Source organism: Zhongshania sp. (genome assembly GCF_047636175.1).
GTDB lineage: Bacteria > Pseudomonadota > Gammaproteobacteria > Pseudomonadales > Spongiibacteraceae > Spongiibacter.
The window spans coordinates 1-47,421 of sequence record NZ_JBLIKC010000028.1 but is presented as its reverse complement, the minus strand read 5'-3'; the positions used below and the strand labels follow the sequence as shown (position 1 = coordinate 47,421).

The 47,421-nt window shown below is 47.7% G+C and carries 40 protein-coding genes; 11 read left to right on the top strand and 29 right to left on the bottom strand.

Annotated features, from left to right (window positions below; genetic code table 11):
* Positions 1–172: 172 nt before the first annotated feature.
* The 4 genes from ACI955_RS15015 to ACI955_RS15000 form a co-directional block, all read right to left on the bottom strand.
* Positions 173–1,558 (bottom strand): DUF1254 domain-containing protein, encoded by a 1,386-nt coding sequence (locus tag ACI955_RS15015; protein WP_415244558.1) that lies wholly within the window; start codon positions 1,556–1,558, stop codon positions 173–175.
* A 123-nt stretch (positions 1,559–1,681) separates the two neighbouring features.
* The gene (locus ACI955_RS15010) at positions 1,682–2,560 is read right to left on the bottom strand and encodes an alpha/beta hydrolase (protein WP_415244557.1); all 879 of its coding nucleotides are present in this window, start codon (positions 2,558–2,560) and stop codon (positions 1,682–1,684) included.
* A 79-nt stretch (positions 2,561–2,639) separates the two neighbouring features.
* On the bottom strand, positions 2,640–4,124 hold the full coding sequence (locus ACI955_RS15005) for a flavin-containing monooxygenase (protein ID WP_415244556.1): 1,485 nt from the start codon (positions 4,122–4,124) through the stop codon (positions 2,640–2,642).
* Between the two features lie 98 nt (positions 4,125–4,222).
* A complete protein-coding gene (locus ACI955_RS15000; protein ID WP_415244555.1) occupies positions 4,223–5,134 on the bottom strand; it encodes a sterol desaturase in 912 nt (303 codons plus the stop codon).
* An 88-nt stretch (positions 5,135–5,222) separates the two neighbouring features.
* Between ACI955_RS15000 and ACI955_RS14995 the strand changes: the two genes are divergently transcribed.
* Together ACI955_RS14995 and ACI955_RS14990 are read left to right on the top strand one after the other, a co-directional pair.
* A complete protein-coding gene (locus ACI955_RS14995) occupies positions 5,223–6,125 on the top strand; it encodes a LysR substrate-binding domain-containing protein (protein ID WP_415244554.1) in 903 nt (300 codons plus the stop codon).
* A gap of 433 nt (positions 6,126–6,558) precedes the next feature.
* Positions 6,559–7,017, top strand: a complete 459-nt coding sequence (locus ACI955_RS14990) for a GFA family protein (protein WP_415244553.1) — start codon at positions 6,559–6,561, stop codon at positions 7,015–7,017.
* A 472-nt stretch (positions 7,018–7,489) separates the two neighbouring features.
* Here ACI955_RS14990 and ACI955_RS14985 read toward each other — a convergent pair whose 3' ends face one another.
* The 5 genes from ACI955_RS14985 to ACI955_RS14965 all read right to left on the bottom strand — a co-directional run bounded on the left by ACI955_RS14985 (position 7,490) and on the right by ACI955_RS14965 (position 13,665).
* Positions 7,490–8,071, bottom strand: coding sequence for a beta-class carbonic anhydrase (locus ACI955_RS14985; RefSeq protein ID WP_415244552.1), 582 nt, complete (start codon positions 8,069–8,071; stop codon positions 7,490–7,492).
* An 891-nt stretch (positions 8,072–8,962) separates the two neighbouring features.
* Positions 8,963–9,925: a DUF2235 domain-containing protein gene (locus ACI955_RS14980; protein WP_415244551.1), complete on the bottom strand. Its 963-nt coding sequence runs from the start codon at positions 9,923–9,925 to the stop codon at positions 8,963–8,965.
* A 381-nt stretch (positions 9,926–10,306) separates the two neighbouring features.
* Positions 10,307–10,555 (bottom strand): hypothetical protein, encoded by a 249-nt coding sequence (locus ACI955_RS14975; protein WP_415244550.1) that lies wholly within the window; start codon positions 10,553–10,555, stop codon positions 10,307–10,309.
* Positions 10,556–11,162: 607 nt separating this feature from the next.
* Positions 11,163–11,846, bottom strand: a complete 684-nt coding sequence (locus ACI955_RS14970) for a glutathione S-transferase family protein (RefSeq protein WP_415244549.1) — start codon at positions 11,844–11,846, stop codon at positions 11,163–11,165.
* Positions 11,847–11,871: 25 nt separating this feature from the next.
* A complete protein-coding gene (locus tag ACI955_RS14965; protein WP_415244548.1) occupies positions 11,872–13,665 on the bottom strand; it encodes a long-chain-acyl-CoA synthetase in 1,794 nt (597 codons plus the stop codon).
* A gap of 780 nt (positions 13,666–14,445) precedes the next feature.
* Between ACI955_RS14965 and ACI955_RS14960 the strand changes: the two genes are divergently transcribed.
* A complete protein-coding gene (locus ACI955_RS14960) occupies positions 14,446–15,084 on the top strand; it encodes a glutathione S-transferase family protein (RefSeq protein WP_415244547.1) in 639 nt (212 codons plus the stop codon).
* A 117-nt stretch (positions 15,085–15,201) separates the two neighbouring features.
* Here the strand turns inward: ACI955_RS14960 and ACI955_RS14955 are convergent, their stop codons facing one another.
* Positions 15,202–16,875, bottom strand: coding sequence for a sulfatase (locus ACI955_RS14955; RefSeq protein WP_415244546.1), 1,674 nt, complete (start codon positions 16,873–16,875; stop codon positions 15,202–15,204).
* Positions 16,876–17,068: 193 nt separating this feature from the next.
* Here ACI955_RS14955 and ACI955_RS14950 point away from each other — a divergent pair, with 193 nt between their 5' ends.
* The 3 genes from ACI955_RS14950 to ACI955_RS14940 are packed head-to-tail and all read left to right on the top strand — an operon-like array spanning position 17,069 to position 20,455.
* Positions 17,069–19,306 carry an ammonia-forming cytochrome c nitrite reductase subunit c552 gene (locus ACI955_RS14950; protein ID WP_415244545.1) on the top strand — a complete coding sequence of 746 codons (2,238 nt, stop codon included), beginning with the start codon at positions 17,069–17,071 and terminating at the stop codon, positions 19,304–19,306.
* A 33-nt stretch (positions 19,307–19,339) separates the two neighbouring features.
* Positions 19,340–19,939, top strand: coding sequence for a TetR/AcrR family transcriptional regulator (locus ACI955_RS14945; protein WP_415244544.1), 600 nt, complete (start codon positions 19,340–19,342; stop codon positions 19,937–19,939).
* Positions 19,940–19,990: 51 nt separating this feature from the next.
* Positions 19,991–20,455, top strand: coding sequence for a DUF1330 domain-containing protein (locus tag ACI955_RS14940; protein WP_415244543.1), 465 nt, complete (start codon positions 19,991–19,993; stop codon positions 20,453–20,455).
* Between the two features lie 112 nt (positions 20,456–20,567).
* On the opposite strand, the gene ACI955_RS14935 is transcribed toward ACI955_RS14940, so the two are convergent.
* Entirely contained in the window at positions 20,568–21,365 is a 798-nt protein-coding gene (locus ACI955_RS14935; protein WP_415244542.1) for an SDR family oxidoreductase, read from the bottom strand.
* 343 nt (positions 21,366–21,708) lie between these two features.
* Here ACI955_RS14935 and ACI955_RS14930 point away from each other — a divergent pair, with 343 nt between their 5' ends.
* Both ACI955_RS14930 and ACI955_RS14925 read left to right on the top strand, forming a co-directional pair.
* A complete protein-coding gene (locus ACI955_RS14930) occupies positions 21,709–22,731 on the top strand; it encodes a glutathione S-transferase family protein (RefSeq protein ID WP_415244541.1) in 1,023 nt (340 codons plus the stop codon).
* Between the two features lie 126 nt (positions 22,732–22,857).
* Complete coding sequence (locus tag ACI955_RS14925; RefSeq protein ID WP_415244540.1) at positions 22,858–23,958, top strand: DUF2855 family protein; 1,101 nt, start codon at positions 22,858–22,860, stop codon at positions 23,956–23,958.
* A gap of 49 nt (positions 23,959–24,007) precedes the next feature.
* Here ACI955_RS14925 and ACI955_RS14920 read toward each other — a convergent pair whose 3' ends face one another.
* The 10 genes from ACI955_RS14920 to ACI955_RS14875 all read right to left on the bottom strand — a co-directional run bounded on the left by ACI955_RS14920 (position 24,008) and on the right by ACI955_RS14875 (position 36,767).
* The gene (locus tag ACI955_RS14920; RefSeq protein ID WP_415244539.1) at positions 24,008–26,008 is read right to left on the bottom strand and encodes an alkyl/aryl-sulfatase; all 2,001 of its coding nucleotides are present in this window, start codon (positions 26,006–26,008) and stop codon (positions 24,008–24,010) included.
* Positions 26,009–26,268: 260 nt separating this feature from the next.
* Positions 26,269–27,498 carry an NADH:flavin oxidoreductase/NADH oxidase family protein gene (locus tag ACI955_RS14915; RefSeq protein WP_415244538.1) on the bottom strand — a complete coding sequence of 410 codons (1,230 nt, stop codon included), beginning with the start codon at positions 27,496–27,498 and terminating at the stop codon, positions 26,269–26,271.
* A 172-nt stretch (positions 27,499–27,670) separates the two neighbouring features.
* Positions 27,671–28,783 carry a glutathione S-transferase family protein gene (locus tag ACI955_RS14910; protein WP_415244537.1) on the bottom strand — a complete coding sequence of 371 codons (1,113 nt, stop codon included), beginning with the start codon at positions 28,781–28,783 and terminating at the stop codon, positions 27,671–27,673.
* A gap of 236 nt (positions 28,784–29,019) precedes the next feature.
* Complete coding sequence (locus ACI955_RS14905; protein ID WP_415244536.1) at positions 29,020–30,828, bottom strand: arylsulfatase; 1,809 nt, start codon at positions 30,826–30,828, stop codon at positions 29,020–29,022.
* Complete coding sequence (locus ACI955_RS14900; RefSeq protein ID WP_415244535.1) at positions 30,825–31,214, bottom strand: hypothetical protein; 390 nt, start codon at positions 31,212–31,214, stop codon at positions 30,825–30,827. The genes ACI955_RS14905 and ACI955_RS14900 overlap by 4 nt, the downstream gene beginning before the upstream one ends.
* Positions 31,215–31,260: 46 nt before the next feature.
* Positions 31,261–32,109 carry a type 1 glutamine amidotransferase domain-containing protein gene (locus tag ACI955_RS14895; protein WP_415244534.1) on the bottom strand — a complete coding sequence of 283 codons (849 nt, stop codon included), beginning with the start codon at positions 32,107–32,109 and terminating at the stop codon, positions 31,261–31,263.
* A gap of 191 nt (positions 32,110–32,300) precedes the next feature.
* Positions 32,301–33,065, bottom strand: coding sequence for an SDR family oxidoreductase (locus tag ACI955_RS14890; RefSeq protein WP_415244533.1), 765 nt, complete (start codon positions 33,063–33,065; stop codon positions 32,301–32,303).
* A gap of 118 nt (positions 33,066–33,183) precedes the next feature.
* The gene (locus tag ACI955_RS14885; RefSeq protein WP_415244532.1) at positions 33,184–34,386 is read right to left on the bottom strand and encodes an acyl-CoA dehydrogenase family protein; all 1,203 of its coding nucleotides are present in this window, start codon (positions 34,384–34,386) and stop codon (positions 33,184–33,186) included.
* A gap of 36 nt (positions 34,387–34,422) precedes the next feature.
* Positions 34,423–35,547: an acyl-CoA dehydrogenase family protein gene (locus ACI955_RS14880; protein WP_415244531.1), complete on the bottom strand. Its 1,125-nt coding sequence runs from the start codon at positions 35,545–35,547 to the stop codon at positions 34,423–34,425.
* Between the two features lie 176 nt (positions 35,548–35,723).
* Positions 35,724–36,767 carry a glutathione S-transferase family protein gene (locus ACI955_RS14875; protein WP_415244530.1) on the bottom strand — a complete coding sequence of 348 codons (1,044 nt, stop codon included), beginning with the start codon at positions 36,765–36,767 and terminating at the stop codon, positions 35,724–35,726.
* Positions 36,768–37,219: 452 nt separating this feature from the next.
* Here ACI955_RS14875 and ACI955_RS14870 point away from each other — a divergent pair, with 452 nt between their 5' ends.
* On the top strand, positions 37,220–37,813 hold the full coding sequence (locus ACI955_RS14870; protein ID WP_415244529.1) for a TetR/AcrR family transcriptional regulator: 594 nt from the start codon (positions 37,220–37,222) through the stop codon (positions 37,811–37,813).
* Between the two features lie 79 nt (positions 37,814–37,892).
* Here ACI955_RS14870 and ACI955_RS14865 read toward each other — a convergent pair whose 3' ends face one another.
* Together ACI955_RS14865 and ACI955_RS14860 are read right to left on the bottom strand one after the other, a co-directional pair.
* Positions 37,893–39,269, bottom strand: a complete 1,377-nt coding sequence (locus ACI955_RS14865; RefSeq protein ID WP_415244528.1) for a DsbA family protein — start codon at positions 39,267–39,269, stop codon at positions 37,893–37,895.
* A gap of 492 nt (positions 39,270–39,761) precedes the next feature.
* Positions 39,762–40,418 (bottom strand): hypothetical protein, encoded by a 657-nt coding sequence (locus tag ACI955_RS14860; RefSeq protein WP_415244527.1) that lies wholly within the window; start codon positions 40,416–40,418, stop codon positions 39,762–39,764.
* Between the two features lie 525 nt (positions 40,419–40,943).
* On the opposite strand from ACI955_RS14860, the gene ACI955_RS14855 reads away from it, so the two are divergent.
* Positions 40,944–42,503: an ATP-binding protein gene (locus ACI955_RS14855; protein WP_415244526.1), complete on the top strand. Its 1,560-nt coding sequence runs from the start codon at positions 40,944–40,946 to the stop codon at positions 42,501–42,503.
* Positions 42,500–43,183 (top strand): response regulator transcription factor, encoded by a 684-nt coding sequence (locus ACI955_RS14850; RefSeq protein ID WP_415244525.1) that lies wholly within the window; start codon positions 42,500–42,502, stop codon positions 43,181–43,183. The genes ACI955_RS14855 and ACI955_RS14850 overlap by 4 nt, the downstream gene beginning before the upstream one ends.
* A 16-nt stretch (positions 43,184–43,199) precedes the next feature.
* Here the strand turns inward: ACI955_RS14850 and ACI955_RS14845 are convergent, their stop codons facing one another.
* The 6 genes from ACI955_RS14845 to ACI955_RS14820 all read right to left on the bottom strand — a co-directional run.
* Positions 43,200–44,066: a delta-class carbonic anhydrase gene (locus tag ACI955_RS14845; RefSeq protein WP_415244524.1), complete on the bottom strand. Its 867-nt coding sequence runs from the start codon at positions 44,064–44,066 to the stop codon at positions 43,200–43,202.
* Between the two features lie 89 nt (positions 44,067–44,155).
* Complete coding sequence (locus tag ACI955_RS14840) at positions 44,156–44,812, bottom strand: OmpW family outer membrane protein (RefSeq protein WP_415244523.1); 657 nt, start codon at positions 44,810–44,812, stop codon at positions 44,156–44,158.
* 446 nt (positions 44,813–45,258) lie between these two features.
* Complete coding sequence (locus tag ACI955_RS14835) at positions 45,259–45,561, bottom strand: P-II family nitrogen regulator (protein WP_415244522.1); 303 nt, start codon at positions 45,559–45,561, stop codon at positions 45,259–45,261.
* A 5-nt stretch (positions 45,562–45,566) separates the two neighbouring features.
* Positions 45,567–46,517, bottom strand: coding sequence for a sodium-dependent bicarbonate transport family permease (locus ACI955_RS14830; RefSeq protein ID WP_415244521.1), 951 nt, complete (start codon positions 46,515–46,517; stop codon positions 45,567–45,569).
* A gap of 183 nt (positions 46,518–46,700) precedes the next feature.
* Positions 46,701–47,240: a hypothetical protein gene (locus ACI955_RS14825; protein ID WP_415244520.1), complete on the bottom strand. Its 540-nt coding sequence runs from the start codon at positions 47,238–47,240 to the stop codon at positions 46,701–46,703.
* Positions 47,237–47,421, bottom strand: a 185-nt coding sequence (locus ACI955_RS14820) for a Sua5 family C-terminal domain-containing protein (RefSeq protein WP_415244519.1), incomplete at its 5' end; no start/stop codon positions are given. The genes ACI955_RS14825 and ACI955_RS14820, both read right to left, overlap by 4 nt.

Genomic DNA, 47,421 nt, shown 5'->3' with positions numbered 1-47,421 from the left:
TGGGGTGGCGGTGATGGCTTAACCCCATTATTCACCAGCTACTTCCTCGACGACAACTCTCGCAAGACAGATTTATAAGCGGCGCGAATTACTCTTAAACTGATCCCACGCCGCGTTTTCTTTCGCAAAATAGTGTTGTCGCTATGCGCTGGTCACTAATTGCTTGATGCTCTCAATTTACCGGCAACGGTATCCGCGTCACCGGAGGGAGTTGCCAACTGCCATTCAGAAATTCTGCCCGCGGTGAATACAGGCGCATAGTTAAAGCAAACTGCTCTGCTGGTGACGGCAGCCAATTGACATTAACCCCGCTTGGCGGCGCTTTTTGAATTAAAATATCGAGGGAGCCATCGGCATTGAAATGCAAATCGTCGCGATCACCTATCGCGTATCGCTGAATCGGGTTATCAACCAAAAACCCGTGTTGGTCATACATTGTCAGTGACCAAAATGCATCCACTGGTGGTGTCTGACCAGGCTCAAAGTGGATTACATAGGAATGCTCTCCACTTAAAGCGCGCTTGCTGCTATCGCTAATGGCATTGGGGTAGCTTGCTTCTTCAGGAGGCAGTGCCCCAAGGCCAACCATCGACACTCCCGCTCGCAGCGGATAATTAGTATGGTAAACCCCAATTCCGTCACGAATCACCGACCACCCATTTTCAATTGCACGATCAGACGCAAGCTCTTCCGCTACTTTTTCCTTGGTCATGGTCACAGCTAGATCAATCAAGCGACGCTGAATAAAATTATACTGGCTGGCGTCAACAGACTGTCCCGGTTTCACACCAATTTTCTCTAGCGAGCGAATCATGTCTGCGTCTGCTGCGGCGGGATACTGCTCTGCCATTAACTCTGCCATCGCAGCCAAGAATGCAATATTAGGCATTTCATTGAGACGCGTGGCGAGATCCTTCTTATTGTGATCAGAGAACGTTGCTAAGGAGTATGGCTGGGGAACACTTGCCATCAAACTGCTTTCAAGAGGTTCTAGCCGAAAACCCTTCTGTAAACCGGCGACGGCGGGTATGTCTTGCTTGCCCTTTGTTTGTATACGGCCAATGATCCACACCATATTGCTTGGCGCTGGTATTAACTCTACATTCTCTGGCACCTCACCCTGCCAGTCTGGCCCTGCAATCAAAAAACGCCCCGCTTGAGTGCCATGCGTTCTCTTGCCGACCATGGCAAAGACATTGGTCCACGCATCCATTAAAGGCATAACGTAATAGCGATCGCCCATATCCGGCACGTTAAGCACAATGGGGCCAGTGCTTAAATCAAGCCAGGCAATACTATATAAAGTATCGACATTGGGGCGCACAACATTGCGAAAGGAATGGTCAGGAAAGTCTTGAATATGATTAAACGTATTAAGCTGCGCACCACCTTCGGCTAGCATTGTCTCCTTGGTGAGCGACATAAGGACCAATGGGTAGCCGTAGAGATAGGCAGCAGAGACCCGTTTCAGATATGAAACCGAATAGAACACAGTGGCCACCAGCAGAACAATAACAAGCGCTAGCTGCCATCGATAGGCGGAGAAGAAATGACGCATACAGTGTGCCTTTTATAATTATTTTATGGAGATCTCAGGCTATATTTTTTCGACGCCGGAGATAAGAGAACGAAACATGGTTTGACCTAGCAACATATTGCACATGATTTTATGCAAACAAAATTAGTGAGCGCCAATAAAAGCCGCAGAATCTTTAAGCGCCCGTTTTGCTTCCGGCAAGAACTTACAAAACACGGGAAAGGCGTGCGGCACGTTCTTCCATTCCCTGTAGGTCACAGTGCCGCCAGCAGTCTCTATACTGTCTCGCAGGCGTCGTGAGTCATCTCTTAAGACCTCAATCCGGCTTGCTATAATAAAACACGGCGGCAAGCCAGCAACACTGCCTTCGAGCGGCGATATTCTGCGGTCTTCTAAAGAGTGATCAGCCGCGTACATCGCCGCTGACTCGCTCAAGATAGTTTGATTCAGGAGCACATCCTTAGCGTTATTTTCAACAAACGCTGGACTGGAATATGTGAAATCTAACCAGGGTGAGAACAGCACGAATGCCTTTGGCATTGCCATCTTGGCATCACGTATCTGCTGCATGCAAACTAAGGCCAAGTTACCACCGGCGCTATCACCAGCCAAAATTAGTTTCTGAGGCGATCGGCCATGTCCTATTAACTCTCTATACACGGCCATTGTGTCATCGACCGCTGCCGGAAACGGGTGCTCTGGCGCCAAACGGTAATCTACCATCAACATCTTTAATTTGGCCTGCTTGCAGAGATAAGCAGCCATATGACGATGGCTATTCATACCACCCATAACAAAAGCACCGCCGTGAAAATATACACAGATGTCAGTACTATCATCGCCTTCAAGGCTTTTGGGATACACCCATTCAACTGGGACCCCGGCAACGATGTCCGGCTTGACTACAACATCTTTCGAGACTGCGCCGGTATCCAGTGCCATAACTTTACGCAGGCGCTTAAAGCGTCGCTCCGAGCTTAGCGCCATATTTTGCTTTTTGTTGTGCCGAATTAACTTATTCAATATAAAGTTCTGCAAACTCATTAATACTATCGCTCAAGGTAGTGAAAGTGGACCCAGCAAAGTCAGTATAAGTAGATTGCTAGGCCTTTTTTATATGGTAGTCAGACAGTCGAAAATCATTCAACTTACGGCGCATTCTAAACGCAGTCCATGGCCAGTTAATACTATTGCGACCATTTTTATCGATAAAATAACTTGAACACCCACTATTCCATACCGTGCCTTGCAATGCATGCTGCATCTTTTTATTGAGCGCCGCACTCGCTGCGGGATTGACCTGAATAGTCACTATTTTTTTCTTACTGGCCTTAGTGATAGCGCTACAAATATACTTAATTTGCGCCTCAATAATGACAAAAGCCGATGTATAGGTATAAAGATTAGGCCCCAGAGTAATAAACAGATTGGGACAATCTTCAGTCATAGTCCCCAAATAAGCTTGCGGTGACCCCGCCCATAAATCCGCCAAGCGACGCCCACTCACACCATAAATAATATTGCCAATGGGCGGGTTAGACACGTCAAAACCAGTGCCAAAAATAATGACATCGACCTCGCAAGTCGAGCCATCACTGGCAGTTAGCTTATTGCCTTCAACTTTAGTGATACCCGGCAGCACATCTACATTGTCTTTGCTCAGCGCCCGATACCAGTCGTTTGAGAGCAGAATACGCTTACAGCCCAGCGCATAATCTGGAAGCAGCTTTTTACGTAACTCCGGGTCTTTCACCCCCCGATTAATATTTTTGATTGCCGCTTTTTCAAGTTTGGTAGAAAAGCTTTTGTATTTGAGGTTGTGATTGAGAAATTCAAATTGCAAATACAGGGCCTTTCTGAACAAACTCAGCACCATGGGAAAACGGCGAAAGCGCGTCTTCCAGCGCGGCGAAATTGTAATATCAGCCTTTGGCAACACCCATGGTGGAGTACGCTGAAATAAGCTCAAGGCTTTCACCTGTGGCTGAATAGCGGGTAAGAATTGAACCGCAGAGCCACCAGAGCCGATAACAGCGACACGCTTACCCGTGAGATCGTAATCATTATCCCAGGTTGCCGAGTGAAATGACTTACCAGTAAAACTCGCCAAGCCGTCAATATTTGGATAAATCGGCTTGTGCATCGGGCCGCAGGCCATAATCACAAAACGAGACGTGAAGGGCCCCGCCGTCGTTTTTAAATGCCACAGATTTTCAGATGTATCCCAGCGGCTCTCAAGTAACTCATGCTGAAAGCGAACATTGGCCATGATGCCAAACTTTTCGGCAGTGTCCTGACAATAGGTTTTAATCTCGCCCTGCTTTGCAAATACCCGCTGCCAGTTTGGATTAGGCGCAAAGGAGAATGAGTATAGGCTTGAGGGGACATCGCAGGCACAATCTGGATAGGTGTTTTCTCGCCACACGCCGCCGACTGCTGTGGCCTTTTCTAGCACGATATAATCTTGCTTTGCTTCCTTCAGCTTAATGGCTGCACAAATACCTGATATGCCTGAGCCAATAATAATCACATCATGATACGTTGCGGTTGTTGCATCGTTTATTTCTGCTGAAAACTGTGTATTCATTATGTATTGCAACCTATGCCGTTAAACGCTCACCGCTACTAGCAACGCTAGTCAAATTAATTCACGCAAGATTTCCAAGCGCAAACGGCTGTTATCGCTTAAGAATTTATGACCGCCTTCACGGTTACGTCACGTTCAACTTTCTTATTTTTGTCAAAGGAGCGATAAAAATAGCGGTACAACACGCTACCCTCTTCCTTCACATTCTTTCGCCAGCCATAGATTTTTGGCCGCTCATAGGTAATTGCCAATTTTTTCCATAATAACCAGTCATAGATCGCCAACATATTTTGCAGATTACAGGCAGAATTTCGGCTGCGGCTGTGGTGCTGATGATGTTGGGTTGGAAACGTCAGTAAATGACATAAACCATACATGGTTTTTGAAATAAGAGGATTCGGGTGATTAAGCAGTTTTAAATCGTAATCTAGATTTGCATGGGTATGAATTCCCCACAAGCTTTTAATCGCGGTACCAATAGCCCAGGTCTCTACCAAACCAAAATACAAGCAAATATAACCGAACCAATAATTAGGCAGCGTAAAGGCCCAACCCCATCCCACCACTATGGTCTGGCTAACACTAAGCTCCCCACGACCATCAGGCCCGCCATGGAGATGATGAGTGCGATGGGTGACTTTATACCAGCGCTGAAGTTTTGCGAGCAAAGGATTAGCGGGTGTGCGTGCATGAGCAAAGTTATGCACCCAACCGTGCAATAACTCATCAATCAAAATAAAAACAACAACACTCAACAACAAATAGTCTGCTTCAATCCATTCAAGCGTGCCCCAGGCATCGGCAAAAAAGGCAGTAAACAGAAAATAGCTGCAAAGTATTAGCAAGGGGCGCTCTACTATCGTGATCCACGACACCGCTATACCCAACATTTGCCAGTCTTTAGGGGTTTGTTTGCCATTGCTATGGGCACCTTTAAGCCACTCATACAGCAAAAACAGCCCAATCACCGCTAAAGAGATCTTGGTATAACCGTCATCAACATGTTCCATAAAGTCTCTCAACGCCCATCTAACGATGGCGCTAATGTAACCCTCAGGGTATTATTAGTAAAATTCAATAATCATATACAGTACATGCATGAAACTTAATTTACGCTCTATCGACCTCAACCTACTAACTATCTTTGACGCCATCATGAGCTGCGGCCAGATGTCTAAGGCGGCGTCACAACTGCATATGACCCAACCGGCCGCTAGCCACGCCTTAAAACGGCTTAGACAGACATTCAATGACGAGCTCTTCATTCGCACTCGTCAAGGCATGAAACCCACTGCTAGAGCGACTGAAATAGCTCCAGCGATCCGTGAGGTTCTGGCAAAAATTATCGACACCCTAGATGCGGGAAATATCTTTGAGCCTAAGGAGTCAGACCGAATATTCAAAATAGCTTTTGGTCGCTATGGCGAGCTCAATCTGTTGCCGCAGTTACTGAATAAAGTGCAGGAATTTGATACCAATATCCGCATTCACTCCCATGCCGACGATCAACAGACCGGCATCGATTTAGTCCGCGAAGGCATCATCGACTTTTGCTATGACTTCATTCCGCCTGAGGACAAGCGGCTGGATTTCTGCCCATTTAGAAACGAAGAAATAGTCGTCATTGCCAGAAAAAATCATCCCCGAATCAAAACGGAAATCGGCCTCAGCCAGTTTTTTTCTGAAAAGCATATTGTCATGACCTTCGGCAACGACCGGCGCGAACTGCTGGAAAAGTTCATGGCTGAGCAAGGCGGAAAACGCCAGATCTTAACCGAGGTAAACCAGTATCTTGCGGTTCCTACGGTGGTCATGCAGACCGATGGTATCGCTCTAGTGCCGAGGGGCATGGCAGAATTTAAACTCTATAAAGACGAACTCACCATCTTACCCATGCCCTTGGCCCTGCCATCTCTACCCACCTACCTTATTTGGCACGGTGCCAATAATCAGGACAAGGGCCACCATTGGTTGAAACAACTTATTTTGGAATGCAGTTAACGCCAAATGAGATTTCATGACTAACCTTTAAACGCATAGATTGCGCTACCGTAGTGTGACCGGACACCTGTTTGTATGGATGAACAACATATCCATCATCCTAAACCGGTAAAACGACAAAGCGATAAAGCGATAAAGCGATAAAGCGATAAAGGTGACGATATTGCTTTTATGAATTATTGGACGTACCGTTTTTCCTGAACAATACAATTTATTCTCGGCATACCTACTATCAAACCAGCTCTTTACGAGAGTAGGCCTGCAAAGAGATAAAGTAAAAAATCCGGTAGAAGCGCAATTTGACTGAAAACATTGCTACTAGAAACGATCAACATTTTATAAAGTAATGTTCTTACAAGACAAACTGGCTGGGTAAAAAACGACAGCAAATGAAAATCTTCGTAATGAATACTAGATACCCAAAGGAGAAAGTATGACTGCAACAACTGAGACCTCTGCACGCTGTGACTGTGGTGCACTGACTGTCGACATTAAAGGCGCACCAGTAGTACAACTGGTATGTCATTGCGAGGACTGCAGAGCATCTTCAGGTATGCCCTATACTGAGGGAGCGTTCTTTCAGCCCAGTGACTGCACTATTCAAGGAGAAGCAGACACGTCCACCATTAAGGGCGGCACGGGATTTGATAAGACGCTGTATTCCTGTACATCTTGCAAGACCCAGCTCTATATGACGATCGCTGCCTTGAATGGCGCATGTGCTGTTATGGCGAAGCGACTCTCGCCCTTTAAATTTGACCCGCAGATACATGTCTGGACCAGCGAGAAAGCGGATGAAGTAACGATCCCAGATGGAGTTACTCAATATTCAGAGGCACCCACTACCGACATGGCCGCCTTTTTGATATCGAGTTTTTGGCGTAAAGCATGATCCTTTGCAGGGGTTAAGGGGTTAAGGGGTTAAGGGGTTAAGGGGTTAAGGGGTTAAGGGGTTAAGGCGTTCAGCTATAAGCTAGCGTCTAGGCTTCCAGCTTGTTCATAACGTGGCCAAAAAGCCCCACAAAGCATTCAAGGCTACATTGTAGGGCTATTTTATGAAGGGGCTGGTAAAAGCCCAGGCATTAACAGAATAGGGAAACTGATTTTAAACTCTGGAAATCGCACTGCAATGAGAGGCTTAAAGCATTGCAGTGGTTTTCAATTGCTCCCCAGAAATCTGGAATCACTGTAAGAAGCGGTGGCCGTCGCCTTCTGGTAAAAAACGGACGGTCAGAAATACGTATTTTGATGAAAGTCGTATGCTTATCTAAGACCTTAACGCCGCAAATAACCGGATGTCAAAAGCTGCATAACGAAATGCCGCAGCTGTTGGCGGTCCGAGTTAATTTTCCTTGTTAGGTTTTTTAACTTGCCTTGCCTGCTTCTGTTGCCTCAGGGACTTCTACAAGTATTCCAGATTTACAGTCATAAATATAACCATAAACAGGAATATCCCTTGGCACCATTGAATTACTTCTAATTCGTTGAACATCGGCCAAAACGCTCTTGGATTGGTCACTAATGGTAAGCCATTCGATGAACTTTCCATCAGTTGTACCACCACCTGCATTGCTATCATGCCAACCTGATTCATCTACGCTTGAGGTTTTTAGGCTACCCGATAATAGGTCACCCATAATTTCATTGTTGAATGTTTCCATCCCGCAATTCGTATGATGGATGACAAACCATTCTTTCGTTCCAAGTAACTTATATGAAATTACCAAGGAACGTATTGCATCATCACTGGCTCTTCCACCAGCATTACGAATCACATGAGCGTCGCCTTCTGCAAGGCCTGCATATTTAGCAGGGTCTAAGCGAGCATCCATACAGGTCAGAATGGCAAACTGTCGGCTAGGAGGCATTGGCAAATCACCTTTATCACCGAAGTTTGCGACATAATCTGCATTTGCTGAGACTACTTCATCAACTACTTTACTCATCTTCTTTTCTCCTTTTAATAGCCGCGATGATTTTTTGAGCAGATTCTCGATGCGGCGACTTTGGAAACCTAACAGCTAGTTATAGAGACTAGCGCCACCTTATCACTTTGGCCCCCTTATCAAAGTCGGCACTTCAGCATAGATTAAAAAATATAAGGGAATTCAATAGCTGTATGTCTCGCGAGTAGCGAGCGCCGATCAAACGAAGACTAATTCCCTTTATTTCTGCCGAGTATTCCTTTCCCCTGATCATATCGCGTTTTTTATAAATATCAATAAGTTAAGTAACTCGCCAATGAGTTAACGGGAAGTGCTCTCTTGTTCACTTTTCTCGATAATGCGGAAACAGCGACTGACTGCTATTGTGACGCAGGAGACTTTCACACTAGCTTTTCATGCCGCATGTCCTAGTCTGGCAATAAGTGGACGGTCAAAAACTCATGATCCTATGAAAGATCTAGATTTTTCTGAGGCTATACGTCTAATTCATGCAGCCAGCAGGTGTTTTCTTACAATTGTTTGTTATGCTTGCCGTCCAAATTTATGGGATATCTTTCTGCGAAGTTCATCGTATACTTTTCAGTTTTATCAAAACCACTAAGCTCAAAACATCGAGGCTCTAGCCCTGAATGAGGCCCAATATTTTGTGAGTAATTCGCCAAAAAAAATTGACGGCCTCTTCGAGTAAGCACCTTAAACCCGACTTAGTAGGTTAAATCCCACTTATCATTATTCTGATGAGGAATAACAGAATGATAAAACGATAATACTCCTCGTTTATCATTCACAGTTCGGCGGACGAATTCACATATTCTCTATTGGACTGCACCTTTTATCTAATCGTTTCCTGTGAGTTTCCGAAAGCGATTACACACCAGATCCGACTCCGTGCTAAGTCACTTCTTCGAAATTTGTCGGCAGGTTGTCGGGAGTGTAGTCGTTCCCCGGCTTGTTTCGTCGTTTAATCACGGACGAATGAATCTTTGAGCCTTCTGAGATCTTGCGTACATTTCTTCCGCGAAAATCCCAGAATCCTGTATGCGAGTCTTCGAGCTTTCCATGAGGATTCCCCTTCTTTCCCGCAAGCGCCGAAGTGTCGACCTGCATCCCGCAGTCGATTGCCTTAGAGATCATCCACTGAAGTGCACAATTCGAAAGTCCCCGATCGTCGTACCACCCACCGACATTGCAGTGCACTCCGGCAAACCAGACTTGTTCTATGACCTGCTTCTTGCCCTTGGGTTCATCCCAGAGGCTAACCGGGAAGTCTGTGCGAATCTCATCGATCGACATGGCGTGGTAGCCAAATGAGACTTCCTTGTTCAGCTTCGCGTCGTGGAAGCGCTTCCCTGCATTCATAGTGAGTGAGCCCACGGTGTCCCACACCCCGATGAAATGCACCGGGCATTTGCGCGAAAACATAGACTTGAAGTTTGCTGCGACCTTGCTGTTATTCTTGGTGTTATAGATTTTGGTGGCGAATTCCATCAGATTGTCTGCCGAACTCTCTAGAAGCCCGCATTTGTGCAGCATTCCGGCCAAAGAGCGCACGGTGAATGCGCCGCGACTGAAACCAAATAGGTAGATGTGGTCTCCCTCGTCGTAGATATCCATCAGGTACCGATAGGCGTCTTCAATGTTCTTCTGCAGCCCACCTCCGGTCGCCAGATCCGAGACGGCCTGAAGCTTACTCGACCCTTCATCATACTGCCAGCCTCCCGTACCAACACCAGGGTCGTAGAATACAACCTGGTCGGCGTTCTTCTTTGCCAAGCCGTAGGTCTCGACCACATTGGTAATATTTTCCTCGAATTGGTTACCCGTTCCGTCGCAGCAAACAATGATGTTTTTCATCCGGCATTTCTCCTGTTGTCTTTGATTCGAAATCTGAAACTCTCAATTGGATTTCACAAGAAAGAGTGCTTCCGTAAAATACCGTATTTTAAGGTGCTCATAGGCAACGTACGATGCTCTTTTTCTGCACTCTATTTGCCGGGTCGCTGCTATATCTTTGGTTGATTCATACAGATACGACCTAAGTCCTAGTAATTTATTTTATGACACATATCTCCGCCATAATTTGCCGCTTGAAGCGTAGCGTAAAACAGTCAGATTGATGGCCTTGTTAGGCATTTACTCTTTACGCACCAATGCTAACCCACCATCTATATCTCTTATGATTTGATTGTCTTCCCGTAACCAAGCAACTCCAATAAGATTCATTTCTGCATTCAACTAAGAGACAGTAGCTTCGTCGGAAGACAGCGATAATCTATTCAGGATTTTCGGTATAACACTTGCTCCACGTTTCCATTCAAAGTTAAAGCTTTCACCATCATTCGTTATTTGTACCGAGGTGAGTTTATTCCCACTTAAAAATACAGCATAACCATCTTGCGCCTTTAACTGCCAAAGTAAGGAAGCCATAGCTTCTGCATCAGTTTTAATTCCGTCTGGATTCTCTTCTAGAATTTCTGGTATCAACAGAATTAGTTATTATCGGCCTACGAGATTTTCAGTGAAATACTGAATGACGACTGGTGCTTTAGACTTGCCAATATTTGAGGTGACTCCAGCGTCAAAAGATCACAATACAAGTGCGATGATTAGACTTACCAACCCGGTTAAAGACCCTAGATTTTGCCTTTTGAACGACGATAATATTTGACCAAATGATAGATCCTTAATATCTACTGGATCGTTCATATATTCTCCTTGAGAGTCTAATATTTTATTATAACGACTCAGGCCATATATCACTTTGGCCCCCTTACCAAAGTTGGAGCTTCAGCATGGATTAAAAAATATAACGGAACTCAATAACACGTATGTCTCGCAAGTAGCTAGCGCCGGCCAGACGAAGACTAATTCGCTTTATTTTTGCCAAAAAAACCTTTTCCTTGATCATAGCGCCTATTTTATAAATTTCAATACGTTAGGTAAATCGTCAAGTAGATAGTGGGAACAACGCTACTGTACAAATACATTGACCATTTGAATTCACATGACTTAGCGGGTAAATCACCACTTTTTTTAATCCCTTGGGTAAAAGCCCCGCCTTCTTAATTTAAGAACTTGGATTTAGAAGACTTTATTTTTGCAGCATCTTCCTAGCATTCTGCCTAAACTCTTCGCCGCCCTCGTCGTCCTCCAGCAAATTACCCAGGCTAAATGGCACCTCTAAGCCTTTCGCCATTCCCGGCTGATCTTTCATCACGCTCATCCAGCGCTGCAGATTGTCCAGCCCGTCAACAGAAACTCCTGACCACTTATGGGTACGCACCCAGCACCAGTTCGCGATGTCGGCGATAGAGTAATCATCAGCGAGCCAGGCATTTTCCGCCAAACGACCGTCTAGCACTTCAAACAGGCGCCGACTTTCATTTTGATAGCGGTCAATGGCTGGCTGTATTTTCTCGGGAAAATAACGATGGAACACATTGGCCTGTCCCATCATTGGGCCAACACCGCCCATTTGAAACATTAGCCATTGAATCACCTTCGAGCGGCCCTTGGCGTCAGTTGGCATCAACTTACCGGTCATCTCTGCTAGATAAATCATGATTGCGCCAGATTCAAACACTACAAAATCGTCATTACCGCGATCAACGATCGCAGGAATGCGACCATTGGGGTTGATTGCAAGGTAGTCGGCAACTTTTTGCTCACCCTCGCCGATATTAACGAAGTGGGTTTTATAATCAAGCGCCAAGGCTTCTAAAGTACATGAAGCCTTGTGGCCATTGGGCGTGGGCGCTGTATAGAGCTCTATCATTCTATTTTCCTTATTATTACATAATCTAATAGCCAGATTTACCGTCAATAATTTTCTGATGGAACTCGCCACACAAGAGTTCATAGACCGACGAGCCGGGCTTTAAGATGTAAATCGCATCTTCAATTTGACTAATGTCGTAAGCTTCTTTACGAAGGTTACCTTTAAATAATTTAAAGGTAACGGTGGTTTCAGCCTGACCTTGAATACGCACAAAAACCGGACGCGCAAACGCAGCAAGCTGGCTACAGACATAAGCTGAGAAAGTAGCAGGATCAAAAGAAACACCCTCATTCAAGGTCATTGCCGCCATTCCCGCCTTGCCTTCAATGCCGGGTATTTCTACGCCATAGACATTGGCCATATCAACTTGATCACTGCCATTAAGGATTTCGCCAACCTCATTGGTAGATACATTCTCGGAACGCCAGCGGAAAGTATCACCGACTCTGTCGACAAATTGGTAGTGACCAAGTCCCAAGGCAAAGCCAACATCGATTTGGCGAACTAAATCGCCAGTATTAAACCAGCTGTCACCGCGCTTCACGACATCGCAAAGGACTTTGCTGGCGGTGGCACTTTTATCTTTGTAACCGTCAAACTTATATTTATTGTCAATTTTTGTGAGCAATAAGCCTGCTTCACCTTTTTTGACCGCAATTAATTTTCCTTTAGGGCTGCGAACCATCTCATCGGCATCAATATCATATTTCACCAACATGACTTTCGCTGAGGTTGTGCCTATGGTGCGGTCTTTGTTTAACAAATTAATAAAGACGGCGTTACCTTCACTTGAACCATACATCTCGCTAATACGACCTACCTTAAAGCGATCTCGAAACGCACCCCACACATCGGGTCTCAAGCCATTACCGACCATGGTTTCTAAGGGATTATTCTTCTCTGCCTCGCATACCGGTTGTGCCGCAAGATAACGGCATAGCTCACCAACATAGACGAATAAATTAGTCTTATACTCTTGTACTTCGGGCCAAAATTTACTGGCTGAAAACTTGCGACGTAGAAAAATAGAGGCCCCAGAATAGAAACATGCGCCAACACCTGGTCCAAGCCCGGTAAAGTGATACAAGGGCAAACATATATATAAGCGATCTTCAGCTTTAGCTCTAAATCCAACGCGAGCATACGGCTCTGCTGCGCTTAAAAAGCGACGATGTAAAATTACTGCGGCCTTGGGAAGACCGGTGGTGCCGGAAGTAAACACGTAAAGCGCTTTTTCACCCGCGGTGATCTCGACGGTTTCAGGGGGGTTGCTAATGGGCATACCATCTATTTCTGCGGCTAAATCGCAGGCCCACTCTGGGCATGGCTTTTTGCCATGATCTTTAACCCATAAGAAATCTTTGTCCGCTAAACCCAGCTCGCTCTTGACGTCTACAATGCTATCAATGAGCTCTTCACCAATAATGCATTTTTTGGACTCAGTAGTCGTAACGCAATGTACTAAGGGGCGACCAGTCAAACTGGTATTAATCAGCCCGCACGCGGCTCCGACCTTGGCCACGGCAACAATGCATGCCAACATCTCAATACGATTTTCCATCATCAGGGCGATACTATCGCCGCGCTTTACGCCTTGTTTCTTTAACAAATGGGCATACTGATTAGCCAGCTCATTGAACTGTCCCCAGCTTAATTCCCGGCCTTCAAATATAATCGCTGTGCGCTTATCATATCGAGCTGCGGTTTCTTGAAACATGCGACCTAGGGACTTTTTGTCGGCGTCCTTGGGTGGCTGAAACAGCACAGCCGGCAGAATAGGCAGGAAGTCTTTTACAACTCGAATAAATTCGTTCACTCACAGCTCCTTAAAAACATATTATTTATTGGGATCGATATTCTGCGCAGGGAGGGACTCATACTTATTACTGTTTTAAGCCAGAGAGCTTAGCAAGCCCATTTTCCTTCCCGTTTGAACAATCAATATATATCTTATGGTCACCGAACACATTGGCTCCAATGCCTGAGCCTCTATGGTATTGAAGTCAAGACAACTAATCCACATTCAACCAGCGCGCTAATGTAACAGAACCACTGCGACAATGGCGGCTGCGAGCACTTTACGCTTGGTACCATAGCACCCAATGATCAAAAATTCGCCATCCTAAATTGTAATATGTGTAAGCTCAATAATGGTTTCTACAACAGCGAAACCGCGTTAATATGCTTTCCAGAGCGCGTCTGTCGGGTCTCACCACCCACGCCACTGCACTGCCGGCTATTACTGCCGCACTGCGCGACAGCAGTTCTGAGGCAGCCCTCAGGCCCTGGCGATCTCACGTAAAAACCGAAAAATTTTAATGCGATTTTAATGATTCTCTGAGCTAGTTAACCGTCAATTCCAGACAATCACACCTATCAACTTTTAATTGCCCGACAAAACATAGCCAGGCCACCCCTCATATCACCCCCGCCACGGCCAATCTCCTGTCGTAATTCCAAGTGGCCGAAATTACTATGGTTCGCTGATATTTCCCTAAGTGATCAAGATTTTTCAAATTGATTAATTCTATGTTTGTATGCATGATGAGAACACAATTTCGAATAAAATAGTTGCCCTCAATATGCGGAGTCCCACATGATCATTTTACATGGCAATTCAGCATCACCCTATGTGCGTAAGGTATTGGCTGTTCTTGCTCTTAAATCATTACCCTATGAACAAACACAGCAAATGCCGTTTAGTAAAGACGCTGAATTTCAGAAAATAAGCCCACTTGGTAAAATTCCTGCGCTGCAAGATGGTGATCTCACGATTTGTGACTCCACCGTTATTTGCGAATATCTGGAAGATGCTTACCCAGACGTAGCGGTATACCCACAGAATATTAAAGATAAAGCCAAAGCGCGCTGGCTGGAAGAACTGAGCGGCTCAAGAGTGACCGAGCTGGCATCTGGTATTTTCTTCCAACGGTTTATGCGGCCCATGGCATTTAAGCAAGAACCAGACGAAGAGCTAGTAAGTAAGATCATCAATAAACAACTGCCCCCTATTCTGGATTACTTGGAGTCACAAGTACCTGCCGAGGGCTTTATTTTTGGCAGCTTAACGCTGGCCGATATCAGTCTTGTTAGCCCATTTATTAATGCTGGCTATGCAAACTATCAGGTTGATGCCGAACGCTGGCCAAGGTTTTCAGCCTTTATGCAAAGAGTTAAAGCACATGAAGTTATGAGCCCACTACTTGCAAAAGAAGCCAAAATGATGGGTATGTAAACCTAACAAGCCGTGTCGATATTTTTAAACTATTATCAGTCCATATGGCAATAATACTAAAAATATCGACAAGGCTTTATAAACTCCCCTCAGCGATTGCAATCAAACCAGCCCTGATCAATTGGGCCAATAAATATATTCATCGCCGGACTCAACATATTCGTTGATGGTTTTATCCACCGCTACAGGCGCCTGAATGGTGTAGGGATACAAAGGCCCACGACCTTGGTCGCGATGGATATCAAGTAAACCTCGCAATTCTGCTAATACCTCAGGTCTAGACACAGCAAGATTCACTTTTTCAGTAGGGTCTTCGGCCAAATTATACAGCCAGTCTTTTTTAGGTAACTCGGAAACCTGCAGCTTCCAATCGCCATGGCGCACTACCCGGTAATAGCCACTCTGCCAAAATAGGGTTCGCTTAGGTGTGAGCGCCGGAACACCATCAATGGCCCAGGGCATAATATTTTTGCCATCAATTTCAACATTGTCAGGCAGACTAGCACCTGCTGCCGCCGCTAATGTCGGCATGATATCAATGTGATTGACCGGCATGTCCACGGTTGTGCCGGGCTGAATTTTCGCTGGCCATTTCATAAACAGTGGCACTCGAATACCACCCTCGAACATGGTTATTTTCCACCCTCGGTAGGGAGCATTAATGTCCTTCAAGCCCAAATAACCGGCGCCGCCGTTATCACTGGAAAATACTACGATGGTATTATCGGCAATCCCTTGCTCTTCAAGCGTTTGCATAATTCTGCCGACACTGCGGTCGATTGAGCGAACCATTGCAGCGTAAACTCTCAAGCGATGCGGTTTGATATCACCCACTGCCTCATAGTCTTCCTTGGTTGCCTGCAGAGGGGTATGCACTCCCCAATGGGCGAGATAGAGAAAGAATGGACGATTTTTATTTGCCTTAATGGCTTTGATCGATTCATCTGTCCAGTAGTCAGCCAAATAGCCCTTGGGCCTAAAACGGTCGCTACCAGAATTATTAAAAGACGCGGCATACTGCATTTGCGCCCATTCAAATTTATCTATGGGATCAAAATCTAGTTTGGCATTGACGACATTGGGATCATCTTCGGCAAGATGCAGACCGCTGGCCATAAACAAGCTTTCATCAAAACCTTGATCATTGGGGGTAAACCCTTCACCTCTGCCCAAGTGCCACTTACCGATATGCATGGTGTGATAGCCACGCTCCTTTAGCACTTCAGCCACTGTGAGTTCAGATCCCGGCAGACCTTTTTGGTCATAACTTAATCCGCCCTCATCTGCGGCTTTATTATATTTTGCCTTGGGTAAACCGTGATCCATGCTATTTGCAATCATGGTGACGCTGGCGCCCATGCCATCTGGAATGGGGGTAAATTCAAAACCGGTGCGACTGGGGTAGCGCCCGGTCATAATCATTGCACGAGACGCGGCGCAGATTGGCGCACCGGCATAAGATTGCTGGAACACCGCGCCCTGAGCGGCTAATTGGTCGATATTAGGCGTTTGCACTCTTCCATCGGCAACCCCGCCGCCAAAGCTAGAGATATCATTGATCCCTAGGTCGTCGGCAAGAATGACAATAATATTGGGGGCTTGGGCTGCGGATGATCCCGCGGCGACGTCTTCACCTCGCTGCCACGTGATCTCTCGGTTTGGCCCTATTGGAACCCCATTGTCTGAACGATACTTCACCAGCGCAAGCATTAAATCAATGCGATTAAACCATGCACCGGAACCCAGTACGATTACGAATACCAGCAGACTGAGGAGTATTTTTTTAGCCATTGCATCTAACCCATTTTTTTTATTGTCATTCTGTTTTTATTGCCAACGACTCTATGCCAATGAATCAAAGCACACAGAATTGACGACCTGTTGACGCCAGCACTAGACACAAAATATACACTATGTAAATATTATCGCAAGAGCCCAAGATGCGTTACGATAAAAACTCAGCAGACTGACATCGCGATAAATAATGATAACTAAACTTCAAATACTCTGCGTTTTGCTTTTATTGTCAATTTCGCCAATGCTTTACGCCGCCCAGGACATGCAGTGCCATGACTGTCACGAGCAACAAGCGTCGGCTTGGCAGGCATCTCATCATGCTAAGTCTATGCAAATCGCGTCACCTTCGTCGGTATTAGGCGAGTTTAATGGCGGTGGCGCGGCGCATAATGGCAGTCAGTTTACATTTAGCCGCTTGGCGGAAAAATATATCGTTGATATCCAGAACCCAAAACTGGAAACCGAAACCTACCAGATTCAATACACTTTTGGCTTTACGCCGCTGCAGCAGTATTTGATAGAGCTTCCCGGCGGCAAATTTCAGGCACTGCCCGTTGCCTGGGATAGTCGCACGCAGAGCGAAGGTGGGCAGCGCTGGTACGATTTGGAGTCGGATCTACCCTGGGATCATTATGGCTATACGTGGAATACCAGCTGCGCAGAATGCCACTCCACTAAGCTCGAAAAAAACTACAATCCAGATACGCAGAGCTTCTCAACCCAGTGGCAGGAAATCAATGTTAGCTGCACTGCCTGCCACGGTGATGCAGACAGTCATAATGAATGGCTGAACAATGAGCAGCCGTCTTCAGTTAAGTATGCTGGTTTTTCCGCAACCCTTGCCGAGTCTGGAAACTGGGCTTTATATGAAGGCGCAAGCATCGCATCGCGCTCCTCTGCGCCACCCGCACAGCAGCAATTATCGAGCTGCGCACAATGCCATGCCCACCGCAGGATTACTGATGAATGGGCGTTGGGCAAGACCATCGACAACCATCTTGATGTGTCATTAATTAGCCCGCCGCTCTACTATCCCGATGGTCAAATTCATGGCGAAGTGTTTGTAGCTGGATCGTTTATGCAAAGCAAGATGCATCAAGCCGGCGTAGTTTGCAGCAACTGCCATGAACCCCATTCACTTGAATTACTCGCCGACGGCAATGGCCTCTGTACTCAATGTCATGTCCCTGCGGTTTTCGATACGCCGATACACCACGGTCACGCCCAAGACGCCAGCGGCAGCCAGTGCGTTGACTGCCATATGCCAACGACCACTTATATGGGAGTGGACGAGCGCAGAGATCACCGATTCGGGATCCCCAACCCACAGCAGACAATAAACGACAATATCCCCAATGCCTGCAATCAATGTCATATTGACAAAAGCCCGGCATGGGCTGCCAAATCGCTTATGCAGCAAAGCGAGAAACCCATCGTTCACAATCAATACGCCGCGGTATTTTCACGCCACGATAGTCAGCAGGGACTGGCGACAGCAGAACTCCAAAGCATCATTAATGATACTGCACTTCCCAGCATTATTCGCGCCTCTGCGCTTATTCGAAGCAATACCGGCGCCGATCGCAAGTCGCTTATTACCGCAGTTACCCAGCTCAGCGACGACTCTCCGCTGGTCAGAATGGCAGCGGTGCGCGCATTTACCCCGCAGCCGCTGAATATTAAAAAGCAGTATTTGTGGGCACTGGGCAAAGACCGCAGCAAGTTGGTCAGACTAGAAGTAGCCAAACTGCTGAGTCCACTTAGTGCCGCCGACCCCAGCCTTGATGCTGAACAAGGCGCGTTTTTAGAGACCTTAGTCAAAGAGTACGAAACCGCGCTTTACATCAATGCCGATAATCCGGCCACACTGCTAAATTTAAGCAGTCTGTATTTGGACACCCAACGCCCCCAAAAAGCAGAACAAGCCCTGCGCAACGCCATCTCTATCGACGCTGAATACAGCCCTGCCCATATCAATCTAGCGGACCTGTATCGCGCCCAAGGCCAACACCCGAGGTCGCTGTCCACCTTACTTGATGCAACAGTGTTAATGCCAAAAGACGCAAGTCTGCGCTACGCCCTTGGGCTGGCCTATTTCCGCGCCAAAGACTATCAAAGCGGCGTTGCTGCCATCAGTGTTGCCGTTAGTCTCGATCCCGAAAATGCCAGTTACCTCTACCTTTATGCCGTGGCCCTAGAGCAGACAGGTGAATCATCACAAGCGATCAAGGAACTGCATCGATTTATCGAGGCGTTCCCCGGCAATAGACAAAATCTTGAATTATTAGCGCGCTATGAAATTAAATACGGCGCTGCGGCACATGCCCTAACACACCTTGAGTCTTGGCTAGCGGTAGAGCCTGACTCGGAGGTAGCGAGGCAACTGCACCAAGCTGCCTCTCGCCAAACCCAAAAACCACAATGATATAATACAGCTGCGATACATTAAGGACACACGATGGCACGCCCCTATTTAAACAAAACGGATCGTAAGAAAATGTTGCTCGATACCGCCGCCAGTATTGTCGATAAACGCGGCTGGGGTGCATTGAGTATGATTACGCTGGCCGAAAAGGCATCTGTGAGCCGGCAGCTGCTATACCAAAACTTTAAATCCGTAGGCCAGCTAACCGAAAATACTGCTGACTACATGTTTGAGGATCTTTACTCTGCAACGCAGGCGGTTTTAAGCGACAACGACAACGATATTATTAAGGCAATTCGGGAAGCCCAAGCAGTACTGCTAACCTTTCCCCCCGGCCGCGTTCAAGCACTGTGGAATATCATTTCTCACAACTCTTTCAAAGAACAACATTTCGCTAAAATCAGCCGTCGCTTTCGCCGCCTGATTTCAAATCTTTATACACCACACATAATGAAATTGATGAATTTAGATAAAAAACAAGCCGGCCAAACAGCATGGCTACTGATGATGTCTTTCTGGGGAGCTCAACAGTTAGTCAACGACAAAAGTATTAGCATTGAAGACGCAAGCACACTCATTACATCCCACGTTGAGTGGATTGTGCTGGGCCGCAAAGCCCAGAGCAATCGATAATATTGAGAAAATAGCCTAACGGTATTTAGTAATAATAAGGAAACTACAGCGATGAAACGACATGCACAAGAGATAGAAAATCTTATTAACAATCTAAAGGAGCATGGGCAAGCGGGCTTGAACCCTAGCGAGTCGCAATTGAGAGACTTACTCAGTGAAGACCGTGACGGTCCTTTGCAATTTGTGAATTTACTTGGATTTCACGACACTGCACATTATCCCGATGGCCATGAGTTGGCCACGCAGAACCTCAGTGGCGAAAAAGCCTATGCGAACTATGGTGCGGTAGCACTTAAGCACGTTATGAAACGCGGCGGCACGCTGGTGTGTCTGAACACGGTAGAACAAACCATCATTGGTCCCGGCCACGCCTGGCATCAGGTGGCTATCATGCAATATCCAAATACCGCCGCATTCATCGACATGCTGCTAGACCCGGAATATAGCGCCGCGCTCATTCACCGCGACGCCGGCCTGTGCCAAACCGAAGTGCTAGTAACACGACCACTATTATAAGAAATACGGGGTTTCGGTCGCCGACGGCGACCTATCCAGAGTGCGACCTAAATCCTTGGGAGCCACAAGAACTGACGACCATCTCTATTTTCTGTCCCGCTCTTGGCCGCTACTAGCGATACTCCATTTTTGCGGAAATTCGATTAAATACCCGTGGAAAGAAGCGTTTTATCGTTGGCGCAATTGCACTAATCCCCTTACCGACAACCACTTCGTCGCGGTCATTGATCATCGCCTTAACAATGCCCTTTACACATGTTTCTACCGGCATGCCGTTGATTATCGAATCATCGTTTTTATTCTGCGCCTCGCCACTTTCATTCAGGGCATTGATCGCAATATTGGTTTGAATGGAACCGGGACATACCGTCAGGCAATGAATGCCCTGCTGCGCGGTTTCTGCGCGCAGGCAGTCCATAAACCCCACCACTGCGAACTTAGAACCCGAGTAACCCGAGCGCAGCTTAGAGCCAACTTTTCCTGCGACGCTGCTAATACAGACAATCATGCCCTGATGCTGCGCTATCATGCCCGGCAACAATGCCTTGGTCATTGCAACGGAACCGAGGTAATTCACCTCCATTAACTGACGGTAAACCGCCAAATCGGTATCAATGAACAAGGATCGCTGGGAGATACCGGCGTTATTAATCAGCACATGCACCGCGCCAATCTCTGGCAATTGGGATTGCACAGCGTCAACTAACTTATCGGCATCCGCCAAATCCAAGGGCACAACCCAATGCCGCCCCATACCCCCCGGTAGCGACTCTGCTATTTCAATCAAGGCATCGCGACGACGGGCAGACAAGACGATGCGGGCACCTTTTCCCGCTAGCTGCCGACAAAGCTCAAGGCCTATCCCTGAACTGGCCCCGGTAATCCAAATCGTCTTATTATCAACATCCATGGCTGCTTCCTATGATTTTCGGTGTGGTGAAATTAAGCTCGCCTAGCAATATGCTCCTTCCACCATCGCATAGGCAAGTTTATAAACCGCAGCAGCTCAATAAGCCGCTAGGGGCCGTTTTCACGCCTAGGGTAAAATTCAAGCAGCATCAAAGCGATCTAAGTCTGCCAAATTAACTTGCCGATGGCTAAAGAAAGTCATGATCATCCACATATTGATAGGATATATGCCATATTGCTAACTCGGCTACCTAGTTTAACTCTACATACCGACAAGAAAAATTAGGTATTCAAAATCTATATCCTGACAGTAATTTAAAACACAGTTTTAAGGACAGCCCCTTATGAATGCCAATACACCCTATCGATTAATGGGCCGACCGGAGTCGGGTTACTCGCTGAAAGTGCGATCTGCGCTACGCTACAAAAATCTTCCCTTCGAGTGGATGGATCGTTTTAAACATCAGGCCCTGTACCAGCAACACGCCAAGGTACCGCTAATTCCTCTTTTGTTACTGCCCACTGGCAGCGCCATGCAGGATTCGACACCCATACTGGAAATGCTAGAAAAACAACAGCCAGAGCCATCACTCCATCCGCCGGACCCCGCCCTCCGATTTCTGTCCGAATTACTAGAAGAGTATGGCGATGAGTGGGTGAACAAACTGATGTTCCACTATCGCTGGGGGTATCCGGCTGACCAGAAACGACGCGGCGTGTCACTGGGCCGCGGCGTTGTTGAGGGCAAAGGTTTTAAGCTTCTCGCGCCAATCATGACGCCCCTTGCCGCCCGCATCATTATTAAAAGAATGGTGCCGCGAATGGCCTTTGCTGGCGCCAATGAAAACAATGCACCCATTCTGATTGCCTCATTTTCACAGCTGATCGACATGCTGGAAGCGCATCTTAAAAGCCGCCCTTATATATTTGGCGGCAGCCCCGCTTTTGCTGATTTTGGACTTTGGGGACAACTCTGGCAAGCCTGGACTGACGCCAGCTGCGAGACCATACTTGAGCAGCGCGCGCCCTCGGTCGTGGCATGGATCAAGCGTATGGAACATCCAAGTATTGAGGGTGCATTCGAATCCCTTGATTCCTTAAAAGCGACATTAAAACCCATTTTTGAGCGCGAGGTCGGCCCGCACTTTCTTGCCTGGAGCGTGGCCAATGCCAAAGCATATAGGGCAGGTGAAAAGCAGACCGAATTACAAATGGATGGCCAAAAATACTATCAAAAAACCTTTAAGTATCCGGCTGGCAGTCTCGATATTCTCCAAGATAAATTTGAGGTTGCAGCGCCCGACAGTGCACTCAGTGATTTTCTCCAAGACACCCATTGCCTGGCCCACCTAAAGTCACAGCGATGACTGCGTGAACGTTTCTTAGATGACTAATTTTAGGTCGATTTTTTTAGATTAATGCTTTTAATTTCATAGCTTCAGCCGAGCAAATTCAAATCCAAATTTATAAATTAAAATAAGGGCAACAAGGCAATGACACAATGCATCGAGTTATGGGTTGATCGCGGCAACTACCGCAATACCAAAATAGTGACCGAGCCCAGCCGTCCCTTAAAAGCTGGTGAGATTCTTGTCGCCATTGATAAGTTTGCCCTTACTGCCAACAACGTCAGTTATGCACTTTCAGGAGACATGATCGGCTATTGGAAGTTCTACCCCGCGGCAGATAACTGGGGCAAAGTGCCGGTGTGGGGCTGTGCGAATGTGGTGACATCTGGGTGCCAAGATATTGCAGTGGGTGAGCGTCTCTGGGGTTTCTTCCCGATGGCTAGCCATGCCATTCTTGAGCCAGGGAAAATCAAAGCCGAGTATTTTAGAGACGTTGCTGCGCATCGCGCCGACCTGCCTGGCCCAAGTCTTTACAGCTCCTACCGACGGACACAGGCAGAACCTGACTCTGTGCAAAAATTTGAAAACCAACGCTGCCTGCTATTCCCTCTATTTGCCACTTCTTTCATCATCTACGACTACCTGATTGATAATGATTTCTTTGGCGCGCAGCAAGTGGTGGTGGGGGCGGCATCGTCCAAAACCGGATTTGGACTGACCATGATGTTACACAACGACTCGTTGGTGTCACAAACCGTCATTGGCATCACCTCAGCCCGCAATAAAGAATTTGTCGACTCATTAGACTGCTGCGACCATATCATTTTGTATGGCGAAGAGACGCAGCTAGACAACACCCTAGCAACCGCTTACGTGGATATGTCTGGCGATATGAAACTGACCACGGCACTACACCATCATCTGGGCGCCAATATGGTCGAAAGCTGTATGGTCGGCGCTAGTCACTGGGAAAGTGGCGGCGACGTCGGCAAATTGCCTGGCGCCAAACCGAGTTTCTTCTTTGCTCCCAGCCAGATTGCCAAGCGTGACCAAGAGTGGGGCCACGGCGTGGCCATGACAAAGGCCATGGAAGCCAGCTTTACCATCGCCTTAAAAGTCAAAGATGTCATGCAGGTAGAATGGATTGACGGCCCAAAGGCAGTGAATGATGCCTGGCAGGATCTGCTTGATAACAAGGTGTCAGGCAGCACTGGCATTATGGCGTCAATGCTTGCTGGTAGCTAAGGCCTTGCGATACGTTGGCTAATAATTGTTAGCCAACGTACTCACACCCTTAGGGCGTAACGATAGAAAATACGCCTTTGAGTTTGTCCTGTAGCGCAAAAAATCGGGCCAGATCTATTTTACTGCCATCAATAGACAGCTGATCAGAAAATAGCAGATCTTTCATACTCGCCTGCCCTAGGGCAATATCCAAAAACAAATCATGACTTATATTGAGCGTTGCGTTTGCATTGGGATCGGCTTCTGCCTGACGATGATGTAAGACCGAATTCTTCAGGGTTAAAACATGCGTTTCGGCTAGATCGGTAAATACGAAGTTAATCGTCATTTCTAAACCGTCGGCTTCAGGGCCATTCAATTGCGCCGCCATAACATTAAAGAAATTTGAGCGCGGTGAGTGCACTACCATATCTTTAGCTACACTCAGGTCCAGAGTCTTACCGGTTTTACCATGGCGCAGCTCGTGAGCACCGGTAAGATAAACATCGCGCCAGGGACCCGATTCGGCTTGATAACCCAACTGATCATAATTACGCGCCAGCAAGGCCTTGGCCTCTCGGTTCTCTGGCTCGGCAAATACCAGATGGTTAAGCAGCGTTGCAACCCAGCGGTAATCACCTTTATCAAACGCTTGCCGAGCAATATTTAGCACCTTATCTGCACCGCCCATAGAGGCAATATATCGCTTCCCAACGTCCTCTGGAGGCAATGGATTAAGGTTGGCAGGATTGCCGTCGTACCAACCGAAATAGACTTGGTAGACCGCGCGCGAATTATGGGAAGTGGTGCCATAATAGCCTCGGTTTGAAAAACTTTTCTGCAGCGCAGCTGGCAACTCCAACTGCTCAGCGATTTCTATCGGCGTGTAGCCCTTATAGGCCAAGTGCAGGGTTTGGTCGTGAATATATTTGTAGGTGTCACTTTGCACTTCCAAAAACTCAGCGATGCGCGACTGCCCCCAGATAGGCCAGTGGTGGCTGCCAAAGTAGACATCAGCCTCTGCAAAAATTTCTCCTGCCTCGTCAATAAAACTGCTCCAGGCCAGTGCGTCACGGACTTTAGCACCGCGTAAGGTATAAAGATTGTGCATATTTCGGGACAGTAATTCGGCCCCGCAAAATGCTTTTTTCTCTGGCAAATAAAAGGTGAACTCAGCTGGTGCCTCTGAACCAGATACATTTTGGAAGACAAAAGAAACGCCGTCGATAACCAGGGCTTGTCCAGTGTGATCGACTAGATCGGTGGGCGTTAAAATACCCACTGTGCCAATACCCGGCTCTTTCCCCAAGCCACTATCAATATGACCTCGTGGCGTTCTCGGCAGTGGCATACCGTACATATACTCTGCACGGCGATTCATGGTTGGTCCCGCTAAAACATTCTCACTAATCGATTCATCCATGAAACCCGCCGGGGCAATTACCCGAATATCAGCGGCCTTGGTTTGGGCTGCCGACAGCGCGCCTAATGCACCACCGAAGTGATCGATATGACTGTGAGTAAACAGTATGGCTGAAATCGCACTTTCACCAAGGTGTTGGCGGGCAAATTCAACCGCCCGCGCAGCTGTCTCAGCCGTCGTCAAAGGATCGACCACAATCCAGCCACTCGCACCTTGGATGATGGTCATATTGGCGAGGTCAAACCCCCGCAGCTGATAAACGCCGTCGGTAACTTTAAACAGTCCGTGAATATTATTGAGTTTGGCTTGTCGCCACAGGCTGGGATTAACACTGTCGGGAGCCTCGCCGGTGATAAAGTTGTACGCTGGCTGATCCCATACAATCTTACCGCCTTTGCCGCGAATGGTGAGCGCATCGTCTCTGGCAATTAAGCCTCGCTGGGCCTCAATAAAATCCTGTTCATCGGCGAAGGGTAGTTTTTGCAATACTTGGCGATTGATATCGGCGGTGTATGTCGTGGCTGGTGTACTGCCATTTTCATCGGCATCTGCGGCCCGCTCCAGCGGCGCATCGCTGCCACTGCAGGCACCGAGCAGAGTCATTCCTGCGCACAGCCCCATCGCAGCCAATAATGTGATCTTGTTCATAGCCTATTCCCTATCGCCGAATTATTATTTGTAAATAACCTTAGTGGCAGTAAATCCGCAACGCAAGGTCAAGTGTAGCCGGTCATCGCTTTAATAACCGGCTAATACATAAAGCCCCCGCTTCGTTACAATAGACACACGAAATGCTAGCGGCTTAATAGAAATTAAGGGGCCTCAGACGCGATCGACTGACTGTGCGCGGGTGATTGAGTTGGAGCGGCGTCAAGTCAAAACTGTTAAACCGCCTTTATTTTTTTGTTTTAGCTCGCCCGCAATCGGCGGGTTTTTCTTATGCCGGTGAAGGTCTCCCAAAGACTAATAAGAAACACTTTTAGTGCCGCTTCATTGGGACGTGGGGCTTTGCCGCTGCCAATTCTATGAAGCTGGCGGGTGTACCAAGTGACTTCCATAATCGCCATCTTGTCCACCAAGGGAATGCCGGTTTTGATTGGCTTTACGGTTTGGCGGGGATTGTCACCAGCGAGCAAGCGCCGTGACACGTCAGGTTCAATGGCGAGTATCCGAGCGATTCCACAAATATCTAAAGACCCAGATGCCAGCGCTTCATTCATACCAGCGGCACTTCTAAAGCCACCCGTCACCATCAAGGGTGTTGCAGGAATGCGTTTACGGACTTTATCGGCAAAATCTAGGAAGTAGGCTTCACGCTTGCGAGTAGATTCACGCACGCCAGTCATTGCTGGTGCCTCATATGTGCCACCCGAAATTTCAATCAGGTTAATTCCGGCATCGGTGAGAGCCGACATCACCTCTAAAGATTCTTCTTCGGTAAAGCCGCCACGCTGAAAATCTGCGGAATTAAGTTTAATACCAATAGGAAAGTCAGGCGCAGTCGCCGCGCGCATCGCCTTTAATATCTCCAACACAAAGCGTCGGCGATTCTCGGTACTTCCGCCCCATTGATCTGTACGTTGATTAGTATGTGGAGAAAGGAACTGACTAACCAAATATCCATGGGCACCATGAATTTGCACGCCGCTAAAACCCGCTTCACGGCAAATTCCTGCTGCCTTGGCGAAACGGGCAATAATATCTTCAATTTCTTCTGCAGTCAGTTCGCGCGGCGTTTCAAAAAACGCCTGCATAGACTTATTAAACTCCACCGCTGACGGTGCTACCGATTCTTTATTCAAGCCTTTGGGACACTGACGACCGGGGTGGTTCAATTGCACCCAAATTTCGGCGCCATTTTCTTTACCCGCTGCCGCCCAAGCTTTCAGCGTATCCATATCACGGTCATCTTCGATCACAACATTACCAGGCTCGCCTAGCGCGCGACGATCAACCATTATATTTCCGGTAAACAGCAAAGCCGTGCCACCCGCACCCCACGTTCGATAAAGCTGTACCAATTTGTCGGTAGCGCGATTATCCATTGTACCTAAGGCTTCGCTCATAGCTGATTTAGCTATGCGGTTGATGAGTGTGCTTCCGGCTGGGAGCGTAAATGCGTCGTTTAAGGTGGCCATGGGTACTCCGTACTTGAAAAATTAAATCGGGGAATATCCCCTGAAACACGCCAGAAAATGGCAGCTACGAAGGCGCCATAAATGAACACACAAATAATAACTAAGTAAGCAATGACCAGCAGACGATCAATTTGTAATCATAATCGACCGTGAACTCTTCTTCAAACTGCTTTTACACTAAGGCAGCCACCAAGCCATGACGTTTGAGTTCGCAGCCAAAATCCACGGTTAAAAAGTCCGCTTGGCCCAATTTTAACAACCATGCATTCAAGCAATCTTTATCTACTTGGGAGTATTGTGCCACCATTTTTTGGGTGCGCTGCATACGCCATAAAGAGTAGCTAAAGGAGGCCCGCTTATACCGCGCATCCATCATCGCAAGTTCAATAAGCCCGGTACTACGAGGGAGTTTATCACCTGATTTAAGTTGTTTAGCCGCTATAATGCCCTTAAGGTCTTGAACGGTTTTGTCCATAAAAGGCATATATTCAGTCAAGATTATTTTAATCAATGGCATCAAAGTTTCGGGAATTTTATCATGCTCTAACAGCTCGCCCGATGTCTTATCACCACGAGCCATTTTCTCCACCCATTTTTGTAAATTAGGCCGCAGGTCCAACCACTGCCGTTTAGGCCATGGGTCACGGTTTAAGTGCCCAAACATAGGCCCTAACAAACCAAAATCTGCAACCGTGGGCCGCTCACCCAGTAGATAGCCATGCTTACTAAAGTGTATCTCAAGCAAATCTAATGAATTTTTGGTCCAGGCCTCCAGCAAAGCAAGCTGTTCTGGCACCACCCCTGTAGCGGGGAGATGCCGCGCCATGTTTTGCAAAAAGGCTTTATCTGCGACTCTATTGCGAATAAAACGTGGCGCAAAAGGCAATAAGCTTTTACCCGCTTCGTCACGATTTAACTTTTCATAATTTTCTGGATACGACCACCGACTGTGCAGGGCCACAGGTATCCAGGCATCGTCCACCCAATTTTGAAATAGCTCAGCCACAAAGTTTTGCACTGGACCCTCAACCAACACTGGGGGCTGTGGATGGCGTTTTTCCAACTCCGCCATAATTAGTGGCGTATCGCAGAACCACTCACCCTGTTTAGTTTCTAAAGCTGGCATGGCTTGCCGGCCAGTATGTTTAGGAAGAGTCACCAACATATCAATCATATTAATATTTTTTTCGACGTAATCCACGCCCTTATAGTTTAAATAACCACGTATTTTTCCCGCAAAATATGAGGCCTGCCACCCGTAGTATTTGTATTGACTCTTCATCATCTTTTACCTTATAAAAATTTCGAGACGGCCGTCGATAGCTCTATCGGCAAGCCTAGGTAATGATTACCCAGACTCGCCGGCACCCTAGCTAGAGGAATATCCAGTATCGCGACCTGTACTAAGCAAATATGACGTGGAACTGGCAGCGCCAAGCTTTGTGCGCAGCGCCGATATAGCCCAAGTCATCTGAGTGTGATTCTGTGCCTAGTTCCTGCATGATTATTTTTATCTAAGCTTTAGCGGCTGCGATGGTGTTTGGCAATCACAATAAAAACCACAGCAATAACGATCATAAATAAGCCCAGCAGTAGATGAGCTCGAAAGCGATCGTGTAGACCGTTCAGAACAACCTGATGCTGATGGTTATAGCCCTTTGGTGGATCGAGAACGCCGTTGTCTAATTTGTATTGTTCATACAGCGTCAACATGGCTTGAAAGCGCCCGGACTGCTCAGCACTGAGATCTCGGGTCTCACCGGGGTCGGCCACTATATTGAATAAACGCCAGGTATTGTCACCCACCGGCGCGCGGTTATAAACCAGCTTGTAGTCGCCCTGAAATAATACACCATGGCCGGCCAGCTCGTAGCCGACGTAGTCACTATCGGAGTAAACCCGATCTAGCTCAGCGGTCGCCAAGGGCAGCAGATTCTTGCCCATTATTTGCTCCACCGGTTTACCCGCATAACGAGCGTCGGGCGCAGAAACACCAGTCAAAGCAAGAATGGTCGGGGTAATATCAGCCACATAGGCAAAGGCATTAGAGAGCTTCTGCTGCACCGCTAAGGGTTTGCCCGCCATAATCATGGGTACTCGCAAACCGCCCTCCCCCACATAAAATTTGTAATATGCCAGCGGAGACGCACTGGCACTCGCAAAGCTCGGCCCAAGATTAACGAAGCTTCCCTTCAAACCTAGGGTGTCGTAATCCGCCGTATAATCCTGACGTGCCAACAAAATCCCTGTTCTTACATTATTGAGTACCGCTGGTCCACTGGGCTCGCTGCCGTTATCAGATGTGAAGATAAAAACCGTATTATCAAACTCACCGATGTCTTTAAGGTAGGTGACAAGGCGTCCAATATGAAAGTCCATTGCCTCAACCATACCCGCGTACACGGCCATGCGCTTGGCTTCAAAGCGCTTGTCTTCTTCCGATAAGGCATCCCAGTCCCTGCTGGTATCCATGTCTACTGCCGCCACATCAGGCGGGACAATACCTAAGTCGATAGCGCGCTGCCGGCGGGCTTCCCGCAACGCCGTCCAGCCATTCAGATACACGCCTTCGTAACGGTCAGTAAATTCCTGAGGCGCTTGCACCGGTATATGCACTGCCATAAAGGGTAGGTAGGCGAAGAAAGGTTGCTCGGATTGCGGTCTATCGGATTCGATAAAGCCAATCATTTTATCAACCAGAAATTCCGAAGAATAAAAATCATCGGGCAAATCTATTGGCTCGCCATCGGCATACCAATTGGCTTTTTCATAAATTGGTAAATACGGTTTTTGCTCCCAGTTGTCGGCACCAGAATCTCCCATCGCAACGGTTCGCTGAAAGCCACGGCGACTCGGGAGCTTGTCTTGGGTCTGACCAAGATGCCACTTACCCGCCATATAGGTGCGGTAGCCCGCGCCTTCCAGCAATGTCGCTACCGTGACCACATTGTCACCCAAGACACCTTGATAAGCGGGGTGATGACGTTGCTGTGGCGGGGTCATTTCTGGAATATTGGCAACCCCAGCGCGATGATTATCCACCCCCGTCAACAACATTGCCCGCGCCGGCGCGCAGTTTGCCGCCGTGTGGTAATTGGTAAAGCGTATGCCTTCATTAGCCAAGGCATCGAGTGATGGCGTATTGATTTCACTCCCGTAGGAAGCGAGGTCGGTAAAGCCCAAATCATCCGCCAGTATCAACACAATATTTGGACGCTTTGACAGTGGCTGCGGCTTTGCCTCTGGCACCGCCTCGACAGCAAGCACCGAGGTCGCGGAGAGCGCACATAGCAAACCAGCACAAAAACTCAAAATGGAAGAAGTTTTCATGGTTTGCTGGCCACCGACTCCTTAAGCACCCGGGCCGCTATCAGCAGTATCACACTGAAAATAATTTCCGGCGCGATGATTTGCAGTGGCAGAGCGGCATCGTGGATTAGCCAGGCGATCATGCGCCCAAATGCCGTAAGACCTAAGAGCAGTATGGCCGGGTAATACCATTGTGAATTTCGGGTGCTAAGGGCAATCAGCACGCAAAGACCCAAGGTAATAAAAAATGCGGATAGATCACCAATCTGGGTACTTCGTCCGACGCCGTCCAGCAACGGCATACCCAACTCTGTGGCAATACCTGCCGGTGCAAGCAGCCACCGCAGACCCATACTCAAAAATAGAAGGCCGATAAATCCGACAATAAGTCTCAATACTTTTTTCATTATTTTCCCTGTACCTGTATGCAAAAGCGTTAATGTCCGGCGAACATTAGCGCTCAGCGAGTAATTTGACGACGGTGTGTGCGGTTTCCAAACCCGAGTTTTGATTCTGCCCGGTGACGAAGCGCTGCTCTTCATCGACCACAACCCGTGTTGCAAAAATATCGCGAAAGGCGGTAGCGGCCTCAAATATAGCGCCCGCTTTGCGCAACTCTGTTTCCGGATGCATCGGCGTAACTTCAATACCAAGCTCTTTAATCTGCTTGTCGGTGACACCAGTAACGCGGCGTCCGCTGACCAGGAGATTGCCATCGCTGCCCTTGGCTTGAATCAGACCGAGCGCACCGTGGCAGACTGAACTGATAATCGTCTTTCTGGAGGAATAATAGGCCTGACTGACCAATTGCCCAAGATCCTCGGAATACCCCATGTCATAGGCGGCGCCCCAGCCACCCGCTAAAAAAATAACGTCGTAGTCACTGACATCAACAGATGTGATGGCAATAGAGTTTTTTACCTTTGCCTGAAACACAGTATCTTCGAGAAAGCGTTCATCTTCCGCGCTGCGGATCACCCGACGAAAACTCAGCGGGTCGATTGGAATCTGACCACCTTCAATACTGGCCACATCCACTTCCATACGGGCTGCCTTAAAAACATAGTATGGATGCGTCATTTCTGAGGCAAAGACACCCGTTGCATCACCCTCTGTAGATCCGGGCTCAGCTAGAAAGCCGTGACTAGTGGTAATAATAAGCGCCCGCCCACCAGCAAACTGATAGTGCTCGCCGTTATAATCAGGATGTAAGCCTGCTTTTTTTAGCACCGTTGGCAGCGCGATGGCGACAAGCGCGATGACTGCCACAATAACGATAACCGTCATTTTTAGTTTTTTCATACCACCCTCTGGTCAATAATGGCGGCAGATATCCGAACATTACTGAACGCCTTTTATTATCGTAGTTACACAGAGTGAAACAGGTATAGAACAACACACTGCAGTAACGGCCGTCGAACTTAATTATTTTATCCACGCTTGCTTACACTAGCCTCAGCCGTCGACTTCATATCCTAATCACTATATTTCTATCAAATGGTTAAGCCACCATCGACAACAATACACTCGCCGTTGGTGTAACTGGCTGCATCAGACACCAGGTACAGAACCGTGCCTGCCATTTCCTCAGGCTCTGCGTGGCGGCCCATAGGAATTTGGGACACTGCGGCCTGATAAATGTCATCGTTGCTGAACAAGGCTCCAGCAAATTTGGTTTTGGTAAAACCGGGAAGTAAAGCGTTCACCCGAATACCGTGTGGCGCGCATTCTTTGGCAAAGGCCTTGGTCATATTAACCACCGCCGCCTTGGTGATGGAATATATTCCCTGCATCGCCGCGGGCTGCAGGGCATTGACCGAGGCAGTATTAATAATGACCCCACTCCCCTGCTCACGCATCAATCGCCCAGCCTCTACCGACATAAAGAAGTAACCGCGAATATTAACCTCAACGGTTTTATTGTAAGCAGCTAAATCGGTGTCCAATATATGACCGAAATAGGGATTGGTGGCGGCATTATTTACCAGGATATCCAATCTGCCATGGGTCTCTCGGATGTGAGTAAAAGCCTGGCCGATATCATCCATACTGCCAACGTGGCAAGCGAGCGCCTCAGCGCTTCCACCAGCCGCAATAATACTATCCACAACCGCCTGACAATCGATGAGCTTACGGCTAGACACAATGACGTGAGCGCCCTGCTCGGCCAATAGCTTGGCTATCGCTTCGCCAATACCACGACTGGCACCGGTAACCAGCGCAACTTTTTTACTAAGATTAAATAATTGAGTACTCACAAACACTTCTCCAAGAAAATTTAGGACTAACTAGGCCGCATCACAATAAATAGACTTCGCTGCGTCGGCCCGTGAAACACATGCCTCAAGGGGATGAAAAAACCTTGAGACATCATCGCTATTTTAATTCGCTGGAACTTTTCCCCAACAGCTGGCGAGCAATAATCAACTGCTGAATTTGCTGGGTGCCTTCATAGATATCAATAATCTTTGAGTCACGGGCAAACTTTTCCAAGAGCTCACTTTGGCTATAACCCAATTGCCCGCAGATTTCGACACACTTGAGGGCAACGGTATTGCCCATCCGGCCCGCCTTGGCTTTTGACATAGACGCATTCATTGAATTTGGCAAACGGTTATCTGCCATCCAAGCCGCTTTGAGAACAAGCAAGCGAGCCGATTCCCAATCGGCCTCCAGCTCATACAGGTCATTTTCTAGGGCACTGAGTTGGTGATAATTTTTGTTATATTTAAGCTCTAGACCGCTTTCTTTAAGGAGGTCTTGAGCCAAATCCAAGGCTGCTCGCGCTAGGCCAATCGCCTGAGCGGCAACCAGCGGTCGGGTATTATCAAACGTCTGCATCACCCCGCCAAACGCCTTCTTTCTGGCCGCTGCGGTAGTGGCGATTTCAGGACTACCAAGCAAACTAGACTTGGGTACGCGGCAATTTTCGAAAACAATCTGCGCCGTGTCCGAGGCTCGAATACCAAGCTTGTGCTCTACGCGTGTCACCGTCATACCGGGTGACCCTTTTGGTACCAAGAAGGACTTGATCGCCGCCTTGCCCATTGAGGTATCCAAGGACGCCCAAACCACAACCTGACGACAGCGGTAGCCATCGGTAACGAAAATCTTCTCGCCGTTTATAACCCATTCATCACCATCGAGAACGGCGGTGGTCTTGATATTGGCAGAATCAGACCCGCAGCCCGGCTCCGTAATTGCCATAGCGGCAAACAACTCACCCCACTCGGTCTTTTGTTCTTCGGTCGCCACCGCCTGAACGGCCGCATTCCCCAGCCCTATAACCGGAAGCGCAAGATACAGACCGGCATCACCCCAGCACATCGCCTCGGTGGCAACCGCCATTCGCATGCTATTGCCATTGCGATTGCCTTCCTTGGGAGCATCTGTATCGGTGGTAGCCTGTGGTGAGGACCCAACTTTCAGCAAGGCCCCTAATTCCACGAGCTCTTCTGGCAGCTCCCTCTGCTCTAGCAGGTCGTACTTGCGCGAAATTGGCCGCAGACCGCCCTCGGCAAATTGGTGCAAAAGCCCATCTAAATCTTGTAAATTTTTAGGTAGTTCTAAATTAATCACGTGATAAATCCTTATTCAATTTGCTATGGGGCGAGCTCAGACGATGGCCATACCGCTTAGGACTTGAAGCGCCCGCAGATTGCGATACCAAAGCTCGACGGGGTGCTCCCGTGTGAAGCCGTGCCCACCCAATAGTTGAACGCCATCCGTACCAGTCTTCATACCCACCTTAATTGCCTGTCGATGGGCGAGGTAAGACGTACGAGTAAAATCTAAACCTTGTTCGGCTTGTGAGGCCGCTCGATAAACCATTAAACGCAGACCTTCAAGCTCAGTCGCCATATCTGCCACCATAAAGGCCACGGACTGGCGGTTGGATATCGGCTCGCCAAAAGCCACTCGCTGATTCACATAGTCTTTTACATAATCCAACACCGCTTGGCAGGTACCCACCGCAAGCGCGGCGGTTGCGATGCGGCTTAAACTAAGAAAATGCTGGAGTTTAAAATCATCGCTCAGCACAGCGTCGCCAGAGACCGGCACATCACTAAGACTTAAGCAGTAAAGCGGCAGGGGACGCAGCCCCATATACGCTTCTTTTTCAAAGTCACAACCCACGGTGAAATTATCCAACAGAAAAACCCGCGTTCCCAGCGATTCGCCGACGCTAGATACGGCATTCGCAAACACCAATAATAGCTTCGCCTCTGGGCCGAAGGGCACCAGACTTTTCTTACCCGACAATACCCATGAACCATCGTCTTGTTGACGCGCTATCGTGGCAAGACTCTCTGCGTCACAAGCAATGCCGGGCTCCATCAGCGCGATCCCAGCAGCTACAAAGGTGTCTTGTAACAACGTGGTGGCGACCAGCGCCTGCTGTGGTTCACTACCCCACTTCATCACCGTGTTAATAACAGCAAGAGGCGCGAGTATGGCAAGCGCCATAGACATATCACCTTGCGCCAGATCTTCGGTAAGCAAGGTATTAGAAATGGGCCTATGACCGCCGCCAACGCCGCCTAATTTATCTGGAACGGGCATAAAATTCAGACCCAATTCAGCAGTTTTATCCAGAAACCCCGCCGCTAAGGCAGCGGCTTCGTCGGCATCGCGGGCATTGGGAGCCATTTCTTCACGCGCGAATCGATGCATGACCTCTCTGGTCATGCTCTCTTCTTCGGTCGGTGTTAAATCAAACATAAGGGCGGTTTCAGTCATTATTATTCCTTAGTAATTAAGATCACACTGAGCATGGAGCTACCAAACATAATGCTGACACTCACTGCGAAAAATTGTAAGTCGGTTTACGCTAAAAGCCGAGCTGGCCTAGGCAATCACTGCACGTCAAACTAAGGCTGAACAATGAGTAAGTGACGCCCCACTTTTGAGTGTGACTAGACTCCTTGCAACATCGTCTCGCAAGCGGTGCCTTCAAGTATTTTATCTACCCTTGCGCGATCCTGATCACCCAGCGCACGATAAGCTTCGTTAATCCACACAAGACATTTAGCCTGATAAGGGAAAGCGCGCTGTTCCCAGCGTTCGCCGTCAATTTCAGTGCTCCACGTTTTCTCGCCGGCCTGCACTGCAGCCGCATTGGCCAGCAGCGCAGGGGCATACACCCGCCCCACTTCGGCCAACAATTCCTTTAAGGTATCAGGCTGATCCTCAAGGCGAGTCCAATCGCTGTCTTTAGGATTCACCCCCGACAGATCCTGCATAATATTGACCCAGGCGACGGTACGAGGTGATAGCTGATGGGCAATACGACGGGGACTGGGATCAACCCCAATTAATTGGGTGAGCTGTCCTAAAAGACCGAAATCACCCGCTCCCGGGCGATGGCCGAGCATATAGGGTTGTCGACTCAAATGTTTTTCCATCGCCTGCAAAAAACGCCGATAGCTAGCCTCAATAACTGGCGCGGTAATATCATTTGAACCGACGTAACTCAGCCTAGAAATCTGCCTACTAGTAAATATGGCTTTGAATTCTGCGGCCTGCGCATCGCTAAGGCTTATATCTGCACAAAATGGTAACAAGGTCCCCGCATTGTCGGCATCTTCTTGAGGGTACCAGCGATAATGGAACATATACTTGGTGACCCATTCGTCGGCAAAGTCCTCAATCAAATAGTCAATAAAGGCTAATGCCCGGTCCTGCGGAATGACCGAACGCCCATCATACATAGTCTCTAAGCGTCGAATAATTGGGCTTGAATCGCAGGTGGCGACTGGCTTACCAGCATCGTCTTCAAATAAAAATGTCGGCAAGAAAACCATCTTAGGTTTTTCAATACCCATTTTCTCTAGCACCACTTCTGGCATACCCCAGGTCACCGAATAATGAATATGTCGATACCGCATTAAGGTTATCATTTTTAATGAATAGGGCGATGCGGTTGCGCCTATTAAGCGCAATGGTTCACGTATGAGCATCTTAAACCTCTTAGATACTGTACCTGCAGGCAAGCCCTACAAGCATCCAAATTCAGAGCACGCCCTATTATTTAAATTCTACTCTGCGACGTCGCAATCGTGATTAGACGCGCTACAGCTGGGCAGGTCTGCACAAACAATATACTATTGTCACAACTGATGCCAGATGTTAAAGCTATCCTCAATTTAACTCAAGACGAGAAGACGCAGCGGAACGAACCGGGCCACGCAAACATTAACCTTGATTTGAGTGGCAAGCCTGAAGCGAAGCAGCACTATTAGGAAATCCCCATAAATAGTTGATTAAAACTATTTGAGATGGCAGGTTCACAGCGACTAAAGTGACCCAAGATAATTTTCGTCGTAATTTGGCCCAGCATTTGAGTGTTACAATTAGGTATCGGTATTTAGGGCGGCGAACTTCGTTCTATAAGGTGAGCAGAGCATATAAGATGACTACATCAAATTCGAAAATTGAGCCGGAGAGCGATGGTCGTCGCCAGCGAACAGAACGCAGCCGCACCGCCATTATTGAAGCGTCACTAAGCTTGTTAGAAGAAGGCATTCTGGTACCGACCGCACAGCAAATTTCAGATCGAGCCGGAGTGGGTATACGCACCTTTTTCAGGCATTTCGAAGACATGAATACCCTCTTCGAAGCGGTAGACGATAGCATTCGCAGCCACTACGAAACGCTCATCCTTACCGGCGACCGCAATGGTTCGCTGGAAGAACGTATTGATCATGCTGTAGATCGACATGCCGCTGTTTACGAGCAAGTCGCCAATGTTATTTTATCAGCGGCGGCGCAGCGCTGGCGCTATGATGTACTGCGTAAAAATTATGCTCGCAGTCAACGCGGCCTGCGAAAAGACTTAGATAACTTGCTCCCAGAAATTAAAGACTTGCCCCAATCAACACGTGAAGCCATTGATGCTATTGCCTCGTTTGAGCTATGGAATCGACTTCGGGAACATCAGGGCCAAAGCAAACGCAGCACCATTAGCATTGTGAGCAGTTTACTTAAAACGCTGATTACTCACTAAGTAGTCTATTTCAGGCCAGTCGTCGCCGACATTGACGGCTATAGTCAAATTCCTTTTTCATGCATCAGAAACACCGCTTTTACTTTCTGTCAGCGAGTAGCCGCTGAATTTCTCGAGCAAACAACCAAAGGCGATCCTGGCCCCAAAGTGCAAGTACCTGCTTACCTTCCTCATCAAGTAGCCTAAAACTCGGCACGCCCCATAGACCCGCGTCGTACATCGCCAGGCGATTTTGCTCCAGCTCTGACTCCCACGCAAAGTCGCCTAAATGAGTTTGGGCATCCTTCCAATCCAAGCCAGCCTGTTCGACCACTTTCTGCAAACCGCTAAGTTTATTGGTGTTAACACCCTCGGCAAACGCACAACGCAAAAAGCTAGACAGTAATTCATTGCCCTTGCCCTGCTGACAAGCCCAAGGATAGATCGAATAACATTGCCTAACGGGATGACCAATGGGATCGTAAATCGGACCGAACGCCGTTCCTGCCGCCCTCGCCTCACGACCGCAGTCGCGCATAATATACGTGCCCTTCTCACGGGTGGCGGGCACCCCACGCATCACCATCGGCAGTACCGGTTTAACCACTAGATTCACACCCGTCGTTCTCGCCAACTCCAGCGCGCGATCAAATATAATAGCAGTATATGGGCTGCGCAAAGACGGGTAGATTTCAAATGTCAGGGTTCCGGTGTCTCGCAGCGAGCCAATCTCCATGTCTTTACGGGGAGCAAGTAGCGGCTCACCCGAGCGATTATCTAGACCAAGCTCAGCCAAAAGCGACTCAAGATGGTAGAGACGATCAACGCCCCAAAACCACTCATTGCCGTAGTAAAACATGGCCGCCGAGTAATGCCCGAGCGCGTTACGCCGCGCATTGCCTTGCTCGACTTGGCGAACGGTATCCGCAGGCGCCAGCGCACCAAAGTGATCCGCAAGCGCTGTTAAGGCAGCTTGATCATGATTCCATAGCGCGGTATTCACTGCGACTACACACTCGATAAACCCCGCCGAATCCTGCTTGGCCAATATCGCATTTGCTTGCTCAAGCAACTCACACGCCGGTAATTTTCGCGCAGCAGAGAATTCCAGTCCGTAATGCGGCGCGATATGACCGGCATCCTCTATCGCCAACTTCAATAGCAACTCCGGCTCTGGCGCATTATCCCCAACAGGGCCAGACACCAGATGACAGACTACATCCACATCATAGCGCTCACTAAACTGCTGCAATAACTGCGCGGCAAGGTAGCTATAGCCATCATCTACTTGATGAAAATATTCAATAAGCCCTCTGGATCCTGCCTTTGCCCGCTGCCTTTCATGTTTTTCGCGGGATTTGCGCTGGTAATCGGCATGCGCCAAACGAGTCATAAACAACCTTGACGTCACCCACCGCAGCAGCCGACTTGGCTCTGAGGTCGACGCACCACCCTGATCCTTAAAGGTTTCATTCATTATTCTTATTCCTATATACGCTCAATGCCAATAGACAACACTGCAAGGCAGCCATCAGCGCTAGTGTTCATCGAAGCCGCCACCCAAAGCATAATGACACTATTAATGACATTATCGTGATTGTAACAACTGGCAGGCAATTCAAAAAGTCGTCACTAAAAACATCTCATCGCAAAGGCAGTCACACCGGCCCAGAAGAAACCTGCGCGAAAGACGTACGGAGAAACTAATCGAATATTATACGAAAGGCGACGACAACGTCGCCTATAGACTGGCTGTAAACTTAGAAAAAATAATGCATGCGATAAGAAATTGCGGGAGCGCTGGCATCCTATGCGCTGTTTTTAAAAACCCGAAAACCAACGTAAAACCGCTCCCATAGGGGGAAATAAATTTGGAAGCAATTAATGTCGCGCGCCTAAATCAAACATGCCCCGCCTAAAACTGAAGACTCCTTTCGATATAGCGCTTTATGGAAGGCTGCTAGGAATATCAGAAGGATTTATCAGCCTGAATACCAAAATTGTGGTCTCTAGTACCATTAGAGACTCCCGCTAAATAGCGAGCCTCATACTTCAAACCACCGAAACTCCACCCTATTGTCGGGCCAATCTGGTGCCCCTGCTCATTAAAAGAACCAAACTCCCCAAGGCGACCATAATCATTAAACATCTCGACACCTAGGGTAATTCCACTATCAAGCTTCTTAGATATGCTAGCCCGAGTTTCAATTCCAGTACCGGTGAACGCCTTGTCGCTACCAAACTCCCATGCCCCAATTAAAATGCCACGAATGCGGATACCATTCGCTAGCCCCCATTGATTCGTCCAGTTAACTGCAAACATTTGCGGATTATCACCCCTGCGCTGGCGAATATCGAAGCGCACACCACTTGACCAGATATCATCGTCCACTTGCTTTCTAAAGTTATAAAGCATCTCTGCACGAATGTACTCATACAGAAATTCGCCACGATCACGATACTGTAAAATAATACGGCCTCTGAATTCGTCATTAAAAGCATGTTGATAGTGCAAACGCGACGCCCAGTTGTCTTCTTGGCCGTCTTCATCGGCAGGCGCTAAGGCTATACGGATCTGCATACTACGATCGCCAGCCGTCACCCCCGGGCCATGGACCCCAGACATGTTCGAGGCACCAACATGCATTGCGGACGTTAGTAACAAAAAACTAATCGTGACGGCCAATATTCTGTTCAATTTAGCATCCCCATAGTCTTATATTTTGAATACATTAAAAGCAAAAATCCCTAGCTAAAAACTCTAGGGATCAAGAAGCCATATAATAAACCAAGAAAAGTGATAAATTCATTAAAAACACATTAAATTACAATGAAATAACATACTCTATCATCATAGTTATATGAGTAATTTGAGGATCCTTAAAATTCGTTTTGCAGCAATCAATTCAATCAGTTGTGAGAAATTTTATACGCTTTAGTCAGCTAGTTTAGATCAACATTACTTGCTAGACTAAGAACGATAGATATTACGCTTTGAACCCGCAGTTTGTCACCGCTATATAGCATTTTGAATACTTATTATTAGCTAACAAAGCGTATCGAATCACAACCATTTCTAGCCGCAATCGAGCCGTTTATTAGCTGCTATGTTATCAATCATTAACTATGTCTTAACCTTACGTAGGTCAATATGTATAAGCGTAAACTTTTCTATTTTGGCCTGATCACATCACTAGTCCTGCTACTAGCCATTCTCAGCACGGTATTATCAGCCAATCTTAATCGTAAAAACTTAAAACAAAGTAATATTGCACAGTCTTTATTGGTTGAGCATGAGCGAGTTTCCGGCATCTCATATCGACTATTTAAGCAATTAACCGATGAAGTGATTCTTGGCCAAAGTGCCAACCAGGCTATTGTTCGCAATAAACGCGCTTTAATTAGTCAGTCGCTAAGCACTATTAGACAGCTCGAATTAGAGCAAAGAGAGGCCCTCGGTGTTCAACACACCAAGGGGAGTGTTGAGGATACCGATGAGCTTGAATTACTAATAGACGTGATTATCCAAGGATTCCAACTTGTCTTTATCGGTGGTGATGCAGCGCCCGTTGACCAACAGGAGCGCTTGCGTAGTTTACTGGAAGTGACGATTGACGATGAATTTAGAGAAGCGATTAATGCCGCGGTCAGTAGGCAAAGCAAGGTAGTTGCAACTATAAACGCACAGATCAATACGCTTAATACCGCCATGGTTTGGTTCTCCGGTGGACTTGGCTTAATATCATTTTCTATTATTATTTATGGCTGCTACTGGCTGTTCAATCAGCTTTACCAGCCCATCATTCTAATTCGCAGCGCCGCAAATGCTATTGCATCAGGGGAGTATGACAAGCCAATATCGGAGAAGTTAGATCAGGAGTTCGAAGGGCTTGCCACTTCGATCAATCAGCTCGCCAAACGTTTGAAAGAGCATGAGGCCAATGAAATAAGATCAAGAAAACAACTTGAGCTTGATGTGGAGCAACGTACTAGTGAACTCACTAAGGCAAACTTACAGCTCACTAAAATTGATGCACGTCGACGCCAGTTTATTGCTGATGTGTCTCATGAGCTGCGCACGCCCTTAACTATTATTCGTGGTGAAGCCCAGGTCACTTTACGCATGAGAACCGCAAGCCAGGATGAGTATAAAGAGACTCTATCGGCAATTTTAGAGCAGTCCGTAAATTTAAGTAAGTTAGTTGACGACCTACTAATATTGACCCGCGCAGAAATGCATCAACTGCAACTCCAAATAGAAAGACTCAATGTAGTCACTCTGCTTAGCGCCGAAGTGGGCCGCTGGCAGCGCCGTAGCGATGATAGAATAATATCTTTCACAGTAGACGAAACGCTGAGGGATATCGAAGTAGCCATAGATAAACCGCGTTTTCAGCAAGTGATTTCTATTTTACTCGACAATGCGACCAAATATTCGAAACCTGCCGGGGCGGTGGAAGTGGGTATTACAAAAAATGAAGCACTTATCACTATTACCGTAAAAGATACTGGTGAAGGTATTTCTGCTGCTGAAATTGAAAATATATTTGAACGCTTCGTGCGCTTTAGTCGTATTAACGAGGGCTTAGGATTAGGCTTACCCATTGCCAAAGCGATAGTCGAGGCACATGGGGGGCAGATAACCGTACAATCTATTCAGGGAGAAGGCTCCACTTTTTCCGTTATATTACCTACCGAGTTACCTTCATGAATATTCTTATTGCCGATGACGAAAAACCGTTGACCAATTTTTTGGCTCGCGGTCTCCGGGCAGAAGGTTATGAATGTGTCATTATTAATGATCTACATGAAGTATTGCCTTATATTAAGAAGAACTCCCCCAAAATAGTGGTGTTGGATCGTTTATTTGGATCGGAAGATAGCTTAACTATTATCGCCGCAATTAAAGCCCTGCCCGCGCCGCCGATGATGTTAATGTTAACGGCTTTAGATGAGGTGAGTGAACGAGTGAAAGGCTTGCAAGCCGGGGCCGACGACTATTTGTGTAAGCCCTTTGACTTTGACGAGCTGCTGGCACGTATTACCGCGCTGCGCAGATTGTTGGGCACCTCAGAAAAATCCTCGCGAAATACATTGAGCTTTGCCGGTTTAGAATTGTTGTTAGAGGAGAGAATTGCCTTGCTAAAGGGTGAAGAGCTTTCGCTAACAAAAATTGAATATGAATTACTACTATATTTAATTGAAAATCAGAAAAAAGTGTTAACGAGGGAACGTATTCTAAGTCGTGTTTGGCAAACTCATAGTGATCCCAACACAAATATAGTCGATGTATATATTAGCCGACTGAGACGAAAACTGGATAGTGACCAAACGATCACTATCCAGACTCTGCGTGGCACTGGTTATCGCCTTAGCTTAAGCAGCGCCTAGTCATCACTACCAAGTATTAGTTGATGGGTGATAATAACTTCGGATTCACTACCAAGTTGCGAACACCATGGGAATAATCTTCCTTAAAAACATTACCGTCGCACCAGTCTTTTACCGAGTTAATATCCACGACCGCAACATCTGGCCTTACGCTCCAGCTCACTTTTAAGGGCGACGCTGTTTCATTGTGTGATGGCCCAGTAGTAGAACCTAAATATTCAATCGGTATGCCCGTATCAGTTGGGATATTTGGCGCCTGGTAATAGCCATTTATGGTGCTCACAGTTGTGAGGTCCTTAAAGTCTATCGCCTTTTTGTCATTAGCTAAGACAATCACCTGCCCTTCAACCCTCAGCCCAGGGTTCATCGTACTGTCAGACAAACAGGCACCAAGGGTTGGTCCGGGCTTAATATCGGCGGAGGAGAATACAAAGTGAACTTCCAGGGTATCTCCTGATTGTAAGGAGTCACCCTTAGCCGCACACGTCTCACCTTTGATCGGCTTAAGTTGCGCTGAGCTCAGCTTGCCATCATATACATAGCCGGTTTCCGACCCCTTACCATCTCCATTACCGGCATAAGTAGTGAAGTTTCCGCCTTTATGTTCAGCGTTTTTATGAAAATGGATATTACATAAATTCATTTGAGCCCGGTTTGGCGCAGTGCCAAAAACTCGCTCATTCACGCCAGAGCCTTGATCAATATCGCGCGGAGATTGGGGCCCAAAGCCCTTGCCATCGGTATTTTCTTCTAGGGCAACACGCTGCTTGTCAACCACGCTGTCACTGACACAATTGGCGGACGCTGACATAGACATCACTAAGGCGCCACCGATAGCCAGAGCAATCATGTTTTTCTGAAAATTACAATTCATCGATTTCATAATATTTATTCCTTTAAAAAGTGCAGGGACCGGCCTGTTTAAGTTCAAAGCCCTGCGGCCCCCGATGAGTGAGTGTTATGCCTTTTCTGTTAAAATTTATAGCCAACTGAAACCATATATACGACTGGATCTATCTCAATCGTACTCACCGAACCTCTGTCAGCGCCTGCACTAAATGTCGCTTCAGTATCAATATCTATCCAGCGTACCGCGCCGTTTATGAACCACTTCTCGTCAAGGATGTAATCGGCGCCTATCTGCGCAGCAAGCCCAAAGGAATTATCAAGAGACAGATCACTCAAGCCTGCGGCTTCGTTCTCTGACGAGAATTCTTCGTCATAAATAAAAGTGTAATTTAAGCCAATTCCGGCGTAAGGCTGGAACGCACTGCTAGGCGTATTTAAATAGTAGTTAACGCTAACGGTAGGAGGAAGGTGTGTTACTTCGCCTAGTCGGGCACCATTGCTAAATGACACATCGTGGGTAAAAGGGGTTGCCGCTAGTACTTCAACGTTGATCCTGTCCGTTATGAAGTAAGCAAAGTTCAATCCCAGCTGGGTATCATTTCCAATTTCAAGACTAGCGCCTTGATCAGCGCCGCCGACAAAGACGTTAGAGGTGGATTCATCCGGGCTAACATTTGCAATACCTACGCGTGCGATTAGATTTCCTTTTTCAAATGCGACGACATGTTGTGAGGCAATTAGAGAGGCTAAAACCGCTATAGTGACACCAGACTTTTTCATTTTTTTCTCACAGTAAGTTATCTAAACAAATTCCATATTAGGGAAAGTATCTAAATAACTCTTAACGCCAACATTAAAATTAGATTAAGCAGGGGGACTGGAGAAAGGACATTAAGGGGTGTTGCTAGGCGCGCGGGGATAAATCTACAACTATATACAAGTGGTATCTACTCCCCGGCAAGGCAGAAAACTTAAGACGATGTATGCAGCCTTGAGATACCAAAAAAAACGAAGGAAATCAGTCTTTCATTTTCTCAACCTTAAAAATTTTTACTTTCATCTGTGAGTCACCAGGGGATCGATGGCCTCCTGGTGCAAATGACGTATCGACGTCTAGAATTGTGACGCCACCCCCGCCTCATTGCTTGCAGCATCAAAATTTGGGCGTAGCTTGGTCCGAAATTGATAGTAAATGGGCTCGACAAGCGCCATTTAATTCATGGCATTTAAAACTTCTCTGGTCGAAGTACTTCGACATCGCTCACGAACAAGATCATGGCGTAATTATCGTAATACTTTTCCTGCAGAAAGAGGGAAATTTTAGTCGCCGTATCAGCGTCACACACCACTTCTATGCGAATATTGCCACTTGCCTCCCAGCCGGCATTACGAACCCCACGGGTGCCTTTGCCACGGGCGTCAGTGATGGTGTAGCCATGAGCACCTTGGCGCTCGATATCCCGGATCAACGGCCCTTCGACGGCCGCTTCGGTGATCACGGTCAAGAGCTTGCGTGTATGTCCTTGCATTATTTTTATCCTCCCATAGTCGTATGTGCCCATTGAGCGAGCGCATAATAAATTGGAATGCCAAACAAGACATTGAACGGGAATGTAACACCTAGCGAGGCCGCCAGCGACAGTGTCGGACTGGCCTCGGGTACCGATATCCGCATGGCGGCGGGTACCGCAATGTAAGAAGCACTAGCGGCCAAGGTTGCGAGCATGGTGATTCCGCCAACAGACAGATTCAGCACCAATCCAAGAGCGGTGCCCACTAGCGACGAAAACAGCGGCATCCCAATTCCAAAGGCAACCAGAAATAATCCGTGGCGGCGCAGGCCGCCCACCTGTGTTGCTGTGAGCAAGCCCATTTCCAATAAGAACAGGGCCAGAATACCCTTAAAGAGATCAAAGAACAGCGGCGTGATTGAAGACAATCCCTCCGGTCCCGCAGCCCAACCAATGAGCAGGCCGCCCACTAGCAACACAATGCTTTTTCCTAAAAAGACTTCGTGGCCAACCTCTCGCCAACGCGTCTGCCGTGACAAACCTCGCGCCAAAACAATACCAACTAAAATGGCGGGGATCTCCAGCAACACCAAAAGTAGCGGCATGTGCTCTTCAAAGGAGACCTGGCGGGAGCCGAGAAAGGCGACTGCCACTGCATAGGTGCCAACACTCACCGAGCCATAATGTGCGGCGATCGAAGCCGCATCTGCCCGCTTGAAGCGGCCCAGATAAAGAAGTACTGGAAAGGCCAGCAGGGCAAGGACAAAGCCCATTGCCACCACAGCCACCATATCTGGCAGTAAATCTGCGAAGGGCTGTTTGGCTAGTTCGATACCACCCTTGAGACCGATGGCGAGTAGTAACAGAATACTCACAAATTCATAAATAGACGCCGGAAGACGCAACTCCGAACGCAGTAAGCCGGCGACGAGACCTAGCAGAAAAAACAGGATAATAGGGTCGGTCACATTCATTGTTAATCTCTATTCTGTCTTTGCGATTAATTTGCAGCCAGGTCAGCGACCTGACTAAATATGTAGAAGCATAATGATAATTTTATTATTGCATTGACGCGGCTGTGCATGACCTGCAGATTCTATCCACCGCATCGCGGATATTCCACCGACCAGTATGCGACATCGGATAAACGCCCTGTGTCACTGCTCTTGATTCCCCCTCTGCTCCGGCGCGGCGGCGTCCACATCTGGCTGAAATAATCGCCCCGTGGCAGCATCTTGGAACCAAGCTGGCATCAGGTAATGTGAATTCTGTGCCCCCAGACGGTCCATTTCATTTCTTAGCTCAGACTCAGACGTCCTACTGGGAAAAACCGGGATAAAACGCCCTGACGGCGGTTCGTGCTTACGGGCGCTAAAGTGCTCAATCAAGGATTCTAAAAGCAAAAGGCGGCAAATAGCATTGGCATCCTTTTCGTCTGCTGCGCCAAGCCAGCAGATCGTCCAAATACCCTGCAGCCCGGCGCTCTCCTTGATGCAAATATCCTGATCAACATGCTGATTCGCCATTACTAGGACATCTGGGGTGTCCACCACCATATGCGGGTCAAGCCATATCCCCAGCAGCATTTCAGCACTCATTACAGGATCATGCTGACTCTTAAACAATAAGAAGTTGTTCAGCCCAATACCCGGGCGAGGGATATCGTCTAGACGCCCTACCAGTGCTAACATATTCATATGATATTCCTTGTGCCCTGCCGGCTCCCGGAGGCGCGTTTTAAACGGTCACGTACGGCTTCCCATGCCATTTCGGACGGTGGTTGCTCGACTAACAGATACTCACAAGCCCAGGTATCGACTTCTCGTAGATGTGCATAAAGCGACTGCCCGCAGCTCTTGGGATCGCTGGGCATCATCA

Bases quoted from the DNA above. Each gene is read 5' to 3' on its own strand.
- ACI955_RS15015 (WP_415244558.1), bottom strand. From the start codon at position 1,558: ATGCGTCATTTCTTCTCCGCCTATCGATGGCAGCTAGCGCTTGTTATT.
- ACI955_RS15005 (WP_415244556.1), bottom strand. From the start codon at position 4,124: ATGAATACACAGTTTTCAGCAGAAATAAACGATGCAACAACCGCAACG.
- ACI955_RS15000 (WP_415244555.1), bottom strand. From the start codon at position 5,134: ATGGAACATGTTGATGACGGTTATACCAAGATCTCTTTAGCGGTGATT.
- ACI955_RS14995 (WP_415244554.1), top strand. From the start codon at position 5,223: ATGAAACTTAATTTACGCTCTATCGACCTCAACCTACTAACTATCTTT.
- ACI955_RS14990 (WP_415244553.1), top strand. From the start codon at position 6,559: ATGACTGCAACAACTGAGACCTCTGCACGCTGTGACTGTGGTGCACTG.
- ACI955_RS14985 (WP_415244552.1), bottom strand. From the start codon at position 8,071: ATGAGTAAAGTAGTTGATGAAGTAGTCTCAGCAAATGCAGATTATGTC.
- ACI955_RS14980 (WP_415244551.1), bottom strand. From the start codon at position 9,925: ATGAAAAACATCATTGTTTGCTGCGACGGAACGGGTAACCAATTCGAG.
- ACI955_RS14970 (WP_415244549.1), bottom strand. From the start codon at position 11,846: ATGATAGAGCTCTATACAGCGCCCACGCCCAATGGCCACAAGGCTTCA.
- ACI955_RS14960 (WP_415244547.1), top strand. From the start codon at position 14,446: ATGATCATTTTACATGGCAATTCAGCATCACCCTATGTGCGTAAGGTA.
- ACI955_RS14955 (WP_415244546.1), bottom strand. From the start codon at position 16,875: ATGGCTAAAAAAATACTCCTCAGTCTGCTGGTATTCGTAATCGTACTG.
- ACI955_RS14950 (WP_415244545.1), top strand. From the start codon at position 17,069: ATGATAACTAAACTTCAAATACTCTGCGTTTTGCTTTTATTGTCAATT.
- ACI955_RS14945 (WP_415244544.1), top strand. From the start codon at position 19,340: ATGGCACGCCCCTATTTAAACAAAACGGATCGTAAGAAAATGTTGCTC.
- ACI955_RS14940 (WP_415244543.1), top strand. From the start codon at position 19,991: ATGAAACGACATGCACAAGAGATAGAAAATCTTATTAACAATCTAAAG.
- ACI955_RS14935 (WP_415244542.1), bottom strand. From the start codon at position 21,365: ATGGATGTTGATAATAAGACGATTTGGATTACCGGGGCCAGTTCAGGG.
- ACI955_RS14930 (WP_415244541.1), top strand. From the start codon at position 21,709: ATGAATGCCAATACACCCTATCGATTAATGGGCCGACCGGAGTCGGGT.
- ACI955_RS14925 (WP_415244540.1), top strand. From the start codon at position 22,858: ATGACACAATGCATCGAGTTATGGGTTGATCGCGGCAACTACCGCAAT.
- ACI955_RS14920 (WP_415244539.1), bottom strand. From the start codon at position 26,008: ATGAACAAGATCACATTATTGGCTGCGATGGGGCTGTGCGCAGGAATG.
- ACI955_RS14915 (WP_415244538.1), bottom strand. From the start codon at position 27,498: ATGGCCACCTTAAACGACGCATTTACGCTCCCAGCCGGAAGCACACTC.
- ACI955_RS14910 (WP_415244537.1), bottom strand. From the start codon at position 28,783: ATGATGAAGAGTCAATACAAATACTACGGGTGGCAGGCCTCATATTTT.
- ACI955_RS14905 (WP_415244536.1), bottom strand. From the start codon at position 30,828: ATGAAAACTTCTTCCATTTTGAGTTTTTGTGCTGGTTTGCTATGTGCG.
- ACI955_RS14900 (WP_415244535.1), bottom strand. From the start codon at position 31,214: ATGAAAAAAGTATTGAGACTTATTGTCGGATTTATCGGCCTTCTATTT.
- ACI955_RS14895 (WP_415244534.1), bottom strand. From the start codon at position 32,109: ATGAAAAAACTAAAAATGACGGTTATCGTTATTGTGGCAGTCATCGCG.
- ACI955_RS14880 (WP_415244531.1), bottom strand. From the start codon at position 35,547: ATGACTGAAACCGCCCTTATGTTTGATTTAACACCGACCGAAGAAGAG.
- ACI955_RS14875 (WP_415244530.1), bottom strand. From the start codon at position 36,767: ATGCTCATACGTGAACCATTGCGCTTAATAGGCGCAACCGCATCGCCC.
- ACI955_RS14870 (WP_415244529.1), top strand. From the start codon at position 37,220: ATGACTACATCAAATTCGAAAATTGAGCCGGAGAGCGATGGTCGTCGC.
- ACI955_RS14865 (WP_415244528.1), bottom strand. From the start codon at position 39,269: ATGAATGAAACCTTTAAGGATCAGGGTGGTGCGTCGACCTCAGAGCCA.
- ACI955_RS14860 (WP_415244527.1), bottom strand. From the start codon at position 40,418: ATGTCTGGGGTCCATGGCCCGGGGGTGACGGCTGGCGATCGTAGTATG.
- ACI955_RS14855 (WP_415244526.1), top strand. From the start codon at position 40,944: ATGTATAAGCGTAAACTTTTCTATTTTGGCCTGATCACATCACTAGTC.
- ACI955_RS14850 (WP_415244525.1), top strand. From the start codon at position 42,500: ATGAATATTCTTATTGCCGATGACGAAAAACCGTTGACCAATTTTTTG.
- ACI955_RS14845 (WP_415244524.1), bottom strand. From the start codon at position 44,066: ATGAAATCGATGAATTGTAATTTTCAGAAAAACATGATTGCTCTGGCT.
- ACI955_RS14840 (WP_415244523.1), bottom strand. From the start codon at position 44,812: ATGAAAAAGTCTGGTGTCACTATAGCGGTTTTAGCCTCTCTAATTGCC.
- ACI955_RS14835 (WP_415244522.1), bottom strand. From the start codon at position 45,561: ATGCAAGGACATACACGCAAGCTCTTGACCGTGATCACCGAAGCGGCC.
- ACI955_RS14830 (WP_415244521.1), bottom strand. From the start codon at position 46,517: ATGAATGTGACCGACCCTATTATCCTGTTTTTTCTGCTAGGTCTCGTC.
- ACI955_RS14825 (WP_415244520.1), bottom strand. From the start codon at position 47,240: ATGAATATGTTAGCACTGGTAGGGCGTCTAGACGATATCCCTCGCCCG.